Annotated in this window: 47 protein-coding genes (2 of these 47 cut by a window edge); 31 read left to right on the top strand and 16 right to left on the bottom strand. The window is 37.8% G+C overall.

Annotated elements, in window-relative coordinates:
- The 17 genes from ACFIKR_RS03870 to truB all read left to right on the top strand — a co-directional run.
- Window positions 1–841 carry the 3' portion of a YeiH family protein gene (locus tag ACFIKR_RS03870; RefSeq protein WP_375658905.1) on the top strand. It extends 188 nt beyond the left edge of the window, so 841 of the gene's 1,029 nt are visible here — the last part of the coding sequence; its start codon lies beyond the left edge, outside the window; it ends in the stop codon at window positions 839–841.
- Window positions 842–1,556: 715 nt separating this feature from the next.
- A complete protein-coding gene (tsaB, locus tag ACFIKR_RS03875) occupies window positions 1,557–2,243 on the top strand; it encodes a tRNA (adenosine(37)-N6)-threonylcarbamoyltransferase complex dimerization subunit type 1 TsaB (RefSeq protein WP_375658906.1) in 687 nt (228 codons plus the stop codon).
- Complete coding sequence (gene rimI / locus ACFIKR_RS03880; RefSeq protein WP_375658907.1) at window positions 2,243–2,734, top strand: ribosomal protein S18-alanine N-acetyltransferase; 492 nt, start codon at window positions 2,243–2,245, stop codon at window positions 2,732–2,734. Before tsaB ends, rimI begins: the two co-directional genes overlap by 1 nt.
- 31 nt (window positions 2,735–2,765) lie before the next feature.
- Window positions 2,766–4,142: a tRNA (N6-isopentenyl adenosine(37)-C2)-methylthiotransferase MiaB gene (gene miaB, locus ACFIKR_RS03885; protein ID WP_375658908.1), complete on the top strand. Its 1,377-nt coding sequence runs from the start codon at window positions 2,766–2,768 to the stop codon at window positions 4,140–4,142.
- Between the two features lie 158 nt (window positions 4,143–4,300).
- Window positions 4,301–5,425, top strand: a complete 1,125-nt coding sequence (locus ACFIKR_RS03890; RefSeq protein WP_375658962.1) for a PhoH family protein — start codon at window positions 4,301–4,303, stop codon at window positions 5,423–5,425.
- Window positions 5,422–5,913, top strand: a complete 492-nt coding sequence (ybeY, locus tag ACFIKR_RS03895; protein WP_375658909.1) for an rRNA maturation RNase YbeY — start codon at window positions 5,422–5,424, stop codon at window positions 5,911–5,913. The genes ACFIKR_RS03890 and ybeY overlap by 4 nt, the downstream gene beginning before the upstream one ends.
- A gap of 85 nt (window positions 5,914–5,998) precedes the next feature.
- Window positions 5,999–7,024, top strand: coding sequence for a hemolysin family protein (locus ACFIKR_RS03900; protein ID WP_375658910.1), 1,026 nt, complete (start codon window positions 5,999–6,001; stop codon window positions 7,022–7,024).
- Window positions 6,987–8,621, top strand: a complete 1,635-nt coding sequence (lnt, locus tag ACFIKR_RS03905) for an apolipoprotein N-acyltransferase (protein WP_375658911.1) — start codon at window positions 6,987–6,989, stop codon at window positions 8,619–8,621. The genes ACFIKR_RS03900 and lnt overlap by 38 nt, the downstream gene beginning before the upstream one ends.
- Window positions 8,622–8,769: 148 nt before the next feature.
- The gene (locus ACFIKR_RS03910) at window positions 8,770–9,183 is read left to right on the top strand and encodes a helix-turn-helix transcriptional regulator (protein ID WP_330168649.1); all 414 of its coding nucleotides are present in this window, start codon (window positions 8,770–8,772) and stop codon (window positions 9,181–9,183) included.
- A 130-nt stretch (window positions 9,184–9,313) separates the two neighbouring features.
- Window positions 9,314–10,582, top strand: a complete 1,269-nt coding sequence (gene metK, locus ACFIKR_RS03915; RefSeq protein ID WP_375658912.1) for a methionine adenosyltransferase — start codon at window positions 9,314–9,316, stop codon at window positions 10,580–10,582.
- On the top strand, window positions 10,579–11,280 hold the full coding sequence (locus ACFIKR_RS03920) for a tRNA (guanine(46)-N(7))-methyltransferase TrmB (protein WP_375658913.1): 702 nt from the start codon (window positions 10,579–10,581) through the stop codon (window positions 11,278–11,280). Before metK ends, ACFIKR_RS03920 begins: the two co-directional genes overlap by 4 nt.
- Window positions 11,281–11,407: 127 nt before the next feature.
- A complete protein-coding gene (gene rimP, locus ACFIKR_RS03925; protein ID WP_375658963.1) occupies window positions 11,408–12,058 on the top strand; it encodes a ribosome maturation factor RimP in 651 nt (216 codons plus the stop codon).
- Between the two features lie 47 nt (window positions 12,059–12,105).
- Window positions 12,106–13,737: a transcription termination factor NusA gene (nusA, locus tag ACFIKR_RS03930; RefSeq protein ID WP_375658914.1), complete on the top strand. Its 1,632-nt coding sequence runs from the start codon at window positions 12,106–12,108 to the stop codon at window positions 13,735–13,737.
- The gene (locus ACFIKR_RS03935; RefSeq protein WP_375658915.1) at window positions 13,738–14,373 is read left to right on the top strand and encodes an RNA-binding protein; all 636 of its coding nucleotides are present in this window, start codon (window positions 13,738–13,740) and stop codon (window positions 14,371–14,373) included.
- Window positions 14,370–16,889 (top strand): translation initiation factor IF-2, encoded by a 2,520-nt coding sequence (gene infB / locus ACFIKR_RS03940; RefSeq protein WP_375658916.1) that lies wholly within the window; start codon window positions 14,370–14,372, stop codon window positions 16,887–16,889. Before ACFIKR_RS03935 ends, infB begins: the two co-directional genes overlap by 4 nt.
- 122 nt (window positions 16,890–17,011) lie before the next feature.
- Window positions 17,012–17,419, top strand: a complete 408-nt coding sequence (gene rbfA / locus ACFIKR_RS03945; RefSeq protein WP_375658917.1) for a 30S ribosome-binding factor RbfA — start codon at window positions 17,012–17,014, stop codon at window positions 17,417–17,419.
- A 4-nt stretch (window positions 17,420–17,423) separates the two neighbouring features.
- Window positions 17,424–18,386, top strand: coding sequence for a tRNA pseudouridine(55) synthase TruB (gene truB, locus ACFIKR_RS03950; protein ID WP_375658918.1), 963 nt, complete (start codon window positions 17,424–17,426; stop codon window positions 18,384–18,386).
- Between the two features lie 461 nt (window positions 18,387–18,847).
- On the opposite strand, the gene ACFIKR_RS03955 is transcribed toward truB, so the two are convergent.
- On the bottom strand, window positions 18,848–20,476 hold the full coding sequence (locus ACFIKR_RS03955; protein ID WP_375658919.1) for an MFS transporter: 1,629 nt from the start codon (window positions 20,474–20,476) through the stop codon (window positions 18,848–18,850).
- A gap of 314 nt (window positions 20,477–20,790) precedes the next feature.
- On the opposite strand from ACFIKR_RS03955, the gene rpsO reads away from it, so the two are divergent.
- The 3 genes from rpsO to ACFIKR_RS03970 all read left to right on the top strand — a co-directional run bounded on the left by rpsO (window position 20,791) and on the right by ACFIKR_RS03970 (window position 24,574).
- On the top strand, window positions 20,791–21,060 hold the full coding sequence (gene rpsO, locus ACFIKR_RS03960) for a 30S ribosomal protein S15 (RefSeq protein WP_375658920.1): 270 nt from the start codon (window positions 20,791–20,793) through the stop codon (window positions 21,058–21,060).
- Window positions 21,061–21,310: 250 nt separating this feature from the next.
- Complete coding sequence (gene pnp, locus ACFIKR_RS03965) at window positions 21,311–23,506, top strand: polyribonucleotide nucleotidyltransferase (protein ID WP_375658921.1); 2,196 nt, start codon at window positions 21,311–21,313, stop codon at window positions 23,504–23,506.
- Window positions 23,507–23,578: 72 nt separating this feature from the next.
- A complete protein-coding gene (locus tag ACFIKR_RS03970; RefSeq protein ID WP_375658922.1) occupies window positions 23,579–24,574 on the top strand; it encodes a class I SAM-dependent methyltransferase in 996 nt (331 codons plus the stop codon).
- A gap of 18 nt (window positions 24,575–24,592) precedes the next feature.
- Here ACFIKR_RS03970 and hslU read toward each other — a convergent pair whose 3' ends face one another.
- Together hslU and hslV are read right to left on the bottom strand one after the other, a co-directional pair.
- Window positions 24,593–25,903: an ATP-dependent protease ATPase subunit HslU gene (gene hslU, locus ACFIKR_RS03975; RefSeq protein WP_375658923.1), complete on the bottom strand. Its 1,311-nt coding sequence runs from the start codon at window positions 25,901–25,903 to the stop codon at window positions 24,593–24,595.
- Window positions 25,904–26,485: an ATP-dependent protease subunit HslV gene (gene hslV, locus ACFIKR_RS03980; RefSeq protein ID WP_012754621.1), complete on the bottom strand. Its 582-nt coding sequence runs from the start codon at window positions 26,483–26,485 to the stop codon at window positions 25,904–25,906. It lies immediately after the preceding gene.
- A gap of 218 nt (window positions 26,486–26,703) precedes the next feature.
- On the opposite strand from hslV, the gene ACFIKR_RS03985 reads away from it, so the two are divergent.
- The 4 genes from ACFIKR_RS03985 (at window position 26,704) to ACFIKR_RS04000 (ending at window position 31,221) form a co-directional block, all read left to right on the top strand.
- Window positions 26,704–27,693, top strand: a complete 990-nt coding sequence (locus tag ACFIKR_RS03985) for an asparaginase (protein ID WP_375658924.1) — start codon at window positions 26,704–26,706, stop codon at window positions 27,691–27,693.
- 121 nt (window positions 27,694–27,814) lie between these two features.
- Entirely contained in the window at window positions 27,815–28,813 is a 999-nt protein-coding gene (gene coaA / locus ACFIKR_RS03990; RefSeq protein ID WP_375658925.1) for a type I pantothenate kinase, read from the top strand.
- Between the two features lie 13 nt (window positions 28,814–28,826).
- Complete coding sequence (locus ACFIKR_RS03995) at window positions 28,827–30,200, top strand: M17 family metallopeptidase (RefSeq protein ID WP_375658926.1); 1,374 nt, start codon at window positions 28,827–28,829, stop codon at window positions 30,198–30,200.
- A gap of 157 nt (window positions 30,201–30,357) precedes the next feature.
- Window positions 30,358–31,221, top strand: a complete 864-nt coding sequence (locus ACFIKR_RS04000; RefSeq protein WP_375658927.1) for an NlpC/P60 family protein — start codon at window positions 30,358–30,360, stop codon at window positions 31,219–31,221.
- A gap of 1,527 nt (window positions 31,222–32,748) precedes the next feature.
- Here the strand turns inward: ACFIKR_RS04000 and mutT are convergent.
- The 3 genes from mutT to ACFIKR_RS04015 all read right to left on the bottom strand — a co-directional run bounded on the left by mutT (window position 32,749) and on the right by ACFIKR_RS04015 (window position 35,610).
- Complete coding sequence (mutT, locus tag ACFIKR_RS04005; RefSeq protein WP_375658928.1) at window positions 32,749–33,162, bottom strand: 8-oxo-dGTP diphosphatase MutT; 414 nt, start codon at window positions 33,160–33,162, stop codon at window positions 32,749–32,751.
- Window positions 33,163–33,292: 130 nt separating this feature from the next.
- The gene (argJ, locus tag ACFIKR_RS04010) at window positions 33,293–34,525 is read right to left on the bottom strand and encodes a bifunctional glutamate N-acetyltransferase/amino-acid acetyltransferase ArgJ (RefSeq protein ID WP_375658929.1); all 1,233 of its coding nucleotides are present in this window, start codon (window positions 34,523–34,525) and stop codon (window positions 33,293–33,295) included.
- Window positions 34,526–34,656: 131 nt separating this feature from the next.
- The gene (locus ACFIKR_RS04015; RefSeq protein ID WP_273787784.1) at window positions 34,657–35,610 is read right to left on the bottom strand and encodes a peptidylprolyl isomerase; all 954 of its coding nucleotides are present in this window, start codon (window positions 35,608–35,610) and stop codon (window positions 34,657–34,659) included.
- Between the two features lie 435 nt (window positions 35,611–36,045).
- Here ACFIKR_RS04015 and secA point away from each other — a divergent pair, with 435 nt between their 5' ends.
- The 4 genes from secA to prmC all read left to right on the top strand — a co-directional run bounded on the left by secA (window position 36,046) and on the right by prmC (window position 41,354).
- A complete protein-coding gene (secA, locus tag ACFIKR_RS04020) occupies window positions 36,046–38,763 on the top strand; it encodes a preprotein translocase subunit SecA (RefSeq protein ID WP_375658930.1) in 2,718 nt (905 codons plus the stop codon).
- Window positions 38,702–39,193 (top strand): Fur family transcriptional regulator, encoded by a 492-nt coding sequence (locus ACFIKR_RS04025; protein WP_026500203.1) that lies wholly within the window; start codon window positions 38,702–38,704, stop codon window positions 39,191–39,193. Before secA ends, ACFIKR_RS04025 begins: the two co-directional genes overlap by 62 nt.
- 221 nt (window positions 39,194–39,414) lie before the next feature.
- Window positions 39,415–40,491, top strand: a complete 1,077-nt coding sequence (prfA, locus tag ACFIKR_RS04030; protein WP_375644642.1) for a peptide chain release factor 1 — start codon at window positions 39,415–39,417, stop codon at window positions 40,489–40,491.
- Entirely contained in the window at window positions 40,488–41,354 is an 867-nt protein-coding gene (prmC, locus tag ACFIKR_RS04035; protein WP_375658931.1) for a peptide chain release factor N(5)-glutamine methyltransferase, read from the top strand. Before prfA ends, prmC begins: the two co-directional genes overlap by 4 nt.
- On the opposite strand, the gene nrdF is transcribed toward prmC, so the two are convergent.
- The 4 genes from nrdF to nrdH are packed head-to-tail and all read right to left on the bottom strand — an operon-like array spanning window position 41,351 to window position 45,091.
- A complete protein-coding gene (nrdF, locus tag ACFIKR_RS04040; protein WP_012754609.1) occupies window positions 41,351–42,325 on the bottom strand; it encodes a class 1b ribonucleoside-diphosphate reductase subunit beta in 975 nt (324 codons plus the stop codon). The two genes, prmC and nrdF, sit on opposite strands and share 4 nt — an antisense overlap.
- A gap of 11 nt (window positions 42,326–42,336) precedes the next feature.
- Window positions 42,337–44,487 (bottom strand): class 1b ribonucleoside-diphosphate reductase subunit alpha, encoded by a 2,151-nt coding sequence (gene nrdE, locus ACFIKR_RS04045; RefSeq protein WP_375658932.1) that lies wholly within the window; start codon window positions 44,485–44,487, stop codon window positions 42,337–42,339.
- Entirely contained in the window at window positions 44,469–44,867 is a 399-nt protein-coding gene (gene nrdI, locus ACFIKR_RS04050; protein WP_375636005.1) for a class Ib ribonucleoside-diphosphate reductase assembly flavoprotein NrdI, read from the bottom strand. The genes nrdE and nrdI overlap by 19 nt, the downstream gene beginning before the upstream one ends.
- Entirely contained in the window at window positions 44,867–45,091 is a 225-nt protein-coding gene (nrdH, locus tag ACFIKR_RS04055) for a glutaredoxin-like protein NrdH (protein WP_005774163.1), read from the bottom strand. Before nrdH ends, nrdI begins: the two co-directional genes overlap by 1 nt.
- Before the next feature lie 680 nt (window positions 45,092–45,771).
- Between nrdH and ACFIKR_RS04060 the strand changes: the two genes are divergently transcribed.
- From ACFIKR_RS04060 to ACFIKR_RS04070, 3 genes are read left to right on the top strand one after another with little or no spacing between them, the layout of a single operon-like run.
- Window positions 45,772–46,524 carry an ABC transporter ATP-binding protein gene (locus ACFIKR_RS04060; protein WP_375658933.1) on the top strand — a complete coding sequence of 251 codons (753 nt, stop codon included), beginning with the start codon at window positions 45,772–45,774 and terminating at the stop codon, window positions 46,522–46,524.
- Window positions 46,525–46,527: 3 nt separating this feature from the next.
- Window positions 46,528–47,397 (top strand): metal ABC transporter permease, encoded by an 870-nt coding sequence (locus ACFIKR_RS04065; protein WP_273790610.1) that lies wholly within the window; start codon window positions 46,528–46,530, stop codon window positions 47,395–47,397.
- A gap of 9 nt (window positions 47,398–47,406) precedes the next feature.
- A complete protein-coding gene (locus ACFIKR_RS04070) occupies window positions 47,407–48,324 on the top strand; it encodes a metal ABC transporter solute-binding protein, Zn/Mn family (RefSeq protein WP_375658934.1) in 918 nt (305 codons plus the stop codon).
- Between the two features lie 1,854 nt (window positions 48,325–50,178).
- Here ACFIKR_RS04070 and ACFIKR_RS04075 read toward each other — a convergent pair.
- The 6 genes from ACFIKR_RS04075 to guaA form a co-directional block, all read right to left on the bottom strand.
- The gene (locus ACFIKR_RS04075) at window positions 50,179–51,225 is read right to left on the bottom strand and encodes a sn-glycerol-3-phosphate import ATP-binding protein UgpC (RefSeq protein ID WP_375658935.1); all 1,047 of its coding nucleotides are present in this window, start codon (window positions 51,223–51,225) and stop codon (window positions 50,179–50,181) included.
- 2 nt (window positions 51,226–51,227) lie between these two features.
- The gene (gene ugpE, locus ACFIKR_RS04080; RefSeq protein ID WP_375636011.1) at window positions 51,228–52,079 is read right to left on the bottom strand and encodes a sn-glycerol-3-phosphate ABC transporter permease UgpE; all 852 of its coding nucleotides are present in this window, start codon (window positions 52,077–52,079) and stop codon (window positions 51,228–51,230) included.
- Between the two features lie 10 nt (window positions 52,080–52,089).
- The gene (gene ugpA, locus ACFIKR_RS04085; RefSeq protein WP_375658936.1) at window positions 52,090–52,974 is read right to left on the bottom strand and encodes a sn-glycerol-3-phosphate ABC transporter permease UgpA; all 885 of its coding nucleotides are present in this window, start codon (window positions 52,972–52,974) and stop codon (window positions 52,090–52,092) included.
- A 95-nt stretch (window positions 52,975–53,069) separates the two neighbouring features.
- Window positions 53,070–54,404 (bottom strand): sn-glycerol-3-phosphate ABC transporter substrate-binding protein UgpB, encoded by a 1,335-nt coding sequence (gene ugpB / locus ACFIKR_RS04090; RefSeq protein ID WP_375658937.1) that lies wholly within the window; start codon window positions 54,402–54,404, stop codon window positions 53,070–53,072.
- Window positions 54,405–55,368: 964 nt separating this feature from the next.
- Window positions 55,369–56,091 (bottom strand): glycerophosphodiester phosphodiesterase, encoded by a 723-nt coding sequence (locus ACFIKR_RS04095; RefSeq protein WP_375658938.1) that lies wholly within the window; start codon window positions 56,089–56,091, stop codon window positions 55,369–55,371.
- Between the two features lie 170 nt (window positions 56,092–56,261).
- A protein-coding gene (gene guaA / locus ACFIKR_RS04100) for a glutamine-hydrolyzing GMP synthase (protein ID WP_375658964.1) crosses the window boundary here: on the bottom strand, window positions 56,262–57,671 show its 3' portion. It continues 147 nt past the right edge of the window; the window shows 1,410 of its 1,557 coding nt (coding positions 148–1,557); its start codon lies beyond the right edge, outside the window; it ends in the stop codon at window positions 56,262–56,264.

A 57,671-nucleotide genomic window follows, 5' to 3' on the forward strand; every position in this document is an offset into this window, starting at 1 on the left:
ATATTTCCAAAAAGGTATAACCTTTTGTGCAAAAACGCTTCTTGAAATTGCTATTGTTCTTTTAGGGGCAAGCATTAGCATCCATGCAGTTGTTTCAGCCGGTTGGAATTTGCTTGCAAGCATCGTATTCGTTATATTTATAACGATCCTCATTAGTTTTGTTATAGGCAGACTGTTTGGACTTTCTGCAAATTTAGCAATGCTGGTCGCTTGCGGTAATGCCATTTGTGGCAATTCAGCTATCGTTGCAACTGCCCCTGTCATCCATGCTAAACATGAAGATGTAGCGGCAGCAATTGCTTTTACCGCTCTTTTAGGGGTTCTTATTATTTTATTTCTCCCTTTTTTACATCCACTTTTGAATTTATCATTTAACCAATACGGTGTGCTTGCAGGCATGGTTGTTTATGCCGTACCGCAGGTCTTAGCAGCAACAGCGCCAATATCTTTCGTAAGCGTTCAAATTGCAACAATTGTCAAATTGGTGCGGGTTTTAATGTTGGGCCCTGTTATTTTTATCCTATCCATCATTTATCATCGATCAGCACAAACACATTTTCGTCTACACACTCTCGTCCCATGGTTTATCATCGGTTTTATTATCATGATGCTTATTCGTTCAAGCGGACTTATTCCTGAAACGGCGATAAACCCGATTAAACTTATAGCTCAACTGTTCACGATCATTTCAATGGCAGCTTTAGGATTAGGTGTTGATATCCGCTCATTAAAAAAAGCAGGATGGCGCGTTATTTTAGCTTCAACTTCCTCCATACTTCTTCTTGGCGCTTGTAGCCTTATCATGATAGGATTGATTGATCTGAACCATATAACATTTTGAAATATGCATTTATTATTATCTTTTTAACAGAGCATGCAATCAATCCAAAGGTTCACTAATATTAAAAGCAGTTTTTTATAAAACCAGCAAAAGTTCTAAAAACTGCTTATTATTCTATACAAAAAATTGAAAGAGCTGTGATATTAAGTAAAGACTGTCAAATTTGCTTTTCAGTCCGTAATGATTTGCAACGGCGTAGTATTAAAATATGTAACTCATGCAAAACAATGCCATTGCTTTCATCTGCTCTCATTACGCTGAAGTTTTTATATAAAGACTGATAGAATATGCTCTTATTGGGAAAAAATGTGGGGTCATGGCTTTCCCCCTTTTAACTTACTTTTACTTACTATGGAATACAAATGGCATCATCATACTATTTGATAGCTCAAAATGTTTGTGACAATCCTTACATTTAAAAGATTCGTGAAAGGAGTTTTTATTTACACCCTAATTCCGCTTGTAATATACAAGCTAATAACTTTAATTTTTTACCATAAGTAGATTTGAAATAAGAGAATTTTACAATACTCAAGGTCCTCATTCAAAAAGTGAAAACAAGTAAGGATTAAATCAACATCTCGTTCCATCCCATAAAAAGATATTGTTGCTTATTAGCACTAGTAACTTTCTTACAAATGAAATATACGATAATAAAAAGATTAAAAATACAGCAGGACTTTTGTTTATCGTTTTATTCAACTAAAATATTTTTATGCTTATCCTTGCTATAGATACTGCTTCAATTTATTGTGCTGTTGCGCTCATTCGTCATAAATCTGTTATTGCGCGTATCAATGAGCGCATGAACAAAGGGCATGCTGAAAAACTTATTGGGCAGATTACACAAACAATGACACAAGCCAATATGACGCTTGATCAAGTTGAGCGTATTGCTGTCAATATTGGACCTGGATCATTTACTGGTGTACGTGTTGGTGTTGCAACAGCGCGCGCTTTGGCATTAGCACTTGAAATACCTGCTGTTGGAGTAAGTGCTCTTGAAGCGTTAGCAGCACAAGTAATAAACAGTAAAAGTACAGCATCAGCAATTACTGTTGTCATTGAAGCAGGGAGAGAGATGTTCTACCATCAAAATTTTCATAATGATCTCACACCTTTGGGAGCGCCGGGATTAAAAACAATTGAAAATATCCTCGAAGATTTACCCAAAAAAACCCGACTGACCGGCCCAGCGGCTGATATCGTTGTGGAGCATATTAAAAGCCATAAAATAAACGAAAAAATTGTCCTAGAAAAAATCCCCTGCGAAGCGGCTGATATTGTAAACTATGCTTATCTTGCCGCAAACAAACAATCAAAAAATTCTCCTCGCCCACTCTATCTACGCAGTGCTGATGCAAAACAACAAACCAATTTTGCTTTACCACAAAAAAAATAATGCCCAAATTTTCATTGACAAAAAAGATTTTTGGAATTGCTCCGCTACAAGTTAATGATAGTGCTTCACTTCATCAAATTCATCAACATTGTTTTACCCCGTCTTGGGGAAAACAAGCTTTTGATAATTTCTTAACAGATCACTCTATCTTCGGATACAAAGTTTTTCTCATTGATCGCTCTGATCAAATTTTAGGCTTTTGCCTATGCCGTCTCATCCTTGATGAAGCAGAAATCATCACAATTGCTGTTCACCCTCATTATCGTCAACAAGGAATTGGTACCTTTCTTATCGAAAGCACAGTTCACCATCTTCACGACAAAGGCGCTATAAAATTATTCTTGGAAGTAGAAGCCACAAACCTTTCTGCTTTGAACCTTTATCAACGCTTTGAATTTCAAAAAATTTCTGAACGTCTTGCTTACTACCCGTCAAAAAATGGTCGTGGTGATGCAATTATCATGCAAAAAACTTTTAAGCAAATAGATTGAGATTTGTGTAAAAAACATTTACACATGCACCATGAATAAAGTAAATCCTAAAAATACACCTCCTGTTTCTCCGAAAAAGGTTTTTATCAAAACCTATGGATGTCAAATGAATGTTTATGATAGCCAACGGATGATTGATAGTCTCAGTTCGCAAGGCTATGTGACAACACAAATTCCCAATGAGGCCGATCTTATTCTTGTTAATACCTGTCATATTCGTGAAAAAGCAGCAGAAAAACTTTATTCTGATCTCGGTCGTTTGCGCGTTATGCGTCAAGAGCGCACACCTGATAACCCCCTGATGGTTGGTGTAACGGGTTGTGTTGCACAAGCTGAGGGAAGTGAAATCTTGCGCCGTGCTCCAACAGTGGATCTTGTTATTGGTCCGCAAATGTATCATCGCTTGCCAGAATTGTTAGAGAAAGCCAAACAAGGAAAAAAAATTATCGAAACAGACTATGCTGTTGAAGATAAATTTGCTCATTTGCCGCCCCATAATAAACATGCAGTAAGAAAACGAGGTGTTAGCGCATTTTTAACAGTACAGGAAGGTTGCGATAAATTTTGCACTTTTTGTGTTGTGCCCTATACACGCGGTGCCGAAATATCACGATCCGTTGAGCAAATTACTGAAGAAGCCTTTCAACTCATCGAAGCGGGTGTCAAAGAAATTACGCTGCTTGGACAAAATGTCAATGGTTGGCATGGACAAAGTGCTGATGGCAAAACTTGGCGTCTTGGCGATCTTCTTTATCATCTTGCAAAACTCGATGGTTTAAAGCGTTTGCGTTACACAACCAGCCACCCACGTGATATGGATGACAGCCTTATTGCCGCGCATCGAGATCTTGATATGTTAATGCCTTACCTCCATCTTCCTGTTCAATCAGGTTCAGATCGCATCTTAAAAGCTATGAACCGCCAACACAAAAGCTCTCATTATCTTCATCTTATCGAAAAAATTCGAACCGCACGGCCAGATATTGCCTTTTCAGGTGATTTTATTGTAGGGTTTCCAGGAGAAACAGACGAAGACTTTGAAGAAACCATTAAACTTATTCAACAAGTACAGTACAGTTCAGCTTATTCTTTTAAATATTCCCCCCGTCCTGGAACAGTGGGAGCCACAATGAAAAATCATGTTGATGAATCTGTAAAAGATGCCCGCCTTCAACATTTACAAGTCCTTCTCCTTGAGCAACAAAATGCGTTTTTGCGTTCTAAAATTGGTCAAAAAACTGACGTTCTCATCGAAAAACCTGGACGTCACTCAGGGCAAATGGTAGGACGTTCCCCTTGGCTTTTACCTGTTGTCGTAGATACAGAAGCCTCTACAGGTAGTGTAATAGAAATTCATATTAAAAATGCAAGCTCAAACAGTTTTGTTGGTGAAGTGACAAATAGATAAACATACTTTTAAAACCTTGTTCACAATAAATATTTTGGAAAACTCTTTTATTTTAAAAGAAAATGATTACATCTAAGATGTGCACTTCTGTGAAAAAATGTCTTTTATAGAATTTACTTAACAAAACGTGCAATATTTATGTAGATATGGAGAATAGGCTGAAAGCTTCAACCGAAAAAATAAAGCGTATTAAAGAAAAAGTAAATATGTCCCTTGAAAAGGCTGATACCTTGAAACAAACAAGCGCTTCAGATCCGAGCCAAGTTGTTTTGATTTTCGAAAATAATAAATATGCAAAAGCAGTTTTTGGTAAATTTGACGAAAATCTCGCTTATATCGAAAAAAAACTTGAACTTAGTATTCATCCGCGTGGTAATGAAGTCTTAATCCGTGGAAATATTTCTGTTATAAAACGTGCGCAATATGTATTGCAGCAACTTTATGAACGTGCCAAAACACATCAAGAGCTCACTTTATCAGATATAAAAGGAGCGCTTGCTATGGCAAATACACCAAAGAAGCAGAAAGAAGACACAATAACACACAAATCTGCAACGAAACGTATACCAGCACGGTTGAGTACCCATAAAAAAATAATTCATGCAAGAACTCCAACACAAGATGCTTACATACGCGCTATGGAACATACTGAACTTGTGTTTGGTGTAGGACCAGCAGGAACAGGCAAAACGTATCTTGCTGTTGCTCATGCTGCAATGCTTCTAGAACGTGGTATCATTGAGCGAATTATTCTCTCACGTCCGGCTGTTGAAGCTGGAGAACATCTTGGTTTTCTTCCTGGTGATCTCAAGGAAAAAGTCGACCCATATTTACGACCACTTTATGATGCTCTTTATGATATGATGCCCGCTGAAAAAATAGAACGCATTTTAGCTTCTGGTGTCATAGAAATTGCTCCTCTTGCCTTTATGCGCGGACGAACACTTGCCCATGCTGCTGTTATTCTTGATGAGGCACAAAATACTACGCCCATGCAAATGAAAATGTTCCTCACACGTCTTGGAGAAGGAACACGTATGATTGTTACCGGTGACGTAAGCCAAATTGATTTGCCTACAGGGCAAAAATCAGGTCTCATTGAAGCAGTTCGCATTCTTTCAAATGTAGAAAATATTGCGATTGTACATTTTGATGAAAAAGATGTTATACGCCATCCACTTGTTGCTGCTATCGTTCGTGCTTATGATCGCGATTCCGAAATACAAAATAAAAAAAAATCATTCGCATGCGGTGCATTAAAAAATGAATTTGATTCATCATGATTATTATTGATATAATGGTTAAAAGCGCAGGGTGGAATGATGAGAAAATGCTTTATAATATCACTGAAAAAGCATTAATGACAACTATGCATCATGTTTCATTGGCAAATGTTGTAAGCGAGATTAGCCTGCTTTTTACGGATGATGAACATATGGCACAAATCAATGCACAATGGCGCAACAAAAACAAATCTACTAATGTATTATCCTTTCCTGCTTTTCCACTTAAAGCTGGAAATCGACCTGGTCCCATGCTCGGTGATATTATTATTGCGCGAGAAACTGTTGTTCTCGAAGCAGAAAAACAAGGAAAAACATTTCAAGACCATTTAACGCATATGATTATTCATGGTATCTTGCATCTACTTGGCTATGACCATGAAACTGATAATGAAGCATATCAAATGGAAAAGCTCGAAAGAGAAATTCTGCAAAAGCTTTCCATAAAAGATCCTTACGCTGAATTGTCTATAAATGATAAAATTTAACTTTTAAAGTCAATATTACGAGCATACCATTTAAAGCCTCTCATTCACCTAATTATAAAAAGAAAGTTTAGAAGATTTCAAAACCATGACAAACAAAACAAATGCACAAAATAATAGTCAAACATCTTCTAATAATGAAAAAAAAACCTCTCAACAGACGAATCATACAGAAAAATATTCTCTGATGAATCATTTGTTTTCATTTTTACGGGGTCGTAATTGTGTGTCTACATCACTGCGCGATGATCTTACCGTTGCACTCACGACTGACAATGAAAAAGACACTGCCCTCTTCTCACCTGAAGAACGTACTATGTTGCATAATATTTTACGCTTACGTGAAGCACGCGTGGATGATGTTATGATACCACGTTCTGAAATCGAAGCACTGGAAATAAACACTTCACTTGGAGAAACCCTTAAATGTTTCGCAAAAATTGGTCATTCTCGCATACCTGTTTATGCTGAAACTTTGGATGATCCGCGCGGCATGATTCATATCCGCGATATTCTTAACTATATGACTCGCTTTATTGTCAGCCCAACAAAAACCGAACAGAAATCCGATTTTCTTCAATTAAACCATACAGACTTACATACCCCAATCGGTGAATTAGATCTGATCCGAACTGTTCTCTTTGTTCCAAGTTCCATGCTTGCAAGCAAATTATTAACACGAATGCAAACTACACGAACTCAAATGGCTTTAGTTATTGATGAACATGGGGGAACAGATGGTCTCGTTTCAATGGAGGATATTGTTGAATTGGTCGTTGGTGATATCGAAGATGAACATGATAATGTCGACAATGCTATCGTACGTGAACCAAACAATAAATGGCTCGTTGATGCAAGAACTGAACTAGAAGATGTGGAGAAAGCTCTTGGTCCTGATTTTGTCGTAGGGGAATATGGTGATGATGTTGATACGATTGGTGGTTTGATCGTCTCCATTCTTGATCGCATTCCTGCCAAAGGTGAAATTGTCGAAGCTGTACCTGGCTATAGATTTCGTATTTTAGAAGCTGATAAACGTCGGATTAAGCGATTGCGTATTTTTCGCATTCCAAAAAATGAGAATCTTGAGAACAATGCCATCCCTAAAGAATAGTCCAGCGTTTTTAAACAATTTCATCGTTTTTTTGTCCTCTGTTACCGGTTGGAAGCGCCAAGCATGGATATTTCTGTGTGGTGCTCTTACTTCTTTTGCACTTCCACCCTTTTATTTGACACCTCTTTGCTTTTTAACTTTCCCTCTCTTTATTGTTTTACTTGACTCAATACGGGCCGCAAAAAACAATAAAAAACATTTTTTTATTTACGCTTTAAGCTGTGGAACCTTTGGTTTTAGTTATTTTATTTGCGGCCTTTGGTGGTTATGCAATGCTTTGTTAACAGATCCAGATTCTTTTGGTTGGGCAGTCCCATTAGCCATTTTAGTTCCTCCACTCTACCTTTCTCTTTATTGGTTTTTTTCTGGTTTCATTGTTGGTTTATTATGGACAAAAGGAATAGCACGCTTTTTTGTGTTAGCCTTTGCATTAGGATTGTCCGAGTGGTTGCGTGCGTTTTTATTCACAGGATTTCCATGGAATGCTCTCGGCTATACAGCCATGCCAACCCCAATGTTCATGCAATCTGATGCAATCGTTGGACTTTACGGAATGAATATTCTTGCTGTCTTAGCCTACAGTTTGCCAACTGTTTTATTAACAGATGAAAAAAAGAAAGTGGCACTTTCTCTTTGCTTATCACTTATATTCATTCACAGTGGTTTTGGGTTTTATCGTCTTCATACTATAGAAAACACAGCTGAAAATCAAAAAAGTTCTTATTGGGTGCGCATTGTTCAACCTTCCATCCAACAAAATATAAAATTGCATAATAATACACGAGAAGCTGTGTTGGAAGCGCATATGAATCTAAGTGCACTGCCAACAACCGATCAAAATTCAGAACCCGATTTTATCGTATGGCCCGAAGCTTCCGTTCCTTACCTTCTCTATGATAACTCATCCATCACAATGCGCATTGCCTCTCTTTTAAAATCTAAACAATGGGCTATTATCGGAGCAATACGAGCCAGTAATGATCTACCTCATTCCCAAACACAATATTTTAACACAATTGCAGTCATTAATGCTCAAGGTAATATTTTAAATACTTCCGATAAACTTCATTTGGTTCCTTTTGGTGAGTATCTTCCTTATCAGAATTTATTGAAAAAAATTGGATTGCGTACCCTTGCCGATAATATTGGTGGGTATAGTGCTGCAAGCGTGCGTAAAATTGTTACAATGCCAAACGGATTTTCTTATCTACCCTTGATTTGTTATGAAGCAATATTTCCCCATGAAATGACTTTTAAAGGCTCCTCGCCTCAAGCAATTATTAATATTACAAATGATGCATGGTTTGGTGTAACACCAGGACCCTATCAACATCTTCAACAAGCACAACTTCGTGCCGTTGAACTGGGAATTCCCCTCATACGAGCAGCCAATAATGGAATATCAGCTGTTATTGATTCTTATGGACGAATCGTTGTAGCTCTTCAACAAAATGCTGTGGGCATTATTGATTCACAAGTTCCATCATCCATTACCCCTATAGGAAGCAATGAATACAGAACTTTCTCTACTTTTATCTTATTCATCCTTATGCTATTGTGTCGCGTTGGTTTTGGTTCTACAAAACAGCTTAAATGATTCAAGTGCCCTTTGTACGGTATTATGTTGCATTTACCAGTAATATTGGGAAAAAATATTACATATTATTTTAATTATATGATAAATCAGCTGCGCATAAATATGATGTTGGTTTAGAAGAAAAGTGCTGGAAATAAAGAGTTGCATTATGACCGAAACTAGAAAAAAACCTGACCCTATAGATATCTATGTTGGAACTCGTATCCGTTTACGTCGTAATATTTTAGGACTTACTCAAGAGAAACTAGGTGAAAAATTAGGAATTACTTTTCAGCAAATCCAAAAATATGAAAAAGGAACAAACCGTATTGGTGCCAGTCGTCTTCAAGCGATAGCGGAAATTATGGATGTTCCTGTTTCTTACTTTTTTGATAAAGGTATTACCTCCCAACAAGTAGAGGGTTTTGCTGAAAATGATCACAATTTTATAGACTTTTGTTCTAGCAGCGAAGGGATTCAGCTCATGCGCGCTTTTACAAATATATCTGATGCTAAAGTGCGTCGAAAAATTATTGATTTGGCAAAAGCACTTTCTGAGGAAGATTTGACAAATAAGCTATAAATTAAAATTATATCTTTTCTCTTTTATTCATATAAATTTTCATTGACGATTTGCTGTAGAATTAGCAAATCGTGACAACTTTAGTAAGCAATTAATTAAATCGTTGATTTTCTTTTTTGAAGGAGTTCCTATGCCGCATCAAGATTATCTTTTTACGAGCGAATCGGTATCGGAAGGACATCCTGATAAAATTTGTGATCGTATTTCCGATGAAATCGTTGATATGATCTATCAAGAAGCTGAAAAGACTGGTACTGATCCATGGTTAATACGCGTTGCCTGTGAAACTCTCGTCAGTGTCAACCGCGTTGTTATCGCTGGTGAAGTGCGTGTTCCCGATACACTATTAAAAAAAGATAACAATAAAGAATTTATCTATGATGAAACTGGCTTTCCACTCATTAATCCTACGCGTTTTCGTACAGCAGCGCGCCGTGCTATTCGTACCATTGGCTATGAACAAGCAGGATTCCATTGGAAAACTGTTAAAATTGATGTTCTTTTGCGCCCTCAATCAGCTGACATAGCAAGAGGGGTTGATAATGCTACGGATCGGCATGGTGAAGAAGGAGCAGGTGATCAAGGTATTATGTTTGGATATGCTTGCCGTGAAACACCTGATTTCATGCCTGCGCCAATTTATTATGCGCATAGAATTCTCAAACTTCTTGCCGCTGCCCGTCATAAAGGAGAGGGAGAAGTTGGAAAATTAGGACCAGATGCTAAAAGCCAAATAACCATACGCTATAAAAATGGAAAACCGATAGAGGTCACATCCATTGTTCTTTCAACGCAGCACCTCGATGAAAGCTGGGATTCCAACAAGGTACGTACAGTGGTTGAACCTTACATTCGTCAAGCTTTACATGACATTCCCATTGCAGCTCAATGCAGTTGGTATATTAACCCAACAGGAAAATTTGTCATTGGTGGTCCTCAAAGCGATGCCGGATTAACAGGACGCAAAATTATTGTGGATACTTATGGAGGCGCAGCACCCCATGGAGGCGGTGCTTTTTCCGGAAAAGATACAACAAAAGTTGATCGTTCTGCAGCCTATGCGGCACGCTATCTGGCTAAAAATATTGTTGCTGCTCATTTAGCAGAGCGATGCACCATTCAACTCTCTTATGCAATTGGTGTTGCACAACCTTTATCTATTTATCTTAATCTTCATGGAACAGGAAAAGTCGATGAAAAAGTTATTGAAGCAGCCATTCGCAAAATAATGGACCTTTCACCTACCGGAATTCGAAAACATCTTGACCTCAATAAACCTATTTATGCGAAAACAGCTGCCTATGGTCATTTTGGGCGAAAACCAAAACACGATGGTTCGTTTTCATGGGAAAAAACTGACCTTGTGAAAACGCTTCAAACAATGATCCAAATCCCATGATTACATATAATACACGCAAGAGTGAAGCATTTTTTGGACGCCGACAAGGAAAACAACTTCGAAACAGTCAGCTTACACGTATAAAAATGCTTCTCCCCAATTTTAATATTGATTTAAATGTCCCTCCTCCCTCAAACCTTACATCCTTATTTTCAAGCAAAGTAAGAGAAATTCGACTTGAAATCGGCTTTGGTGGAGGTGAACATTTACTTCATGAAATGGAATATTTTCCAAAAACTGGTTTTATCGGCGTCGAGCCCTTTATCAATGGCATGGCAAAAATATTGTTGTCTCTTGAACAGCATCAAAACCATCAAAATCATCTTCGCCTCTATAATGATGATGCTACACGCCTCCTTGATTGGCTCCCTGATAACTCGCTTGATGGAATAGACCTCTTCTATCCTGATCCTTGGCCAAAAAAGAAACACTGGAAACGACGTTTCATCAACATAAAAAATCTTAACCGTTTTGCTCGTGTTCTTAAAATAGGGAAAATTTTTCGCTTTGCTAGCGATATAGACAGTTATGTAAACTGGACTTTGTACCATTGTGCACAACATGATCACTTTGAATGGAAAGCAGAAAGCCCTCAAGACTGGAAACTCCCTTATCCACTATGGAAAGGAACCCGCTATGAAGCGAAAGCTTTACGCGAAGGACGAAAGCCTGCCTATCTTACCTTTATCAAGAAATAAATGATCAAGCGCTTTTCTCATAAACAACTTGAAAAATTTTGAATTTAAGAGTATCAATAGTTAAATTCTTGGTCTTATGATGAAGGGTGGGCCGTTGGACCCGCTCTTTTTTAATATCATAAAACTGATGAAACCAACTTGGATAAAATGTATGAACGAAGCTGAAAAAATAAGCAATCTTGACGAACCACGCCTGTTTGAAGAAGATGGTATCGAAGCACGGATTGCTGCTCTTGTCATACCACTACTTAAACCTTTAGGTTTTCGTTTGGTTCGTGTGAAACTTCTTGGTCAAAATGGTTTAACACTTCAAATTATGGTTGAACGTGCCGATGGTTCTATGACCGTAGAAGATTGTGAAACTGTTAGTCGAACTGTTTCCCCCCTCCTTGATGTACAAAATGTTATTGAACGCAAATATCATTTAGAAATCTCATCACCTGGAATTGATCGTCCATTGGTAAGAAAATCTGACTTTTTTCATTGGCAAGGGCATCTTGCAAAAATTGAAACAAAAATAACAATTGATGGGCGCCGAAAATTTCGCGGGACACTTACAAATATCACGCAAGATGGATTTATTTTAAACACTGATAAAGCTGCTTATGGAGAAGCCATGTATACCCCTATTTCCTTTTGTGATATCATAAATGCGCATTTAGTGCTTACCGATGAGCTTATTCGCGATGCATTGAAAAAAAATAAAGATTTAAGTCAACAATTCATTGCCGAAGAGAAAGCTAACGACTCTATACAGACACTCAATTTCAAAAGATAATATCACTGGGAAATACCCATCGTGTGGCACAAAAAAGGAGAAAATTGATGGCTACAAGCGCTAACAGGCTTGAGATTCTGCAAATTGCAGATGCTGTTGCACGTGAAAAGTCAATCGACCGTGAAATTGTCATTTCTGCGATGGCTGATGCTATTCAAAAAGCAGCACGTTCTCGTTATGGTCAAGAAACCAATATCCGTGCTGAAATCAATTCTAAAACAGGTGAAATTAAATTACAACGCCTGCTTAAAATCGTTGATGTCGTTGAAGACTATACTACGGAAATTACTTTGTCTGATGCTCTCAAACATCAAGCAGAAGCAAAAATTGGTGATTTTTTTGCTGATCTTTTACCTCCTATGGATTTTGGACGTATCGCAGCACAATCTGCTAAACAGGTTATTGTACAAAAAGTACGCGACGCAGAGCGTGACCAGCAATATGAAGAATTCAAAAATAAAGTTGGTGAAATTATTTCTGGTACAGTTAAACGTGTGGAATATGGTAACGTTATTGTTGATCTCGGACGCGGTGAAGCTATTGTGCGCCGTGATGAATTAATTCCTCGTGAATCATTCCGCTATGGAGATCGTATTCGTGCTTTTGTTAATGATGTACACCGTGAAACGCGTGGTCCGCAAATTTTCCTTTCACGCACACACCCCCAATTTATGGTAAAACTTTTCACTATGGAAGTGCCAGAAATTTATGATGGTATTATAGAAATCAAATCTGTTGCTCGTGATCCAGGTTCACGGGCTAAAATCGCCGTTGTTTCACGCGATGGTTCCATTGATCCTGTTGGAGCATGCGTTGGAATGCGAGGAAGTCGTGTACAAGCTGTTGTTGCTGAATTACAAGGCGAAAAAATTGATATTATTCCTTGGTCGCCTGATGCGGCAACATTTGTCGTTAATGCACTGCAACCTGCTGAAGTTTCTAAAATCATCCTTGATGAAGATGCTGAACGCATTGAAGTTATTGTGCCAGATGATCAACTTAGCCTTGCTATTGGACGACGTGGACAAAATGTTCGCTTGGCTTCGCAACTAACAGGATGGAACATTGATATTTTAACGGAGAAGGAAGAATCTGAAAATCGTCAAAAAGAATTTACTGAACGGAGTAAATTGTTTATGGAGGCCTTAGAGGTTGACGAAATGATCGGACAGGTTATGGCATCAGAGGGTTTTTCTTCTATTGAAGAAATCGCCTATATTGATCTTGAAGAAATCGCTTCTATTGATGGTTTTGACCATGATACCGCCGCTGAAATCCAAAGTCGTGCCCGCGAATATCTTGATCATCAAGAAAAAGAACTTGATGAAAAACGCAAAAAGCTCGGAGTTTCTGACGAATTGCGAACACTTCCTGGAATGACAAATGCTATGTTGGTTGCTGTAGGTGAGGATGGTATAAAAACAATAGAAGACTTTGCTGGCTATGCCGTTGATGATTTAACTGGTTGGAGAGAACGCAAAGAAGGTCAAACACAGAATTTTTCTGGTATTTTAACCCCTTTTGACATTACACGCGCGGATGCAGAAGCTATGGTTTTAGCTGCACGTGTACAAGCAGGCTGGATAGACCAAGCTGATCTTGTTACAGAAAATCTTGTAGAAGATGAAAATTCTGCAGAAAATGAAAAAACAGATGATTTGGATGTGGATACACTTTAAATGAATGAGCGGACTTGCATTGTGACCAGAAAAAATGCTTCAGCACAAACGCTGATCCGTTTCGTTATTGGTCCCAATAACCAAATTGTTCCTGATCTTAAAGCGAATTTACCAGGGCGTGGCGTTTGGATTTCTGCCCATTATGCTGTTATTGAGAAAGCAATCAAACAGAAAGCTTTTCATAGAAACTTTAAAACAGATGTTGAGGTTGCACCAAATCTTGTGCATGTTGTTGATACGCTTTTACTAAAAGCCGCTCTTTCAAGCCTTTCTATGGCACGAAAAGCGGGAGCAGTTGTTATGGGAGCAACAAAGGTTGATGCTGCTATCCGCTCTGGTAAAGTTATTCTTGTACTTCATGCGAAAGAAACAACAGAAGATGGGAAACGAAAAATTGCACAAGCCATCCATTCAATACAACAACAAACAAATCGGACTATAAAAACCATATCTTTATTTACAAGTGATGAAATGCGAGTGGCTTTTGGCTCTAATCCTGTAATGCACGCAGCCTTATTGGACACAAAAGCTGCTGAGGGATTTCTCAAAACGACATATAAATTGATCAGCTATCGTGACGACAAGCATAGTAAGCCTAGTGAGATGACGGCACAAGCCGTGAAGGAAGTACAATGAGTGAAAATAACAACGACAAAACAACAGTCAAGAAGACACTAACTCTCAAGCGGTCTGTCTTGGAAACGAGCACGGTCAAACAAAATTTTAGCCATGGCCGTACGAAGGCTGTCGTTGTCGAAACCAAACGGCGTAAAATTACGCGACCTGATGAAAAAGCTGAAACCCCACAGCCCATTACAAAGCCACATGTGGCTCCCCAGCGCTCTAAACCGCGTTTTGAGGAAAAAAAACCTCAAGAATCTGCGACCAAAAGCAATCTTTCATCGACTGAAATGGAAGCGAGACTTCGCGCATTAGAAGAAGCACATATCCAAGAAAGAATAACGCGAGAACAAGCCGAAGAAGAAGAAAGACGCGCTAAAGAGCGTGAAGAAATTTTACAGCAAGAAATTAAAGAAAAAGAAATATATCTCCAACAAGAAGAAGAAATATCGCCAGTACAAGCTCCACCTGTTTCCCCTCTCATTGAACAGACAGATATTCCTATTGCGCCTAAAAACACAACCGTGGTTGAAAAACGCAAAATAGATGAAAATAAAGAGGAAGAACGGCATAGTCGACGTGCCAATCCTGCTAAATCAGAAATACGTGTACCGAAAGTTGTCAAAGGAGCTGTTGAGCGGCGACGTGGAAAGCTAACTCTGAATAGTGCACTGGATGAAGAAGGAAGCGCACGTGGACGCTCAATGGCTGCAATGCGGCGTAGACAGGAAAAGTTTAAGCGTGCACAAAATCAAGAACCAAGAGAAAAAATTTCTCGCGAAGTTGTTCTTCCTGAAACGATTACCATTCAAGAGCTCGCACAACGTATGACTGAGCGTTCTGTTGATGTGATTAAATTCTTGATGAAACAAGGACAAATGATGAAACCTGGCGATGTTATTGATGCAGATGTTGCCGAACTCATCGCTGTTGAATTTGGCCATACTGTTAAACGTGTTTTAGAATCTGACGTAGAGGAAGGTATCTTTAATATAACAGATAATCCTCAAAACATGCAGCAGCGCCCTCCTGTTGTAACCATTATGGGCCATGTTGACCACGGAAAAACTTCTCTTTTGGATGCTATTCGTAAAGCAAATGTTGTTTCTGGCGAAGCAGGAGGTATTACGCAGCATATTGGTGCCTATCAAGTAGAACAAAACGGTCAAAAAATTACCTTTATTGATACACCAGGACATGCTGCATTCACGGCTATGCGTGCACGTGGAGCTCGTGTTACCGATATTGCTGTTCTCGTCGTAGCCGCTGATGATAGTGTTATGCCCCAAACGATTGAATCAATCAATCATGCGAAAGCCGCTGGTGTACCTATCATTGTTGCTATCAACAAAATTGATAAACCAGCTGCGAATGCACAAAAAGTGCGTACAGAACTTTTACAACATGAAGTGTTTGTTGAAACTATGGGCGGAGAAACTTTGGACGTTGAAGTTTCTGCTAAAACTGGTCAAAATCTTGATAAACTTCTCGAAGCTATCCTTCTTCAGGCTGAAATGCTTGATCTGAAAGCAGATTCTCAACGAACTGCAGAAGGCGTTATCATTGAAGCCAAATTGGATCGCGGGCGTGGATCTGTTGCAACAGTTCTTGTTCAAAAAGGTACATTACATCCTTCTGATATTATAGTTGCCGGAAATGAATGGGGTCGTGTGCGTGCTTTGATTGATGACCATGGACACCATGTCAAAGAGGCCGTTCCCTCTACACCGATTGAAATTTTAGGCATGCAAGGAACGCCACAAGCCGGAGACCGTTTTGCTGTTGTCACACATGAAGCAAAAGCACGTGAAATTTCTGAATACCGTCAACGATTAGCACGTGATAAAGCTGTTGCGCGGCAAACTGGTTCGCGTGGTTCTCTTGAGCAGATGATGACAAAATTGCAAACGACTGGTGTTAAGGAATTTTCTCTTATTATAAAAGGGGATGTACAAGGATCAATTGAAGCAATCGCTTCAGCATTGGAAAAACTCGGAAATGATGAGGTTCGTGCGCGTATTGTACATTCTGGTGCTGGAGGAATTACCGAAAGTGATATTTCTCTTGCGGAAGCTTCTAACTCTGCTGTAATTGGTTTTAATGTTCGAGCCAATAAGCAAGCACGTGATTTTGCTAAAACACAAGGAATTGAAATTCGTTATTACAACATCATTTATGATCTTGTTGACGATATCAAGGCTGCCATGTCTGGATTACTCTCACCAGAACAGCGTGAAACTTTCCTTGGTAATGCTGAAATTCTAGAAGTCTTTAACATTACAAAAATTGGAAAAGTTGCAGGATGTCGTGTTACAGAAGGTAAAATAGAACGAGGAGCCGGTGTTCGCCTTATCCGCGATAATATCGTTATTCACGAAGGAAAGCTGAAAACACTCAAACGCTTTAAGGATGAAGTCAATGAAGTGCAAAGTGGTCAAGAATGTGGAATAGCCTTTGAAAATTATGAAGACATGCGCGCAGGAGACATCATTGAAATTTTCCGTATCGAACATATTAATCGCACATTATAAAATAATCCAATAACTTTACTCTGTTGTAAAATGAAGAAAGTTATTAGGTTTTATACACAAGATCTCTTTTTCCTTATCTAAATGGTCAAAAAAAGAGATCTTGTAGCAAGGATAAAACTTTGATGAAAAATGCAAAGCCATCACAACGGCAACTTAGAGTAGCAGAGCAAGTACGTCATGCAATAGCGCATATACTACAGCGTGATATTTTGCTTGATGACATCTTGAAAGATATTGTTATTTCTGTCTCTGAAGTACGCATGTCACCAGATTTAAAAATTGCTACTTGCTTTGTATCTCCTCTCAGCACTCTTAAAAATGCTTCTCATACCGATGTTGTTGATACCCTCAATAAACATAGTCGTTTTCTCCGTGGAGAAATCAGTCATGCGTTGCGACAAATGAAATATATACCTGAACTGCGTTTCCGACTTGATAATAGTTTTGATAATTTTTCAAAAATTGATGCCCTCCTTCGCTCGCCTGAGGTTGCACGCGATCTTCACCATAGTGATAAAGATGAGGATTAAAGATATGGTGCGGCAACGCAAAAAAAAAGGGCGTCCTGTTTCTGGCTGGGTCATATTTGATAAACCAAGAGGAATGAAATCAACAGAAGCTGTCTCACAAATCAAATGGCTTTTTCATGCACAAAAGGCAGGACATGCAGGAACACTTGATCCTCTTGCTTCTGGTCTCCTTCCCATTGCATTGGGCGAAGCAACCAAAACCGTCCCTTACGTGATGCAAGGCAAAAAAACTTACCGTTTTCATATCGCTTGGGGAGAAGAGCGTTCAACAGATGATCTAGAGGGCGAAATAACGAAAACTTCTCTCAAACGTCCAACACAAGAAGAAATACTTGCTCTTCTTCCTCAGTATACAGGTATTATTTTGCAAACGCCTCCGCAATTTTCAGCAATAAAAATTGCCGGAAATCGTGCCTATGATTTAGCGCGTGAAGGGGAAGTTGTTGAAATTCCGCCCCGTGAAGTGGAAATAGAAACTTTCAAATTATTAGAAATGCCTACTAAAAAGCACTCTGTCTTTGAAATAACCTGCGGAAAAGGAACTTATGTGCGCTCTTTAGCACGCGATATGGGACGTGATCTAGGTTGCTATGGGCATATTGCTGATTTAAGGCGTATTTCCGTCGCACCTTTTGATGAAGAAGATCTCATTACATGGGACGAACTAAAAGCGGCCGTTCCGCCAAATAAAAACACTACAGATGAAAATAATCGTTCTTTTGAAAAAAACTTCACAACACTCGATGAGCTCTTAATTGAAACAAGTGCTGCATTGGATTGCCTCCCTCACTATATCCTTAATGAAACTCAAGCACAGAGAATTATAAAGGGTCATTCTATCCTCTTAAATCATCACAAAGTACCTCTTGATAAAGATGAGATTTTTGTCCTCTATAAAGAACAACTTCTTGCCATTGGCACCCTCGACAAAAGTTTATTTAAACCGAAGCGAATTTTCACAATTTAATCGATTCTTTTACACACCTACCTTTTGCGAAAAGATATTTTTCTCTATCAATTAAGAAAAATATGGTGCTTTTCATTGTCTATATTTACCGTATTCATATCAAAATTTAAGTCAATGCTATAAGCTAACAGCACCACACACTTTTTCCTCTTAATGTCGCAACAATCGTTGCATTTGAAAGGATTCATAAGAGGCTTTTTATTTCTCATTCAATCGTTTTTTACTCACACTTTAACCCTCATTTGTAATGTGCAAGCGAAGATTTGGACTGATTTACTCTAAATAGATTTGAAACGAGAAAGCTTAAGATTTTTAGGACTATCACTCAACATGAAAATGACAAATAATCATTATAAATCAATTTGTTAACTATTTAAGCAGTAATTTTTGTTATGATTATGCTAACAAATCGATCAAAATAATATTAACGTATTTAATATTTTACAAAAACTGTTTTAACCCTAAGGGAGATGATCAGAGGAGACTTTTAAAAGCATCTCATTGGCTTGGGGTATTGTTTGGCGTTCAATCATACGATGCACTCTTATGCCGTTAGGAGCACAATTTAAATGACGCAAACGCTTATTAACTTCTGCATCCGCTTTTGTACGACGATGATTATGGCGCAAATAATCTACCCATGTTGGCATATGATAAGCCTCTGTCCAATATTCAGGTCTTTCAAGATCTCGTAAAAGGACCCACTGACGTGCACCATCACGTAACCGAATATGGCGTCGACGCGTCATCACTTTGAGAAACTCTTCGAGATCATTTTCATGAATTTGATAATCAATCATTATCATGATCGGGCCACTTCTTGCTTTGAGGTCGAGTAATAATTCCGGCTCTCTAAAATGATCAAGAGGATTTAAATCTATCTGAGGAATTTCTTGAATTCTAAATTTTACCCCCGCAAGAGCACCAAAAATCAAGAATAGAGAACAAACACTTAAAGCAATTGTTGGAGAATAACCATCAGCTAAACCTCCCCAGATTGCACTTCCAATAGCCATCCCCCCATAAGACGCCGTTTGATAAAGCGCTAAAGAACGTGCAACAACCCAGCGTGGTGTAGAGAGTTGTACAGATGTATTAAACAATGATAATGCCAAAACCCAACATAAACCTGCAGGAAATAAAGCAATATGGCTTATAATTAGTGAACGGCTGATTCCCAATAAAAAGCAAGAAAAGGCGAAACCAATAAATGCACTTGCAATAATTGTTTCTGAACGAAAATGATGCCGTACAACTGCATTAATAATACCTGCGGTCATGGCTCCTAACCCAAAACAACCGAGCAATGTACCATAAAGAAGGGCACTTCCTTCAAGAACTTTATGCGCAACAATTGGCAAAAGTGCTAAAATAGAAATTGCTCCTATACCAAACAGGAACGCTCGGACCATAATACTCAGGAGATTAGGTGACATCGCAACATAACGCAAACCATCTGAGACAGCTCCTAACAGCCTTTCTCGTGGCAATGAGTTTTTTTCATAATTCGACTTCCAGAAAAATAACGCACCGATAAGAGGAATATAGCTTATAGCATTAAACAAAAAAGCAGCAGATGCCCCCAAAGTTGCAATGATGGCACCACCAATAGCAGGACCAACACTCCGCATCAAATTAAAGCCGACACTATTCAGACTAACAGCAGCAGGAATATTTTTCCTGCTCACAATATCTCCTATCGTTGCTTGCCAAGAAGGATTATAAAAAGCTGTGCCACATCCAATCAAAAACGTAAAACATAACAAAAGCCAAGGTGTTAGAAATCCCATATAGGCTAAAACAAATAAACTCATGGATATGACCATCATCATAATCTGCGCACACAACATAATTTGACGCCGATTAAAATTATCAGCTAATGCCCCAGCCATCAAAGAAAACATAACAAGTGGTAATGTTGTGGCACTTTGAACAAGCCCAACCATGGAATGCGAAGAACTGATCAACGCCATTAACCACCCTGCCCCAACAGCCTGTATCAGCCCCCCTAAATTAGAAATAAGAGTAGATGACCATAAATTTCGAAATACCGAATTACGAAAAAGTTTTAATGTTGAAATGCTCTGCATCTTTTTCCTCCAAATCGGTATTTATCATCTTTGTTACCACACACACGCTCATAATCTTTGTATCAAAAGGATGCATAATTCTTTAAAAAACTTCTCATAAAACTCCATTTAAATCAATATTGCAAAACAAAGGCTTTTATTTAAAGAAAGACTTCAAAATGCTGTCAAGGACTAGTATTTTAACCTTCTTTCCTATATAAGGACGAAAATAGGTAAGAGTCTTCGACTCTTCTTGTTTTCTCACAGACCCTTGCTGAACGACATCTCGGCTATGGGTGACTTTATGTTTCTTCGTTTTTGGAAAGGATAATACGATGTCGATTACAGCTGAACGTAAACAAGCTCTTGTCGCAGAATACGCAAATAAAGTTGGTGATACAGGATCACCGGAAGTACAGATTGCTGTACTTTCTGAACGTATTTCTAATTTAACAAACCACTTTAAATTTCACAAAAAGGATAATCATTCTCGTCGTGGTCTTTTGAAGATGGTGTCTCAACGCCGGCGCCTTCTTGATTATCTTAAAGGAGTTGACCAAAATCGTTATCAAACACTTATCAAGAAGTTAGGTTTGCGTCGCTAAAAGAAAAATGGTGGTGGTGTTTAAAAAAACACCCATTTTTTCAACGTGTTGCTTTTAATTAAAAAATTTAAAAACTGACAAGTTATTATGGGATAGGACTGCTTATCGTTTTGCATTTAAGGCAGTTTACTTCTCTCTTCTCGTAACAAAGATAAAAAGTATGTTGTCCACCCCAGAGCTTGAAAATATGCTACGCAAAACCAGAATGTGAGCAATCAAAGATTTAAACACTGGTCATTAAGGATAAAAAATGTTCAAAACGCACAAGATAGAAATTGAATGGGCTGGGCGTCCTCTCACCCTTGAAACAGGGAAAATAGCACGTCAAGCTGATGGTGCAGTGATTGCTACCTATGGAGAAACTATTGTCTTAGCAACCGTTGTATCAGCCAAAAGTTCAAAACCAGACCAGGATTTTTTTCCACTCACTGTTAATTATCAAGAAAAATCCTATGCTGTTGGTAGAATACCTGGGGGCTATTTAAAACGTGAAAGTCGACCAAGTGAAAATGAAACTTTGGTTTCACGTTTGATTGATCGCCCAATTCGTCCCCTTTTCGTTGAAGGATATAAAAATGATACGCAAGTGATTGTTTCCGTTATACAGCATGATCTCGAAAATAATCCCGATATCCTTGCGATGATTGCATCTTCTGCTGCATTGACCCTGTCAGGTGTTCCTTTCATGGGGCCTATAGCTGGTGCCCGTGTTGGCTATTGTAATGGACAATATGTTCTCAATCCTCATATCGATGAAATGCCTGAATCAAAACTTGATCTTGTTGTTGCTGGAACAGAAAGTGCTGTTTTGATGGTTGAATCAGAAGCACAAGAATTACCGGAAGATATCATGTTGGGTGCTGTGATGTTTGGTCACAAAGGCCTTCAACCTGTCCTTGATGCCATTATAAAGCTTGCTGAAGTTGCTGCAAAAGATCCTCGTGATTTTGTTCCTGAAGATCTTTCTAAACTTGAAAAAGCAATGCAGAAAATGGCAGAACTGGATATACGAAAGGCTTACACAATTACCGATAAGCAAGAACGTTATGCTGCAATTGATGCACTAAAGACAGAAATCCTCAATAAATTTATGCCGGAAACAGAAGAAGACTGTAAGTTTAGTACAGACCAAATTGCAACCGTATTTAAACAGTTGCAAGCAAAAATTGTTCGCGGGAATATTCTTGATACCCAAAAGCGGATTGATGGACGCACTCTTTCTACCGTGCGCCCTATCCAATCAGAAGTAAGTATTTTACCCCGCACACATGGATCAGCACTCTTTACCCGCGGAGAGACGCAAGCTATTGTCGTTGCAACACTAGGAACTGGTGAAGATGAACAATATGTTGATTCCTTAACGGGAATGTATAAGGAAACATTCCTTCTCCATTACAATTTTCCACCATTTTCAGTGGGTGAAACGGGACGTCTTGGTTCTCCTGGTCGTCGTGAAATTGGACATGGCAAATTGGCATGGCGAGCAATTCACCCCATGTTGCCAACGAAAGAATCTTTTCCTTATACTATTCGTGCTGTCTCAGAAATCACTGAATCCAATGGATCTTCTTCTATGGCAACGGTTTGTGGGACCTCACTTGCTCTCATGGATGCCGGCGTTCCTCTAGCACGCCCTGTTGCTGGTATTGCTATGGGCTTGATTAAAGAAGGAGAACGCTTTGCTGTTCTATCTGATATTTTAGGGGATGAAGATCATCTTGGAGATATGGATTTTAAAGTCGCAGGAACAGAAAATGGTATTACTGCCTTGCAAATGGATATCAAAATTGATGGTATTACCGAAGAGATTATGAAAATCGCGCTTGAACAAGCCAAAGGTGGACGAATCCATATCCTCAATGAGATGGCGAAAGCTTTAACCAGTGCACGTGCTGAGCTGAGTGAATTTTCTCCACGAATCGAAGTTATGAATATTTCTGTCGATAAAATCCGTGATGTTATCGGCTCTGGTGGTAAAGTTATTCGGGAAATCGTGGAACAAACTGGAGCAAAAATTAATATTGAAGATGATGGTACCATTAAAATTGCTTCTGCTGATGCTAAAACCATTGAAGCAGCAAAACGCTGGATCCATTCTATTGTCGATGAGCCTGAAGTTGGTGCTATCTACCAAGGAACAGTTGTAAAAACTGCAGAATTTGGTGCATTTATAAACTTCTTTGGTTCTCGTGATGGACTCGTTCATATCTCTCAGCTTGCATCAGAACGCGTCACCAAAACAACCGATATTGTGAAGGAAGGTGACAAAGTTTGGGTTAAATTAATGGGCTTTGATGAGCGTGGAAAAGTTCGGTTATCAATGAAGGTTGTTGATCAAAAAACCGGAAAAGAAATCACCGGTGATAAAGCGATGAATGAAGAAAAATGCGTGGATGAAAAAAAACAACCTGAAAATAAGCGCCGCCGTAAGAAAAAAGAAGAGTAAATTTTTCCTCTTATCGTATCATGAAATGCCATCCCAACATTGGAGTGGCATTTTTCTTTGAAAGAGTCATATGTGCTATTATTTTTGCCTTTTGAAAATCATGAACTCCCGTATCCTGCTCCAAACCAATTTTGGCTAAGTTTCGGTTTAACAGAAATCCCAGCTTCAGAGTGGGCACAGAATTTAAAAGTTATTACGCCTTGGCGACCAGATTTTTTAAAATTTGTCGATACTCAATTTCACTGCTCTCCTCAAATAGATAAAACCTTCAGCTATGATGGTGCATTTTTACATTTGAGCAAATATCGTGGTTTTAACCAAAATTGTTTTCTTGATTTATTAGAATGCGTTAAACCCAATGGATGGATTGTAATCAGTGGAAATAAAACTGCTGGTGCTGCTTCAATAATGAAGTGGGTCAAAACAATTGTTCCCGTCACCAACAAATTGTCTAAAAATCATGGTCTTGTATTTTGGTTGCAAGTTCCTCAACAAATTGAGAGACATAACATTGCACAATTGCGCTCACCACCGCTCACTTTTGGTAAATTTCAAACCACTTCTGGTATGTTCTCGCACGGACGTATTGATCCAGGATCTGCTGCGCTTGCTTCTTATATGCTTAAAGTTATTTCTGGAAAAACGGCTGATTTTGGTGCTGGATGGGGCTATCTTTCTCACGTTGCACTTGAAAGAAGTGAAAAACTCACCGCTCTCGACCTTTATGAAGCAGACTACAACGCTTTGAGAGCAGCAAAACAGCACCTTGAATCTATAACAACTTCTTGCCCGATTCATTTTTATTGGCACGACCTTGTGCATGAACCTATCACAAATCTGTATGACACAATCATTTCAAACCCACCGTTTCACACACAACAAACGACAGATGTTTCATTAGGAAAAAATTTTATTATAAATGCTGCAAAGTGCCTAAAACCAAGCGGCCGTCTGCTTTTTGTTGCAAACCGCCACCTGCCTTATGAAACATTATTAAAAAATATTTTCCGCACAGTATTGATACATGAACAAGCCCATGGTTTCAAAATTATCGAAGCGCGCAGATAAAGGAAACAAGCGATAACTCTAAAGAATAAAACGTGAAAGATCGATATCAGCAGCAAGCTCACCAATAGATTTTCTCACATAAGCGGCATCAATTGTAAACGATGTTCCAGCTTTATCAGGTGCTGTGAAAGAAATTTCATCCAAAACGCGCTCCATCACTGTTTGCAAACGACGTGCCCCTATATTTTCAATCCTTGCATTTAAATCTACAGCAATATCTGCTAAAGCATCAATTGCATCATCGGTAATTTCCAAATGAACCTCTTCTGTTGCCATAAGAGCAATATATTGTTTAATCAAACTAGCTTCTGGTTCCGTTAGAATGCGCCGTAAATCTTCTCTTGTTAAAGGGTTAAGCTCCACACGGATGGGCAAACGTCCTTGAAGTTCCGGTAATAGATCAGATGGCTTAGAAACATGGAATGCACCTGAGGCAATAAAAAGAATATGATCTGTTTTGATTTGCCCATATTTTGTACTAACCGTTGTTCCTTCAACCAAAGGTAAAAGATCACGTTGAACGCCCTCACGCGAAACGGCAGCACTGGCTCCACCATCCCTAGTTGCAATTTTATCAATCTCGTCAATAAAAACAATCCCGTCATTTTCAGCAACACGAAGCGCTTCTTGAATAATGTGATCCTGATCAAGGAGTTTTTCAGATTCATCATCAATAAGCGGCTTAAAAGCATCCCTTACTGTCGTCTTACGGACTTTTGTACGACTGCCCATTTTGCCCAAAATATCTGATAAATTCATAATACCCATTTGTGCCCCAGGCATACCAGGAATATCAAAGGTTGAAGCACTATTGCTATTATTATCAGCGACTTCAATTTCAATCTCTTTCTCATCCAATTCACCTTCACGCAATTTTTTGCGAAAACTATCACGGGTAGCGGGACTGGCTGTTTTACCAACAAGGGCGTCTAAAACGCGCTCTTCAGCATTCACGTGAGCCTTTTCTTTTATTTCATCCCGTTTCTTTTCACGCACAAGAGAAATGGCAATTTCAACAAGATCTCGAATAATTTGCTCAACATCACGTCCCACATAACCAACTTCAGTAAATTTAGTCGCTTCTACTTTAACAAAGGGTGCTCCAGAAAGTTTTGCTAATCGACGCGCAATGCCAGTTTTACCAACACCTGTTGGCCCTATCATTAAAATATTTTTTGGCATAACTTCTTCACGCATCGGCTCATCAAGCTGTTGTCTACGCCACCGATTGCGCAGTGCGATAGCTACGGAGCGTTTGGCATCATTTTGGCCAATAATAAAACGATCAAGTTCAGAAACAGTCTCACGAGGGGAAAATACAACACACATTTAAATAGCTTTCTCTAAAGAAGATAATTCTGCATCCAATGTTTCAATTGTAAAATGATCATTGGTGTAAACACAAATTTTAGCGGCAATAGCCATAGCTTTACGAGCAATAGTTTCTGCATCCAAATCCAAGTCCATGAGTGCACGCGCTGCTGAAAGAGCAAAATTTCCTCCAGAGCCAATTGCCATAACCCCATCTTCTGGTTCTAAAACATCACCAAGCCCTGTTAGAGCCAAAGTTACTTTCTTATCAGCCACGAGCATCATTGCTTCGAGACGACGCAAATAGCGGTCTGTTCGCCAATCTTTTGCAAGTTCTACACATGCACGCATAAGCTGATCAGGATATTGCTCAAGCTTTGTTTCCAATCTTTCCAGTAATGTGAAAGCATCTGCTGTAGCACCTGCAAAACCAGCAATCACCACTCCGTTCTTTCCAAGACGACGCACTTTACGTGCATTACCTTTCATAATTGTCTGCCCAAGAGAGACCTGACCATCACCGGCCATCACAACTTTTCCACCTTTTCGTACCGTAATAATTGTTGTACCATACATTATGTCTGGCTTATGTTCTGTCATAAGGAGACTCCTTAATATTAACTTTACTTTTTAATATTGATTTTTTCATACAATGTAAAACTCAACTACTATTGTCCTATTTAAGAACATACACAGCAAAACACAATGATTCAGCATAACTCAATTTGTTGAAAATGGAAAAATGATATCATTGTTGTCAATGTAAATTACTGCTAAATAGCTTTATATAAACAGTTTGTGCCTTTTAGAGGAAAATTATGAAAAAAATAGCCATAGGGACCTTAGGTGGAACAATTGCAATGACTGCTGATCGTTTTGGTCACATGCAACCGACTTTAACTTCAGATAACCTCATAAAAAGTGTTCCTGATTTAAATAACGTTGCTGATATTCATGCACAAACATTAATGCAAATACCAAGTGGATCTTTATCGTTTCAAATTCTTTTTGAAATAATCGAGTGGGCAAAACAACAAATAAATGCTGGTGCAGAAGGTATTGTTTTAACACAAGGAACTGATACTCTGGAAGAAACAGCTTTTTTTCTTTCTCTTTATTGGAAGGAAGCTGAACCACTCATCATAACCGGCGCTATGCGCATGCCTCATGAAGCAGGCGCAGACGGCCCCGCCAATATTTTAGCAGCCACTCGTGTCGCAGCAGCCCCACAAAGTCGTAATAGGGGCGTTCTTGTTGTCATAAATGATACAATTCATTCACCTTATTGGCTCTATAAAAGCCATACCGTCAAAATCGAAACATTTCAATCAGGTCTTGCAGGTATTTTAGGAACTATTTTAGAGGGAAAACTTATTTATTTCAATGATCAAAAGCTTTTTCCGACAACGTTTGATCTTCCCCAAAACCACAATCATCAAATTGCACTCCTCTATTCCTCTTTATCATCTGATGCACAATTAATGAAACTATGCCTTGAAAGTGGGTATTATGCTGGAGTTGTTATTGCTGGTTTTGGTGCAGGACACTGTAGTTTTCAAGAAGCAGACCTTGTACAACAATATGCACAAAAAATACCAATCATTATTGCTAGTCGTTGTTGTAATGGCTCAACAACTCGTATAACTTATGGCTATAAAGGCTCAGAAATCGATATGATTGCTTCTGGTGCTCTCATGTCTGGTTATTTATCAGCCGTAAAAGCGCGTCTACTTTTATGGGCTTTTTTAGCGCAAGGGCACTCATTAGCACAAATCCGTGCAAACTGGAATGACTGGACTATAAGTTAATGAAAAATGATCTATTATCTTAAAGAAGAGAGCATGCAAAACAAAATTTATTTGAAAATCAAGCCGCTCATCTGTCCACTTTTAATCGATTGCTGCGGCAAAAAATTCTCGACCAATACAAATGATTGATACGATTATACAAAAAATTAATCAGGAAGATAATCTGGTCAAATGCGTTTCTGACCGATATTCACCCTATCGTGTTTTTACTGCACAAGAATGGTCAGAGTTTCGTGCAGACACACCTCTTACTTTGACTTTTGATGAAATTAAGCGTTTGCGCTCTATTGATGATCCTATCGATCTTAAAGAAGTCCAACGCATTTATCTTTCTTTATCGCGTCTATTATCATGCCATGTTGAAGCAGTACAGGAACTTTTTCACAAACGTCAGCAATTTCTCCATCAAGAAGAGAGTAGAAAAACGCCCTTTATTATTGGAATTGCTGGTTCTGTAGCAGTAGGAAAATCAACCACGGCTCGCATTCTTCAAGAACTGTTGAAACGATGGGCATCTAGTCTTAAAGTTGATCTGATCACAACGGATGGTTTTCTCTATCCTAATGCAATCTTACAGCAAAAAAATCGTATGAATCGTAAAGGATTTCCTGATTCCTATGACATTAAAAAACTGCTGTGCTTTCTTTCGGCTATAAAAGCAGGTATCGGAAATGTCCGTGCCCCGCTTTACTCACATATGACCTATGATGTTCTAGAAAATCAGACAATTACCATTGATCGTCCTGATATTTTAATTGTTGAAGGTATTAATGTATTACAGGTCAGTGATCTTCCTAAAGATGGGAAAGCTATTCCTTTCGTATCAGATTTTTTTGATTTTTCAATCTATGTCGATGCCGAAACAGAAGTCATTCGTCACTGGTATTTGGAGCGCTTTAAACGTTTGCGTAAAACAGCTTTTCAAAATCCTGAATCCTATTTTCATCGTTATGCCCTGCTCAGTGAAAAAGAAGCTTCAAAAATCGCTGAGGATCTTTGGCAAACAATTAATTTAAAAAATTTACAAGAAAATATATTGCCAACACGACCGCGATCCAATCTCATTCTACGAAAAGGAAAAAATCATTTGGTCGAGTATGTCGCACTTAGACGACTATAAGGATCTCATAACTATGCAGCACTATCACATTCATTTTACCTCAACGCGTATCGATAACAGTTGCCCTATCATCTTAGTAAACCAAAGAACTCTTGCCAACTTATCACTTGATGCGTCAACAACAGCATGGATAAAAGTTAATGACTTTACTGGTAAAGCAGGACAAATCCTCTTTGTTCCTCACGAAACAGGGCATTTAAAAAAAGTTTTATTTGGAATTGGCAATGGGAACGATCCCTTTATCACAGGACTGCTTGCTCAAAAACTTCCTGCTGGTCAATGGCATTTAGAAGGTACAACCTCTGATGAAATAAATGCCTATCTTGGATTAGCATTCGGTAGCTATCAATTTAATCGCTATCGTCAAAATTCTTCTTTCAAATCATTGTCCTTCCATGTCAATGAGGCCGTTGATCTTAATGAACTCCAACGAATTTATGAAGCTGTCTTTTTCGTCCGTGATCTCATCAATATTCCAGCCAATGATATGACCCCTGATGCTCTCGAAAAAGAAGCACGAAAACTAGGAAAAACCTACGGTGCTCATGTCCAAAGTATTTGTGGAGATGATCTCTTAACCCATAACTTTCCGATGATTCATGCCGTAGGACGAGCAGGCAGTACTGCACCGCGACTGATTGAGTTACACTGGGGGCAAGAACATCATCCTAAAATAACGTTGGTAGGCAAAGGGGTAACTTTTGATACGGGAGGACTCGATATTAAATCAGCCAATAACATGTTGCTTATGAAAAAAGACATGGGGGGTGGAGCAAACGTTTTGGGATTGGCTAAACTTATCATGGATGCCAAATTGCCTTTCCGTCTACGTGTTTTGATTCCAGCTGTAGAAAATGCAATTTCTGCGAATGCTTACCGACCAGGTGATATTCTCAAAAGTCGTAAAGGCTTAAGTGTTGAAGTAGGTAATACAGATGCTGAAGGGCGACTTGTCCTTGCCGATGCGCTCGCCTATGGTGATGAAGAAAGTCCACAATTCATGCTTTGTATGGCTACTTTAACAGGGGCAGCGCGTATAGCATTAGGACCAGATCTCCCCGCATTTTATTGCAATGATTCAATATGGGCACAACAAATCTCTGAATCTGCTCACGCTGTTTTTGATCCTCTTTGGCAAATGCCCCTTTGGAAACCTTACCAAGAGATGTTATCATCACCAATTGCTGATCTTAATAATATAACTGGAAATAGCTTTGCTGGCTCTATAACGGCTGCTTTATTTCTTAATTCTTTTGTTGAAAAAGCTGAACATTTTGCGCATTTTGATCTTTATGGATGGGTTCCAAAAGAAAAACCAGGATACCCTATTGGTGGATCAGCACAAACTATTCGTGCCCTTTATAATATTTTTAAAAATGAAGTTTGACACACAATATCCACAAAGATAGATAATTGTGCATCTTAAAGAATAATTGCAATCGTCTTAAACTGTGTTCTTAGTTTTGTTTGAGGATAAAAACTTTACCAATAGAGTTTTCATGAGTTTGTTTAAAAGTAAGAAGTAATAAAATGGAAGCAAAAAGATGATCTCTAAAGACCCAAGGCTTTATGCATTCAGAGATGATCTAGCAGATCAGCGTCTTGAAACAGAAATTACAGCCCAGCGCTTTGTTCAAGGTGAAAAAAAACGTGTTAATACGGCGGTCGCTGGACTTTTTAAAGAAAATAGTAAAAAAAGTGAAAGACAAACAGAATGCTTATTGGGAGAAGAACTTCTCATTTTTGAACAAGGGGAAACGATGTCATGGGGGCAATCACTCAAAGATGGTTATGTTGGTTATATTGATACAACAGCTCTTTGTACATCAACTATAAAACAAACGCATATAGTTTCAGTCCCACGTACATTCAAATATTTACACGCTGACTTACGTGGACCAATAGTGTCTCCGTTATCTATGGGAAGCAAAGTCAGTGTTGTTGATGAAATTGAAGTCCGTGACACAATGTATTCTATTCTTGAAAATGGAACAGCAATCATTACGAGCCATCTCAGCCCCATTGGACGTGTATACGAAGATTATGTCACAGTTGCAGAAACCTTTATCCGTACACCTTATCTTTGGGGTGGTGTCAGCGGTTTTGGAATTGATTGTTCGGGACTCATTCAACTCTCTATGATGATGACTGATCAAATAGTTTTACGTGACACCGATATGCAGCAAGAAACTATCGGCAGTCCTCTTACAGATACTGATAAACTTCAACGAGGCGATTTAATTTTTTGGAAAGATCATGTTGCTATTATGATTGATCATGAAAATATTATTCATGCAAATGGTTTTTCCATGGACGTTATGATCGAGCCATTGAGAGAGGCAATTACGCGTATCGCTAAAAAAAATCAATATCCCATCGCAAAACGTCGTCCAATGCAAGAAACTTAATACATGCCTCCTATAAAAAATAATTAATTGAATGTTTTTGTTATATAATAAATTGATTTATAAGGATAATTATCCATCTTTCATTCTGTGTCAAGAATCCTAAATATCGTAAAATTCTCTAATTTCAAATCTGTTTTTATGTTGAAGCAATCAAAATCTCTTGCTTGTTCATCACAAACGGAATTTAATGTATAAGTAAAAATGATTACGAAAAGAAAAAATATCCCTTCTGAAGCTCTTAAATGCCAAGACCTATCGTAAAACATTGGGACCAGCTTACTCCTTCATAAGCGTAAAGATAGTGGCGCTCTATAGGTTTTACATTACTTCCATGGGGGCTTTGGAGCGTTGCGAGATACCTCTTTTAAACAAACTCGTGAATATGCAACACAATGCCGCTCTGTATTAGGTAAAGAATGTGCCCCGCTTAATCAAAAGCGATATTTTTTGATCTTTTCTTAAAGTTCATATTCATTTAGAAATCTTCATTAATATTTGCCTATCTTTAAATACTGAGAAAACTCATCAACCGGCTTACTGAATAACATTCATTAAAATATCATATCGTCAATCATAAATCGTATTACATAACTTGAATCAGAATGCTTTATATTATCATATTTCACTGTTTAAAATACCTTTATTACAAACCAATAGAGAAATAAGCGTTTTCTTTTCAAAAAAAATGAAAATAGAAATTATTACGCAGCTCTATCATTTCTTTTTCCATTCAGTTTTATATTTTTTAAATATACAAAAATAATATCTTTCTCATGTTATTTATATTTATCATTTATATACTTATTTAGGTGGATTTTTTCTTTATCTCTCATGCTATATAAGGTACAGTAATACAATTCCCTAAGAAGTCTTCTTTTCATGTTTTTATTTTATATTTAATAATTCATTAACCATATGTTTTATTTGTTTTAAAATTGTTTTTCAAATTACATACCACTCTTTTTATTCGTACGTTATTAAACATTTTTTTGATTGAGAAATCGTATAACATCAAGAAAAATAAAAGGAAATTTATTGTTATAAAAAATATGTTATTATATAATTATGTATTACAATAATAATTAAGCTTTTGGTCATGTAAAACAATCTCTAACAACAAACACAAGCGTTCTTTTTTTAAGCATTTTTGAAATTTTTCCTATTATCGATATCTCATGAAATAAATACTCCTGATATCTCTCAGTGCATCCAAACCCATCTCACAATGATAAGCGTGAAAAGGCATCATTATACACTTTGCCAATTATCAATGTTACGATGACCTTTGGCTACTGGAGAGTGTTCTTTCAGCACGTATTTTATTTCTTTCTTAAATAATTTTATCCACATGACTTTCCCCGCTTGGAACGTACAAAAGAATGGTTTTGGTTAATTTAATATAAAACAGATTTGAAATGAAAAAAATTTACGACTCTGGACTTTTCCATTCAACATAAAAATTATAAATTATCATTTTAAATCAATATATTGAATTATATTTAAACAATATTTTCTTCTTATAACACATTAAAGAAGATGATTTTTCAATACCTGAACCAATGGTTTATCAGCATCAGGCATAGGGTATTTATCAAGATCATTAACAAAAACCCATTCTAAATTTTGCCCCTCTCGTCCTTGCGCAACTCCCTCATAATGATAACAAAGATACAACGGCATCAAGAGGTGAAATGTTGCATAGCTATGGCTTGCAAACGTTAAAGGTAATAAATTATTTGCCTGAACATACACACCAAGCTCTTCTTCTAGTTCACGAATCAATGAAATTTCTGGAGTTTCATCTTGCTCAACCTTTCCACCAGGAAACTCCCATAAACCAGCCAGCGATTTTCCTTCAGGACGCTTGGTAAGCAAAACACGATTATTTTGATCTAACAGTGCACATGCAACAACAAGAAGAAGGGAACTTTTTATACACATATCACTCTCCAATGAGAATATAAAGATAACTGTCTCTTTCTAGTATATTCCCTTACCTCAAAAAGAACTCACATATCTCATTTTCTTAAAAAAATAATCGGCAGTTAAATATAGAGAGTACATTCATTCATTAACTTCTGTAATCACTATTGATCATAATGTACTCTTTTGTTAAATCGCAAGACCAAACCGTCGCCGTGCTCTTACCCAAACCGATATCAACACGAATTGTGATGTGCTTACCTTGCATATAAGTACCTATTGTCTCTTCACAATACTCAGGATCTCGTACGCCATTCACGGCCACACGATGCTCACCAAACCAAATCGTCAATAGATCACGATCGACTTCAACACCGGCCTTCCCAACTGCCATAACGACCCGCCCCCAATTCGCATCTTCACCAGCAATAGCCGTTTTTACGAGCGGTGAATTTGCAATTGATAAAGCAATAGTTTTAGCTGCATTGTTTGTTGTAGCCCCCATCACATTAACCTCAATTAAATGACGAGCACCTTCGCCATCACAAACAACTTGTAGTGCAAGTTCATGCAAAAGTGCACTCAATTGTTTCACAAAAACTCCATAACGCAGATCAGATTTACTTGTAAGACATGGGAAATGTTCTTTTCCTGTCGCAAACAACATAAGCGTATCTGAAGTTGAGGTATCGCTATCAACAGTAATTGAATTGAAAGAACCCTCAACTGCCTCTGATAACATGGATTGGAGTACATCCGAAGAAATAGTAGCGTCACTAACCACAAACGACAGCATTGTCGCCATATCGGGTGCAATCATACCAGCACCTTTTGCAATTCCATGAATGGTAACACTCTCTCCCCCACAGTCAAAAGTGCGCGTCGCAAGTTTTGGAAATGTGTCCGTTGTCATTATGGCTTTTGCAGCTTCCAACCAATTTCCCTCTTCTGCTGTCTCTGCCATACTTGGTAAAAGATTGACAATACCCGATGCATCCATTGGCTCACCAATAACCCCTGTAGAAGCTATAAAAATTTCATCTCCTCTAACCTTTAAAGCGTTCGCTGCTGCACAGATGATTTCATTGGTTGTGTGCTTTCCTTTGCTTCCTGTAAAAGCATTTGCATTTCCAGAATTCACAACAACACCCCTCGCCACCCCATGAGGAAGCGATGCACGACAATGCTCTACAGGGGCAGATGGACATTTTGAACGGGTAAAAACACCGGCCACACTCACTGGCTTATCGAATATGATGAAAAGAAGATCTGTACGATCTTTATATTTAATCCCAGCTTCAGCTGTTGCTATCCGTACCCCAGATAAGGGAGAAAGCTCCTGGATCTTTTGAGGCGATAAAGGAGAAATTTTCAAAACCACAATATGCTTTCTGTAAAAACAAATGAAATGATTGCAGATCAATAACCTCTCATAGAAAACTGCTAGGCTTTTTGAACAAAACTAACCTAGCAAATTATCTATTAAAGAGGCTATCCACTTATTTTTCCTAGCTATTCCGTATCTTCTTCATCTGATGTCTCATCGGGAAGTAGCGTCCCATTTTGATGAAGCGATTCCATGATTTTTGTAACATTAGGATCAGGGTACTTCACATCCATCTTGCTACGCAAATCAACAATCAGTTCTTGATAGCGCTTTTTTATCAGCTGTGTCCGCAACATCTCTTTAACATCATCAAATGCAGGAGGTTGTTTCAAACGACGATCTTCTAATTTAATAATATGCCAACCAAAAGGACTTTCAACGGGTTGTTTAGTGTATTCGCCAATTTTCAAACCAAATGCAGCATCTTCAAAAGGCTTGACCATTTGACCATGGCTAAAATAACCAAGATCACCCCCAACGGCAGCAGAACCATCTGTTGAACTTTTCTTTGCAATCTCTTCAAAATTTTCGCCTTTATTTAAATGCTTAATGATAGCTTCTGCTTCTTTTCTCGTTTTGACCAAAATATGACGCGCTTTAACCTCATCTTCTTTAGGTAAAGCAGCGACTTCTTGCTTATAAAGAGCTTCCAAATCAGTATCCGATATTTTGTCAACAATCGCCTGTTTAAAATAAAGCTGTTGAAGAACATTGTCACGCATGACTGCCATACGTTTATCGTAAGCTTCTGTCTTATCAAGACCTTTGCTTCTTGCTGCTTTTGCAAGTGCCTGCATATCTAAATAAGCTTTTAGAACCATCATACGGCGTTGTTCATCAGGAAAACGTGCTAAATTAGGATTTATTTCAAGCGCTAAATCATCCAATTGGCCTGCTGTAATATTTTTCCCATCAATAACCGCCATAACATGAGAAGGAGAAACGGCTTTTTCAGAAGCTTTCTCCAAAGTCTTTAAATCATTCGACGATGAATTCAAACCTTCTTGGGCTCTCACCCCTAAACTTGTACTTGCCAATAAAGTTGATGCTAAAAAAAGCGTGATAAAGTTAAATTTCATAAATATACTCCTTAAAAATGAAGGCAGGTTCAAGATTCCAATTTTCTTTACCATAACACTTTAACCTTTAAACATAGAGAAATAAATTAGTAATTTTATTTTAAAAAAGTATAAAATTGTCCTTTTATCTGAGTTGCTCCAATCCTATCTAATGCAGATGAAAAACATGATAATAGAGAAAAATGACATATTGTATCTTAAATTACTTTGTATTGTATCAGTTAAATAGCGTACCTAAAGTTGACATAGAGCGCTTAGCCTCTTATCTCTACTTTACAATTAAAGTGAAAAATTGCACACCAACAAGTATAATGGTACCATCTGCATTTCATGATGTCTCTAGCCATATCAGATAACTTGAAGAAAATGTAGAGTATGGGGAAAGCGTATGAATTACCCAACAAGAGTGACAACAATTAAAAGAAAGGGCCAGAGATGGTCAGTTTAGGTGTTTTTGCCCGTAAGTTTTTTGGTTCAGCTCATGAGCGACGTCTCAAAGCACTCCGCCAAAAAGTTGTACAAATTAATGCTTTGGAAGAACAATTTGTAAAATTAAGTGATGAGCAGCTTTGCCAAAAAACAGATGCCTTTCGTAAACGTCTTAGTGAAGGTGAAAGTGTTGATTTGCTCTTACCAGAAGCTTTCGCAACTGTTCGTGAAACCGCAAAACGTGTTTATGACATGCGTCCTTTTGACGTACAACTTATTGGTGGAATGGTCCTTCACGACTGTGGCATAGCTGAAATGCGTACTGGTGAAGGTAAAACATTAATGGCAACTTTACCAATTTATCTCAATGCATTGGAAGGTAAAGGCGTTCATGTTGTGACAGTAAATGATTATCTCGCCAGTCGTGATGCTGAAACAATGGGAAAAATTTTTAGTTTTCTAGGGCTTACAACAGGCGTGATTCTCCATGATCTTGATAGTGATGCCCGCCGAGAGGCCTATGCATGCGACATCACCTATGCCACAAATAATGAACTAGGTTTTGATTATTTGCGTGATAATATGGCCTTTGATCGTAGTCAAATGGTCCAACGTGGACATCATTACGCAATTGTTGATGAAGTTGATTCGATTCTTATTGATGAAGCCCGTACACCCCTTATTATTTCTGGTCCTCTAGAAGATCGTACTGACTTCTATAACCTTATTGATACATTTATTCCTGCCTTAACTCCAGAAGACTATGAAATAGACGAAAAACAAAAAACAACGACTTTTACCGAAGTTGGTACTGAAAAAATTGAAAAAATGCTCGAACAAGCTGGACATCTTAAAGGTGAAAGCCTTTATGACATAGAAAATGTCGCTATCGTTCATCATGTCAATAATGCTCTAAAAGCTCATAAACTGTTTGCTCGCGATAAAGATTACATTGTTCGCAATGATGAAATCGTTATTATTGATGAATTTACAGGGCGAATGATGCCTGGGCGGCGTTATTCTGAAGGACTTCATCAAGCGTTAGAAGCTAAGGAGCATGTTGCTATTCAACCAGAAAACCAGACACTTGCTTCCATCACTTTCCAAAATTACTTCCGTATGTATAGGAAATTATCTGGAATGACTGGAACTGCAACAACAGAAGCCGAAGAATTCAGAAATATTTATGGTCTTGACGTTGTTGAAGTCCCTACAAATTTGCCAATACAACGTATTGATGAAGATGATGAAATTTATCGAACAGCAGAAGAGAAATATCGGGCAATTGTGCGTGATATCCGTCAAGCACACGAAAAAGAACAGCCTATTCTTGTTGGAACAACCTCTATTGAAAAGTCAGAACAATTGGCAGAGCGTTTGCGAAAAGAAGGCATTACCGATTTTAGAGTCTTAAATGCTCGCTATCACGAACAAGAAGCGTACATCATTGCGCAAGCAGGAGTTCCTAGAGCTCTCACCATCGCAACCAACATGGCAGGACGCGGTACGGATATACAGCTTGGTGGTAATGTTGAAATGCGCATCCGACAAGAGTTACAGGATATCCCCGAAGGTCCAGAGCGGACAGCTAAAATTGAAGAAATAAAAAAAGATGTTCAGAAGCTTAAAGACAAAGCTTTAGCGGCTGGTGGTCTTTACGTTATTGCGACGGAACGTCATGAAAGCCGTCGTATTGATAACCAGCTTCGTGGACGTTCTGGTCGCCAAGGCGATCCAGGTCGCTCAAAATTCTTTCTTTCTCTTCAAGATGATCTTATGCGTATCTTTGGCTCCAATCGTATGGATGGTATGCTGCAAAAACTTGGATTGAAAGAAAATGAAGCTATTATCCATCCATGGATTAATAAAGCCCTTGAAAAAGCACAAAAAAAGGTCGAAGCACGAAACTTTGAAATTCGTAAAAATCTGCTAAAATATGATGATGTCATGAATGATCAACGCAAGGTTATTTTTGAACAGCGTATGGAGATCATGGACGCAGATGATTTATCAGAAATGATCCTTGAAATGCGCAATGAAGTCGTAGAGGATCTCGTAGAGGCTTATATTCCATCAGGGACATATTCTGAAAAATGGGATGTAAAAACTCTCGAAGAAGAACTTCAACAACTCTTTAATCTTGAGCTTCCAGTAGAAGAGTGGGCAAAAGAAGATGGAATTGCCGAGGAGCAAATTTTGGAGCGTGTATCAGATGCTGTTATAAAACTTGAAAATGAACGTACTGAACGCTATTCTCCAGAGGTTATGGCTTATTTTCACAAGGCAGTATTGCTCGAAACTATTGACACGTTATGGCGTGAACATCTGGTGAGTTTAGACCATTTGCGTTCTGTTGTTGGTTTTCGTGGTTATGCGCAGCGGGATCCGCTCAATGAATATAAGACAGAATCTTTTGAACTCTTTCAAAGTATGTTGAGAAATTTGCGCCGAATTGTCACTTCTAAGCTTATGCGCTTTGAAATCATTCAACAACCTACAGAACCGACCATGCCTGAGCAAACTGATGCTGCTTCTTCTGTCTTTAATGATCAAAGTCAAGAAAATGCTCCCACCTTATGGGCACGATCACAAGAAAATAGATTTGTTAATCCACAAGATCGTGACCCTAATGATATAACCACATGGGGAAAAGTTGGACGTAATGAGCGTTGTCCTTGCGGTTCAGAGAAAAAATACAAACACTGTCATGGAGCCTTTGTTTGAAAAGCAAACTATGAAAATGAATAAAAAGCGAAATTATGAGCAAGAATTGCGCACAGCTGGTTTAAGAGTAACACGTCAACGACGAGTTATTCTTGATATTTTGACTGACACAAATGACCATCCCAATGCATTTGAAATTTTTCAGCGTGCAAACAAAATAGATTCGAGTATTTCACTCTCAACTGTTTATCGAACCATGAAAACATTAGAAGGAAATGGAACAATTCATCGCCATAGCTTTAGTGGTGGTCCATCCCGTTTTGAGCAAGCAGATGGGCAACATCATGATCATCTCATTGATATAGAAACAGGACAAGTTATCGAGTTTCATTCTGATGTTATTGAAAAGCTGCAAGAGGAAATTGCAAAGTCCCTTGGCTATGATATTATTCATCACCGCCTTGAACTTTACGGAAAAAAAAACTCTTAAAAAAGTGATTATATATCATTAGATAAAATACCTCAGGTAAATCGAGTTTTATAAAAATTTACCTTTAAGATATAATAATTTCCATTGGCAAAAAAAATTTTTGCTCTATTACCCCTTTTTGTATGATGCTATACGGTAATTCATTGTCAGTATTATAACAAAAAATCATTGCAACAAAATATTATAAAAATTGTATTATGAAAAATTAGGCCAATATTATCATGGTTTCCTTGCCACAAGATCGTATGAGACAGCTTGAAAAGCGCTTTGAAATAATTGAAAGCCAAATGACGACTAATCCAAATGCTGAAACATATGTCAAATTAGCTTCTGAATATGCAGAACTACAACCCGTTATTGCCTCTATACGTGCATTAAATGCTCTTTACAAAGAGATTACAGAATTAGAAACAATTATCAATGATAAACAAACAGACGTAGAGATGCGTAATCTTGCCCAAGAAGAGCTACCATTGTTATATAAAAAAGTAGAGCAATTTGAAAAAGAACTCCAGATTCTGCTTTTGCCTAAAGATGTTGCTGATGAAAAAAACGCTATTGTTGAAATTCGAGCAGGAACGGGTGGATCAGAAGCAGCACTTTTTTCCGGTGATCTTTTCCGTATGTATGAACGTTATGCCCATGCTCACCATTGGACAGTAGAAGTTATTTCACTCAGTGAGGGAGAAGTTGGCGGATATAAAGAGATTATTGCTACTATCTCAGGAAAAGGTGTCTTTTCTAAATTGAAATATGAATCAGGGGTTCACCGTGTGCAACGCATCCCCGAAACAGAAACCGGTGGACGTATCCATACATCTGCTGCTACCGTTGCAGTCCTTCCGGAGGCTGAAGAAATTGATATTGATATTCGCCCTGAAGATATTCGTATTGACACAATGCGTGCATCTGGAGCAGGAGGACAGCATGTTAATACAACGGATTCAGCTGTTCGTATCACGCATATTCCAACAGGAATTATGGTCGTACAAGCAGAAAAATCACAACATCAAAACCGAGCACGAGCCCTTCAAATTTTACGGGCACGCTTATTCGATATCGAACGACAAAAAGCGGAAAGTGAACGTTCAGCTTCTCGTAAAAGCCAAGTTGGTTCTGGTGATCGTTCAGAACGTATTCGTACCTATAATTTTCCACAAGGACGTGTTACGGATCACCGTATTAATCTAACCTTGTATAAGCTTGATCGCATTCTAGAGGGAGATCTTGATGAGCTTCTTCATGCACTCATCTCAGATCATCAAACAACACTGCTTATGGAAATGGATAATAATTGAGCGAATATTCTTTCAAGAATGTCATCCAACGAATGCAAGAAAAATTGCGCACGAAAGGAATTGCTGAAGCCGATCTCGATGCGAAAATACTCGTTGAATGGATAACAGGAATAAATGCTGCTGAAAGAATTTCTAAACCAGATATGCATCTGTCTTCTGAGCATATTATACAAATAGAACAGGCTCTACAACGGCGTATTGCAGGAGAACCTGTCTACCGTATTATAGGAGCACGAGAATTTTATGGTATATCTTTTGCATTGTCTCAAGAGACGTTAGAACCTCGTCCTGATACAGAAACGCTAATAGATCTTGTTCTCCCTTTTCTCCAAAAACAGGTCGAAAATTCGAGAAGAACAAGATTCCTTGATATGGGAACAGGAAGTGGCGCCATTGCCATTACACTCCTTAAACAAATTCCCCAATCCTATGCGGTGGCAGTCGATATTTCTGAAGATGCCCTTAAAACAGCGAAGAAAAATGCAAAAAATGCTGAAGTAGCACACCGCTTCACACCTCTTCTTAGCGACTGGTTTGATGCTGTCGCAAATCGCTTTGATTTCATTGTTTCCAATCCACCTTATATTCCCGCACAAGATATCAAAAAACTTGCAAAAGAAGTGCGCTTACATGACCCATTGCGCGCCCTAATAGGAGGGGAAGATGGACTTGATTTTTATCGAAAACTCGCCCATGAAGCAGCCAACTACTTAAAAGAAAACGGCTATGTTGCTGTTGAAATTGGTTACTCTCAAGAAAATGAAGTCTGTAATTTATTTGAAAAAAATGGTTTTCAATGTTTAGAAGTGCGTAAAGATCTAAGTGGAATACCCCGCGCACTTCTATTTGCATGCAAACATTAAAATTCCCAATCATCATCCGTGGTAGCAACCGCCTTGCCAATGACATAAGAAGAACCTGCCCCTGAAAAAAAGTCATGATTTTCATCAGAGTTTGGTGATAAAGCTGCCAAAATAGCGGGATTAACACGACAAACCTCAGGGGGAAAAAGAGCTTCAAAACCTAAATTCATTAAAGCCTTGTTAGCATTATAATGAAGAAAAATTTTAACATCTTCTGTCAATCCAAGTGCATCATAAAGATCTTCAGTATATTTGCACTCGATATTATAAAGATCAAAGAGCAGGTTAAAAGCAAAATCTTTAATTTCTTTCTTTTTGGCTTCATCAAGCTTTGCAAAGCCCAATTGGAATTTATAACCTATATAATAACCATGGACTGCTTCATCACGAATGATTAATCGAATGAGATCTGCTGTATTGGTCAACTTAGCGCGACTGGCCCAATACATGGGCAAATAAAAACCAGAATAAAATAAAAAGCTTTCCAGCAAAGTCGAAGCAATTTTTTTCTTAAGTGGATCATTTGCTTCATAACGCTCAAGTACTAATCTAGCCTTTTTCTGCAAATGAATATTTTCTTCTGACCATCTAAACGCATCATCAACTTCTACCGTCGAACAAAGGGTTGAAAAAATAGAGGAATAAGAACGTGCATGAACCGCTTCCATGAAAGCAATATTCGTCAACACTGCCTCCTCATGCTCTGTTATTGCATCAGCCAGAAGCGAAATGGCTCCAACAGTATTTTGAATTGTATCTAAAAGCGTTAATCCTGTAAAAACACGAATTGTTAATTTACGTTCTTCATCTGTTAAGCTTGACCATGAGGGAATATCATTGGAAAGTGGAACCTTCTCAGGTAACCAAAAATTCCCAGTTAAGCGGTTCCATACTTCAAGATCTTTCTCATCATGTAATCTATTCCAATTAACAGCGCACACAACAGGATTTTTGGTTGTAATCTTTGTCATATGATGATCTCCTATAAACTGCACGAAACACAGCCATCAACTTCTGTTCCACTTAATGCTACTTGCCGTAATCGTACATAGTAAATACTCTTTATACCCTTTTTCCAGGCATAAATTTGTGCGCGGTTAATATCACGTGTGGTAGCGGTATCAGGAAAAAATAATGTCAATGAAAGACCTTGATCAACATGCTGTGTTGCAGCAGCATAGGTATCTATAATTTTTTCAGGACCAATCTCATAAGCATCTTGGTAAAAATTCAAATTCGTATTATCCATATAAGGAGCGGGATAATAAACGCGTCCAATTTTTCCTTCTTTGCGAATTTCAATTTTTGAAGCAATTGGATGAATAGAAGAAGTGGCATGATTAATATAGGAAATAGATCCCGTAGGTGGAACTGCCTGCAAATTACGGTTATAAAGCCCATACTCAATGACTAATTTTTTGAGTTCCTGCCAATCCTTTTGATCTGGGATAACAATATTATTCCGTGCAAAAAGCTCTTGCACAAGCGCAAATTGCGGTTTCCATTCTTTTTCAATATATTTTTCGAAAAAACGTCCATCTGCATAAGCTGATTTTTCAAACCCTGCAAACATTTCTTGACGTTCACGTGCAATCAAACTGGAAGCCCGTATGGCGTGATATGTCACAATATAAAAATAGATATTGGTAAAATCTATCGCTTCTGGAGATCCATAATAGATCTGTTCACGCGCTAGAAACCCGTGCAAATTCATTTGTCCCAAACCAATCGCATGACTTTCAGCATTGCCTTTCGCAATGGAAGGCACACAGGCAATATTGCTCATATCCGAAACCGCAGTAAGGGCACGAACAGCAGATTCCACGGTCTGTCCGAAATCAGGACTTTCCATTGCTTTGGCAATATTCATGGATCCAAGATTACAGGATATATCACTTCCAATCGTGCGATAAGTTAAATCTGTCTCCAGTTCACTTGCCTCACTCACCTGCAAAATTTCTGAACATAAATTGCTCATACTTATGCGCCCAGCTATTGGGTTCGATCGATTAGCAGTATCCTCAAATAAAATATAGGGATAACCCGACTCAAATTGAATTTCCGCTAATGTCTGGAAAAAAACGCGTGCACTTATTTTCTTTTTACGAATCTTTGCATTATCAACAAAAGAACGATAATGCTCCGTTAAAGAAATATCGCTAAAGGGTTTACCTGTCACACGCTCGATATCATAAGATGAGAAGAGATACATATCCTCATTATTCCGTGCAAGCTCAAAAGTAATATCAGGAATAACGACACCAAGCGAAAGCGTTTTGATTCTAACTTTTTCATCAGCATTTTCACGCTTTGTATCCAAAAACTTCATAATATCTAAATGGTGAGCATGCAAATAAACAGCTCCAGCCCCCTGTCTTGCCCCAAGCTGATTGGCGTAAGAAAAAGAATCTTCCAAGAGTTTCATCACCGGTAAGACTCCTGAGGACTGATTTTCTATTTGCTTAATTGGTGCCCCAGCTTCCCGCAAATTCGTTAAACAAAGCGCCACACCTCCACCACGTTTTGAAAGCTGCAAAGCCGAATTAACCGAACGACCTATCGATTCCATATTATCTTCAACACGTAGCAAAAAACACGAAACCAATTCACCACGTTGTTTTTTCCCAGCATTTAAAAATGTCGGTGTTGCCGGCTGAAAACGTCCTGTAATAATTTCATCCACAAAACTTTCAGCAAGAGCTTTATTCCCTTGTGCCAAATATAAAGCTACAAGACAAACACGATCTTCATAACGTTCAAGATAACGTTTCCCATCAAAAGTCTTTAATGTATAGCTGGTATAGTACTTAAATGCGCCTAAAAAGGTAGGGAAACGAAACTTAAATGCATAAGCACGTTTAAAAAGCTTTTTAATAAAAGAAAAATCATAAAGCCCAAATAAAGCTTTTTCATAATAACCTTCTTCTATTAAGTAGTCTATTTTTTCCTTCAGGTTATGAAAAAAAACTGTATTTTGATTAACATGCTGAAGAAAATATTGCCGTGCGGCAAGCCGATCCATATCAAATTGAATATGACCATTTTCATCATAAAGATTAAGCATTGCATTCAGCGCATGATAATCAGTAATCTGATCCGATTTCTGCGATTGTCCTATACCAATTGTTTCCAAAATCTTTCCAATCCCTTTTTTACATAAATAACGTCTTCATCAGTTCCACGCAGCTCAAAACGATAAAGGCAAGGTACACAACATTTTTCAGCAATGATTTTACTTGCTAAATTATAATAACAACCAAAATTACGATTCCCACCACCAATGACACCACGAATTAATTTTCGGTTCTCAGCTTCATTAAGAAAATGGATAACGGCTTTCGGCACTGCTCCTCTTCCTTCACCATCTGCATATGTAGGAACAACCAGTACATAAGGTTCACCAACCAATGCAGAAGGCTTTCTTTTATCAATTTTGAAGAGTCGTTGACCAAGTTGCGAGACAAAATGTTCTGTATTACCCGTTGCACTCGAATAATAAACAATAAGCCCCATTAAGCACAAAGACCACTAATCATATCTGGTCTAAAACCAGACCAATGATTTTCACCACAAACAACGACAGGAACCTGACGATACCCCAGAGATTGAACAAAACTGTATGCTTGTTCATCACAAGAAATATCAACAACACGATAATGAATGCCTTTTGCATCAAAAGCGCGGCGTGTAGCATCACATTGGACACAAGATGGTTTGCTATAAATAGTGATCGACATTTTCTTCAACTTTCACAATTCCAAACAATCAACCCTAAAAGGTCAATCTAATAATTTTATAAGTACTCAAGAATAACAAAAAACAGAAATTGTACGCAAAACATGTGGTTATTTTCAAATAGTACACAGCTTCTTGAACATAACAGAATTCCTCATCAAATAACTTCAAAGACTATGATGAGAATAAGCGATTATTCTATAACTTAAATGGCAGAGCCCCCCAGTTATAAAACAATCTTTTGCTTGCATTACAATTCCCTCCTGCTGTCTAAAAAATTAACGTTCTAAACTACCGTTTTTCAAGAGCTCTGTTTTACTCTTTTACGGCAAAAATCAATTACAAAAACGAAAGGAATCCTTCCAAAAGAGATCTTTCAGCAAAAATACTGCTATGCCCTTGGTCAATAAACTCTTTACAATAATGGAAATAACTTAGATACCAAACGAAACACACTAACACCCTCTCTTGTGCTTATTTAGAATCACCAATCATTTTGATACTATATATAGTATATACTCTCTCTCTTTCGTCAAGGTGAATTCAATTATTATTTTTAATTTTCCACGATCTTCCCACTAAAATTTTCAGTCCTCAAAACTATGTAATAATATAACATTTTATTGACAAACGTTATATTATTACATAGTTTCCAAAATAATAAGCAACGATGGTAAAAAATATGGATCTGCACTTCAATAAGACAACTTTAGGCTATGGAAATAGAATAGCAATAAAGAACTTTTCAGCAAAATTAAAAGGTGGTTCATTGGTCGCAGTAACAGGTGATAATGGCGCTGGAAAATCGACACTGCTAAAAGCCATCGCCGGATTAATTAAACCTCTTAAGGGAAAAATTACAAAACCAAAAAAAAGCCGCATTGCTTATCTTTCTCAGCAATATGATATAGATCAAACATTTCCAATTGATGTGAAAACGCTTGTAAAAACAGGACTGTGGTCTTTTTGTGGATTATGGAAAAGCCAGCGCCCTTATGATTCTAAGATTCAAAATGCGCTTGAAATGGTTGGGCTTACAGAACTCGCACCCCGTTCGCTTGAAACATTATCAGGCGGACAATTACAACGCGCTCTTTTTGCACGTATCATTGTGCAAGATGCCAATATTATTTTGCTTGATGAACCTTTCAATGGTGTAGATCATAATACCCAAAAAGACCTTCTTACACTGATCACATACTGGCAACAGCAAGGACGCACAGTTCTCACAGCACTCCATAACCCTCTCATCGTGCAAGAGTTTTTCCCCCAAATGATTCAAATTAATCAACAAAACGCCTTTTATGGAGAAACAACACAGTTTTTAAACAACACTATTCATCACGTTATGCCACCTCTCACATCCAATTCTTTTCCTATTAGAGCACAAAAACAAAATCTTCCCATCAATGATTCTCTCTTTCTTAGGTTATAAGACGTGTATGCATTTTTTCTTGCCCCCTTTGTTGATTTCCAATTTATGCAAAACGCCCTTATCGGTTCTATTTTCCTGTCTATTAGCGCTTGTCCTGTTGGTGTATTTTTGATGCTCCGTGGAATGAGCTTGACAGGAGATGCTATCTCTCATGCCATTCTTCCTGGTGTTGCAACTGCTTTTCTGATTTGTGGCTTTTCCCTCATATCTATGACACTTGGTGGCATCTTCGCTGGTATTATTGTTGCTTTAGCAACCATTTTAATTTCACGAAATAGCTTTCAGAAAGAAGATGCATCCATGACCGTCTTTTATCTTATTGCACTCGCGGCAGGTGTCATTATTATCTCACTAAAAGACTCAACAATTGAGCTGCTTCATCTCTTATTCGGATCGGTTCTTGCACTTGATGCACAAGCCCTTTGGTTAATCACTACTATAATGCTGATTACACTATGCAGCCTTTGTATTTTTTGGCGTGCACTTGTTTTAGAAAGCTTTGACCCCCTCTTTTTTAAATCACTCTCTCCGTTGAGTAAATATATTCATATTTCATTGCTTGGACTTGTGGTGTTGAATCTGGTTGGAGGCTTTCAATCACTAGGAACATTACTTTCCGTTGGCATTATGATGATTCCAGCTATTACAGCCCGTTTTTGGTTTTCACGGCTAGGCCCTATTTGCGCGCTTTCCACTCTTTTTGGAATCATTTCTAGCGTATGTGGTCTCCTGCTTTCTTTTCATCTTTCTCTTCCCTCCGGCCCTGCTATCATCATTGCCGCAGGATTTATTTATCTTGTTTCCTGCTTAATAAGTCCACGTGGCTTTATTGTAACATGGTTTCCCCACCTCTTTTATACCTCATCACTTTAAGGAAAAAATGTGCCTAAGTTTACTCAAAAATTTGTTCTTCTTGGAGCTTTATTTCTTGCCCTTTCTCCATTTTCTGCTTCTGCACACAATAAAATAAAAGTTGTTGCGAGCTTTTCTATTCTCGCAGATCTCGTAAAAAATGTAGGAGACAATCATATCTCTATGACAACTTTTGTAGGTCCCAATGCGAATACCCACACTTATGAACCTACCCCCCATGATGCTCAAGCTCTTAGAAATGCTCAAATTATTTTCATCAACGGACTTCATTTAGAAGGATTCATTGATCGCCTCATTACAGCAAGCGGTACAAAAGCACTTCTTGTCAAAGTTAGCGCTAACATTCCCTCCCTCAAAATGAAAAATCAAGAACATAATGCCCATCACCACCATAGCGTTATTGATCCACACGCTTGGCAAACAATTCCCAATGTCAAAATCTATGTGAAGAATATCGCTGCTGCTTTTTGTAAAATCGATCCACAATCCTGCACCAGCTACAAAAAAAATGCCGAAACCTACATCCAAAAACTTAAAATAGCACAAGATACCCTGAAAACAAAAATTGCTACCATCCCTAAAGATAAACGTATCATTATCACATCTCATGACGCCTTTGGCTATTTTGCCAAAGAATATGGTTTTACTATCCTTGCTCCCCAAAGTGCTTCAACAGAAGCTGAAGCAACCGCAGCTGATGTTGCTAAACTTATCAAACAAATTAAAGCGAATAAGGCAGCTGCACTATTCGTTGAAAATATCTCTAATCCCCGTCTCATAAAACAGATTGCAAAAGAAACAGGTTTAAAAATTGGTGGGACACTTTATTCTGATGCATTGTCAAATAAAAATGGCCCTGCAGCAACTTATCTCGATATGATGGAACATAATGTGAATACCATCATTGATGCCATCACAAAACATTAAGATCTTCTACAAAAGAGATAAAAAAGCGTTCATAAAATCGTAAGTCTATGATTATATTACTAATGATACCCAACATCTATAATTGATAATATTGATATAAAATAATGTTACTTTTACAGAGAAATTTATACTCAATAGATGCTAAGATAGATAAAGTAAGTGGATTTATTGCCTCATGGTGCCCAGATCGTCAGCGGCATCATTCTATTTTCCAACGCTTCTTTTACAATAACTCTCGACACTTGAAACGATTTATAAGAAGCATTTGGGGTCTCTTTCTTAAAGTATTTTTATCTACCCAACTCCATTTATAACATGCAAGTAGAATGAGTGTATGAATAAAAACCACTTGAAGAAAAAATGCCTCTTATGAAGAGTCTCAACACAATAATTGTTGCAATGTTGGAGACTGGCAGAGAGCATGATGATGGCCCCAGCTTGCACTGTTGTAAGCATAAAGATGGCGATACACAATGGATTTTATGTTATACTATTCATAACCGACTGCGTGAAAAAATAGTTGGAACAACCTTGAAATATATTCTTTAAAACAAGTGCGTGCATTGGCAACCCAATAGCCTTCTGTTTAGAATATTCTGTTTTGTATAAGAGACGCAATCCTATTCAAAGAACGTAATAAAAAAATGTGTTCGGCAATGCACAGTCTCCATTATGTAAGAGACATAGTCTCAGATATTTTTGAAAATCGTAATACTAAATTGCTAAAGATAGAAACTATTTTTTATTTTTCTGCTTTCATATTCCCCTTAAACTAAGCTGTCTCCTCATTTTAGAAATTACATAAGAAGATAAGCTTATTCCACTCTGATATACAAAAACTGAATACAACACTGAGCCGTCTTCATATTTGTCTCAAACATACTGCTGTATAAAGTTTAGGTTGATTTATAAGCAACAAAAAAGCACGCACTTTATAAGAAAGCAATATCATAAAACCATTAATAGACTGGCAATATATTGAAAAAATATACCAGCTTTTATAAAATGCTTTTCAAAACAACAAGATAACTGTCTTTGTCCCTGCTGATTCTTATAGGTGTTCGCACCAATCCCTTATGTCATACTCATAAAGATCTGTTAAAGGATGATCTGTAGGCAATTTTTTAACTCAAGAATATAGAAAGATCGATGGGATGTTACAGATGTGTTTCATCTGCTTTTATCATTAAAAGTAATGAAAATTGTAAAGCAAGCGCGCCTTCTATCTCTCAGTGATTTCTTTTGCAACTGACCGGATACCCTCGCTGAGAATTGCATAGTGATTTACATGAGAAAAAAATAAAAGCTTCTTATAGGAGCTCTGAAACCATTTAAGATCATATGGTCAGCAGTAAAATAGAATATGCCTATTCTCGTACAGACTATTTAGAACAGCGTCGTATTTTTTGGATCAAATAGACTTCTTATGTTAGGGATCAAAGCTATGATATGGGGCGCATCCCCTCTCATCTGTGAATTATTGTTTCCCTCTATTTCTCTCATTTACTTTTTATAAGTTACATAAATTATTACATCAAGAAATACATGATAATATATTGTTTTTTATGAACAAAATATGGTTAATAAATGGTTATTTTATATTGATATTTTTTTATAATGAAAATGATTTTATTATGTTTGAGGTTTGAAAATAATATTCTTCTTACAGATCGTGAAAATGCAAATTTTCTTCATATAAATGTTTTGACATTCTCAGCCTCATGGGACAATGGATCATTACCAAAACTTTTAAAATTTTGTTTTTAATCCCATCGGTTACAACCTAATTTTGTAAATGCAATCGAGAAAGTCGAAACGTAACATAAAAGAAAGTCGTGTCACACCAATTAATGCTTACTTATTATTTGTGCGCTTTCCAGTGTTTTTGTTAAAAGTATGAAAACTCTGATGAGCGACAGTGAAGCTTAGTTTTTGACCATAGTCGTGTGTCAAGCGTTCTTTTATTTCAATCGTAAAGATGATATCATTCCAACGCGTTAAAACATGGCAACCTGTTCCAATAGGCTTGATAAGCTCAATTTTTGTGTGAAAGACAGGTCCTTTATCTGGATGTTCGCCCAATAAGATTATTTCAGGTCTGAATGCTAAAAGATCAGTTTCTTCGCCATAAGAAAATGAATGCCCTAAATGTTGTTCTAAGACATGGCGATCAAGAAAATTCATAGGAGGAGAACCAATAAAATCAGCAACAAATGTTGTTGCTGGAGTGTCGTAAATTTCCATTGGTGTTCCAATTTGCTCGATAGCTCCTTTATTCAAAACGACTATTCTATCAGCTAATGTCATAGCTTCTAGTTGATCATGGGTAACATAGAGGCTAGTTGTTCCTAATGAACGCTGTAGTGTTTTTATTTCAATACACATTTGCGCCCGTAATTTTGCATCAAGGTTTGAAAGAGGTTCATCAAAGAGAAAAACACGGGGTTGACGTACAATCACACGCCCCATTGCAACACGCTGACGTTGTCCTCCTGATAATTGTCGTGGCTTACGATCAAGAAATGATTCTATCTCCAAAAGTTTTGCAGCATGTGCGATGCGTTTTTTAATTTCTTCTTTAGGAGTTTTACGATTTTTAAGACCATATTCTAAGTTTCCACGAACTGTCATATGGGGATAAAGAGCATAATTTTGAAAAACCATAGCAATATCACGATCAGCTGGTTCACGATCATTGATACGTTCGTTATCAATACATAATTCACCTGAAGTAACTTGTTCAAGTCCTGCTATAATACGCAATAAGGTTGATTTTCCGCACCCTGAAGGACCGACAAGAACAAGAAGTTCTTTATCAGCAACAGTTAAGTTTAAATCATCAATGACCAGAATGCCGTTGTCATACCGTTTTTTTATATTTGATAACTGGATTATGGCCATAATTACTTCTCCGTTTCAATAAGGCCTTTGATAAAAAGCCGCTGCATGAAGATAACAACAAGAACAGGGGGAACCATGGCAACAACCGATACTGCCATAAGTATATTCCATTGAGGATCATGTTGAAGTGATTCGACAATAAGCTGTTTTAAAATAATAAGGATCGTTTGATGATTTTGATCCGTTGTGATGATAAGAGGCCAAAGATATTGTATCCATCCATAAATAAACATAATGATAAATAAAGCAGCGATATTGCTTTTACTAAGAGGAAGAAGAATATCCTTAAAAAATTTAACAGGACCTGCACCATCAACACGTGCTGCCTCTAAGAGTTCATCTGGAATAGTCAAAAAAAACTGGCGAAATAAAAATGTAGCGGTTGCAGATGCAATAAGTGGAATAATCATTCCACTATAGGTGTCGATCATCCCCAATTTCGCAACAACCTCATAGGTTGGAAGAATACGAACTTCGACAGGGAGCATCAATGTAACAAAAATAAGAACAAAAGCAGTTTTTCGGAAAGGAAAACGCATATAAACAATTGCATAAGCAGATAAAAGTGAAATAATAATTTTTCCAATACTAATCCCAAGAGCCATAATGAGTGAATTCATTAAGAGTGGCCAGAGGTTGGGAAGACCGAGTTGTGCAAGGCCATCACCAAAGATTGTTTTATAATTTTCCAAAGCATATTTCCCAGGTAAAAGAGGAAGTGTTCCCGAGTTGAATGCTGCTGAACTATGGGTTGATGCAATGATAGCAACGTAAACTGGAAAGCAAATAATGATAATGCCAATAATGAGAGTAATATGGGTTAGAAATTTCAAAATAGGGCGATTTTCAACCATAATTTACTTCCTAATATTGTACACGACGCTCAATCCAGCGAAACTGAATAATGGTTAAGACAATAACCATCAACATCAATATTGTTGACTGTGCTGCTGATGCACCGATTATTTGATTTCTAAAGCCATCGTCATATACTTTATAGACGAGGATGCTCGTTGCACGCGCAGGACCTCCAGAAGTTGTATTATCAATAATACCAAAGGTATCAAACATAACATAATTGACATTGACAATAAGAAGGAAAAACGTCGTTGGTGAAATTTGCGGGAAGACCACAGTCCAAAATCGTTTAAAGGGACCTGCACCATCAATGGCGGCTGCTTCTATTTGAGAACGCGGAACAGACTGAAGGCCTGTAAGAAAAAAGAGAAAATTGTAAGAAATTTGTTTCCAACTAGCCGCTATGACAATAAGAATCATTGCTTGAGTGCCATTAATACGATAATTCCATAGCACCCCTATTTTCTCGAGAAGAAAAGGGATAATTCCGATGGTGGGATGAAAGATAAACAGCCATAATATACCTGCCAATACTGGAGCAACAGCATAGGGCCAGAGCAAAAGCATTGTATAAGCCTTTTTTGCACGGATGACACGATCAACACAGACAGCTAAAAGAAGTGATATTGTCATTGAAGCGACAGTAACTGAGATGGAAAATACTGCGGTTGTAAGAAGTGATTGCAGATAAGTAGGATCAGAAAGAACGGTTAGATAATTTTCAAAACCAATAAAGGTTGTTGTAAAGCCAAAAGGGTCTTCACGCTCAAAAGATGATTTTATTGCTTGAGCAGCAGGCCAAAAGAAAAACAAAAAAGTCACAAGAAGCTGAGGGAAAAGCAGTCCGTAAGAAAGTAGACTATTTTTAAAATATGCATGTTTTTCTTGCATTCGTAGGGCTCTTTAAATGTAGAGACTTTAAAAAGATAAACAAAAAGAACTCAACTGTTTTTGTTGAGTCTTTAATGTTTAACAATAAAACGAAATTAATGATTAGATTTTTCAAATTCACGCAAGAGTTTATTTCCACGTTCAACGGTCTCATCTAAACCATCTTTCGGTGTTTTTGAACCACTAAGAACAGCTTCCAACTCTTGATCAAGAATAGCACGGATTTGTGGTAAATTACCAAATCTTATCCCTTTCGAGTTAACTGTTGGTGGATTAAGATTAATCTGTTTGATAGCTATATCTGCACCTGGCGTTTTTTCATAGAAATGTTGTTTTTTGCTCAATTCATAAGTCGCTTTTGTGGTTGGAAGATAACCTGTTTCCTGATGCCATTTTGCTTGGTTTTCTGTTTTTGAAAGAAATTTAAGAAAAGCAGCTGCCCCTGCATATTCCTTTGGGGTATGTCCCTTAAACGCCCAAATAGAAGCTCCCCCAATAACTGAATTTTGTGGTGTTCCTTCTGCATCCTTATAATACGGTAGCATACCAACTCCCACATCAAACTGAGCTTCCGAAACAATTCCAGCACGTGATCCTGAAGATTGCATAAAAATTGCGCAATTCTGTGCCATAAACATTGGTGTTGAATCTAATGCACCTGCTGGACCACCATAACGGAAAATACCTTGATCAGACCACTTTTTCAGGTCAGTCCACATACGCACTTGTAAAGGTCCATTAAATGTAAGTTCTGAATCAAGTCCTTTAAAGCCATTTTCCTTCGTTCCAAAAGGAACATTATGCAACGCTGAAAAATTTTCTATACCAATCCATTGAGCAGCATAAGCCATCGTAAAACCGCAAGTTGCTGCTTTAGCCTCAAGAATTTTTTTGGAAAAGTCTTCTATATCTTGCCACGTTTTAGGAGGCTGTTCTGGATCAAGCCCTGCTTTTTTAAAGATATCTTTGTTATAATAAAGAATGGGAGTTGAAATATTGAATGGCATAGAGACGATACGTCCCTGTTCATCGGAGTAATAACCACTAATAGCAGGGAAATAATCTGTAGGATCAAATTCTTGTTTTGTATCAGCCATAAGTTGATAAAATGGATAGATTGCGCCTTTTGCAGCTATCATAGTTCCAGTACCAACGTCATAAATTTGGGCAAGCACTGGCTGTTTCTTTCCACGAAATGCTGCAATGAGTGAAATCAACCCCTCTTCATATTCGCCGCGAAATGACGGAACAACTTTATACTCAGATTGACTTGCATTAAAATCGTTAATGAGACTTTCAGTTTGCTTTCCTAATTCACCACTCATAGAATGCCAAAAGCTGATTTTTGTCTGCGCAGAACTTGCTGTTATTCCCGCTGTAGACATTATGATAGCAACCGTGGCCGCTATGGAAAGATAAAAACGACTCATGGCTCACCCTTTCTGAAGTGATGGAATACAAACTACCCCTAAAATTATAGTATTACACATGAACATGCTATGACAGTTTTATTTCAGAAATATATTCTCTCATTTAAACAGGAACCACCAAAAGGTCAAATGAATTTGTTTAAATTTATTCGTTTTCTTTTATAAGCTTTCTTATGTATTAACGAGATACGCGTTTGTAACTATCTGAAAAAAATGAGATGGCTTAAATAAGCAAAGTCAATTGGTAAAAAAATATAGATCGTAAATGTCATTCAATGACTATTTTAATATCTGGATTTACTTTTTTAAAAAGAATTGTTTATTCTTTTGTTATTTGTTTTATAATTTTCGGCTTATAACTTTAACACGATGTTGCTACTGAATTTAACGAAGAGACAAATAGAATTTTTCTTAAAACTAAGAAAATCACTTTTCAGCGCTTAATGGTCTCCTTCCCTGTAGTGAGATCACGCCCCTTACGCAAAACAAAATGACATTGTATTACCAATTTCCATGCTGTTAAAAAATCTTTCAATACATCTACATTTCATGATAGCTCCTATAAAATAAGCCATAAAGCCTCTCCACTAAAGTATATAAGACTTTTTGTATGCCATCATTTTTACACTTCTTAAAAGTGCAAAACGACACCATCATATGAGACCCTAATGCTTCAATAAGTCTTGCATTTGAAATACGTTAAATGAATATTTTATTCTTTTCTCAATATTTTTTATCCACACACCAACCCTGCTTGTAATGTGCAAACAAATGATTTGAATTGATTCATTGTAAAAAGATTTGAAATAAGAAAATCTTACGTATTAAGGTCTCTTATTCACACGAATAAACGACTAATTATCGTTATAAATCAATGGATTACTGTTATATATTAGATATTTTTTCTTCTTTCATTACACTAGCTTCATGAGGATACATAGTTCCCTTTGTATTGATGTGTTTTTTACCTTTGTGCACGCAATTGCAATGCAAGATCGGGTTGATCTGTCGTAATATAATGTACAGGCATGTCAAGCCAATGTGATAACCGAGCTTTTCCATTAATTGTCCATACCCCTACAGTAAAACCAGCCTCAAGAGCAGATTCAATAAAGTCCTGTGAAACAATAGAGCCATCTAAACTTAGATCAGAATAACCTAATTGCTTCCATTCAGAAAAATGACGGTACATATCACCTTCAAAATTATCAACACATGGACCAGATGGTATTCCTGCTTCAATAAAAGGACAAAGGATCAAAGGATCAAAACTAATTGCAGAAACCCGTTCTGATAAATTGCGGCTTTTTATTAGCGCAAGCGCTTTTTGGGATAATATTGCTTCACGCTCCACTTCACCACATGTCTTGATTTCAAGATGCAATGCAATATTCGTTGGTGCTAAAAGATCAAGCACCTCTTCTAATAAGGGAGGTGCTTCTTGGCTTCCTTTTACGCAGAGCTGTTTGCGTATTTCATTATCAATGTCTTGAATATACCCCTTTTTTCCAACCAATTGGTCTAGACGAAAGTCGTGAAAGACAACCACTTCACCGCTTCTCAGCAAATGAACGTCACATTCAACTTCATCAACACCTAACGCTATAGCATTATTAAATGCCGAAAGAGTATTTTCAGGATAAAGATGAGCTCCACCACGGTGTGCAACAATTTTTTTCTCAGACATGCAAAATTCCACATTTCTCAATTTTAAACGATATTGACGTACAGATTGCCAGATAAAGGCTTGTATCATATGAAAATACACAATCATTTTTAAATGATTTTTTCTGCACTTTTCGAATATCAACCCCTCAGTCATATTTTATTCTTAAAAAGACTTATCCTTCATTTTAATTATTCCCATTCAATAGTACTAGGAGGCTTTGAGGTTACATCATATACAACACGATTAATCCCTCTAACTTCGTTAATAATACGTGCTGCCGTCTTACTTAAAAACGCCATATCATAGGGATAAAAATCAGCAGTCATTCCATCTACAGATGTGACGGCGCGAAGAGCACAAACAAATTCATAAGTACGACCATCCCCCATCACGCCAACAGTTTGAACAGGAAGAAGAACAGCAAAAGCTTGCCAAATTTCGTCATAAAGATCGGCTTTACGGATTTCCTCAAGATAGATAGCATCTGCTTCACGTAAAATTTCTAATTTTTCACGGGTCACGGTACCTGGACAGCGAATTGCAAGACCTGGACCTGGAAAAGGATGGCGACCAATAAATTGCTCTGGTAATCCTAACTCTCGCCCTAGCAAGCGAACCTCATCCTTAAAGAGCTCACGCAACGGTTCTACAAGTTTCATATTCATCTGTTCTGGTAGCCCACCCACATTATGATGGCTTTTAATGGTTACCGTTTTACCAATAGCAGACACACTCTCAATAACATCTGGATAAAGTGTTCCTTGTGCTAAAAACTCTGCTCCTCCTATTTTTTTAGTTTCTTCTTCAAAAACTTCAATGAAAAGGCGACCAATTGTTTTGCGCTTTTTTTCTGGATCTGTCTCACCTTCTAAAGCATTAAGAAATATATCGGCAGCATTAACGTGAATAAGCTCTATATTATAATGATCACGAAAGAGCGTGAGAACTTCTTCAGCTTCATTCTTGCGCATCAGCCCATGGTCTACCAGAATGCATGTCAGTTGATCTCCTATGGCTTCATGAAGGAGTACCGCTACAACAGATGAATCCACACCCCCTGAAAGACCACAAATCACACTACTTTTCCCAACTTTTTGTCGTATCGTAGCAATTGCCTGCTCACGATAAGAAGCCATTGACCAACCACCTTTAATAGCAGAGATTTTATGAATAAAGTTTTGCAAAAGTTTTGTACCATCTGGTGTATGGATAACTTCAGGATGAAACTGTACTGCATAAAAATGTCTTTTTTTATCAGCAATAGCCGCATAGGGAGCTCCGTTTGAGGTCCCTATGACACGAAAACCTTCTGGTAAAGCTGCCACACGGTCACCATGGCTCATCCATACTTGATAATGAGAACCTTTTTCCCACACTCCATCAAAAAGGGCACTCTCTTCTTGTACTTCCAAAAAAGCACGCCCAAATTCACGCTCATGTCCAGCTTCAACCTTTCCTCCAAGCTGAACACACATGACTTGTTCACCATAGCAAATACCCAGAATCGGAATACCCGCCTCAAAAATTTCCATTGGAGCACGCGGAGAGCCCTCATCAATAACGGAATAAGGACTCCCTGATAAAATAATAGCTTTAGG

The sequence above is a fragment of the Bartonella sp. MR30HLJHH genome (genome assembly GCF_042194195.1).
GTDB lineage: Bacteria > Pseudomonadota > Alphaproteobacteria > Rhizobiales > Rhizobiaceae > Bartonella > Bartonella grahamii.

Coding starts and splice junctions, on each gene's coding strand:
- tsaB (WP_375658906.1), top strand. CDS start 1,557: ATGCTTATCCTTGCTATAGATACTGCTTCAATTTATTGTGCTGTTGCG.
- rimI (WP_375658907.1), top strand. CDS start 2,243: ATGCCCAAATTTTCATTGACAAAAAAGATTTTTGGAATTGCTCCGCTA.
- miaB (WP_375658908.1), top strand. CDS start 2,766: ATGAATAAAGTAAATCCTAAAAATACACCTCCTGTTTCTCCGAAAAAG.
- ybeY (WP_375658909.1), top strand. CDS start 5,422: ATGATTATTATTGATATAATGGTTAAAAGCGCAGGGTGGAATGATGAG.
- ACFIKR_RS03900 (WP_375658910.1), top strand. CDS start 5,999: ATGACAAACAAAACAAATGCACAAAATAATAGTCAAACATCTTCTAAT.
- lnt (WP_375658911.1), top strand. CDS start 6,987: ATGAGAATCTTGAGAACAATGCCATCCCTAAAGAATAGTCCAGCGTTT.
- ACFIKR_RS03910 (WP_330168649.1), top strand. CDS start 8,770: ATGACCGAAACTAGAAAAAAACCTGACCCTATAGATATCTATGTTGGA.
- metK (WP_375658912.1), top strand. CDS start 9,314: ATGCCGCATCAAGATTATCTTTTTACGAGCGAATCGGTATCGGAAGGA.
- ACFIKR_RS03920 (WP_375658913.1), top strand. CDS start 10,579: ATGATTACATATAATACACGCAAGAGTGAAGCATTTTTTGGACGCCGA.
- rimP (WP_375658963.1), top strand. CDS start 11,408: ATGAAACCAACTTGGATAAAATGTATGAACGAAGCTGAAAAAATAAGC.
- nusA (WP_375658914.1), top strand. CDS start 12,106: ATGGCTACAAGCGCTAACAGGCTTGAGATTCTGCAAATTGCAGATGCT.
- ACFIKR_RS03935 (WP_375658915.1), top strand. CDS start 13,738: ATGAATGAGCGGACTTGCATTGTGACCAGAAAAAATGCTTCAGCACAA.
- infB (WP_375658916.1), top strand. CDS start 14,370: ATGAGTGAAAATAACAACGACAAAACAACAGTCAAGAAGACACTAACT.
- rbfA (WP_375658917.1), top strand. CDS start 17,012: ATGAAAAATGCAAAGCCATCACAACGGCAACTTAGAGTAGCAGAGCAA.
- truB (WP_375658918.1), top strand. CDS start 17,424: ATGGTGCGGCAACGCAAAAAAAAAGGGCGTCCTGTTTCTGGCTGGGTC.
- ACFIKR_RS03955 (WP_375658919.1), bottom strand. CDS start 20,476: ATGCAGAGCATTTCAACATTAAAACTTTTTCGTAATTCGGTATTTCGA.
- rpsO (WP_375658920.1), top strand. CDS start 20,791: ATGTCGATTACAGCTGAACGTAAACAAGCTCTTGTCGCAGAATACGCA.
- pnp (WP_375658921.1), top strand. CDS start 21,311: ATGTTCAAAACGCACAAGATAGAAATTGAATGGGCTGGGCGTCCTCTC.
- hslU (WP_375658923.1), bottom strand. CDS start 25,903: ATGTGTGTTGTATTTTCCCCTCGTGAGACTGTTTCTGAACTTGATCGT.
- hslV (WP_012754621.1), bottom strand. CDS start 26,485: ATGACAGAACATAAGCCAGACATAATGTATGGTACAACAATTATTACG.
- ACFIKR_RS03985 (WP_375658924.1), top strand. CDS start 26,704: ATGAAAAAAATAGCCATAGGGACCTTAGGTGGAACAATTGCAATGACT.
- coaA (WP_375658925.1), top strand. CDS start 27,815: ATGATTGATACGATTATACAAAAAATTAATCAGGAAGATAATCTGGTC.
- ACFIKR_RS03995 (WP_375658926.1), top strand. CDS start 28,827: ATGCAGCACTATCACATTCATTTTACCTCAACGCGTATCGATAACAGT.
- ACFIKR_RS04000 (WP_375658927.1), top strand. CDS start 30,358: ATGATCTCTAAAGACCCAAGGCTTTATGCATTCAGAGATGATCTAGCA.
- mutT (WP_375658928.1), bottom strand. CDS start 33,162: ATGTGTATAAAAAGTTCCCTTCTTCTTGTTGTTGCATGTGCACTGTTA.
- ACFIKR_RS04015 (WP_273787784.1), bottom strand. CDS start 35,610: ATGAAATTTAACTTTATCACGCTTTTTTTAGCATCAACTTTATTGGCA.
- secA (WP_375658930.1), top strand. CDS start 36,046: ATGGTCAGTTTAGGTGTTTTTGCCCGTAAGTTTTTTGGTTCAGCTCAT.
- ACFIKR_RS04025 (WP_026500203.1), top strand. CDS start 38,702: ATGAGCGTTGTCCTTGCGGTTCAGAGAAAAAATACAAACACTGTCATG.
- prfA (WP_375644642.1), top strand. CDS start 39,415: ATGGTTTCCTTGCCACAAGATCGTATGAGACAGCTTGAAAAGCGCTTT.
- nrdF (WP_012754609.1), bottom strand. CDS start 42,325: ATGACAAAGATTACAACCAAAAATCCTGTTGTGTGCGCTGTTAATTGG.
- nrdI (WP_375636005.1), bottom strand. CDS start 44,867: ATGGGGCTTATTGTTTATTATTCGAGTGCAACGGGTAATACAGAACAT.
- nrdH (WP_005774163.1), bottom strand. CDS start 45,091: ATGTCGATCACTATTTATAGCAAACCATCTTGTGTCCAATGTGATGCT.
- ACFIKR_RS04060 (WP_375658933.1), top strand. CDS start 45,772: ATGGATCTGCACTTCAATAAGACAACTTTAGGCTATGGAAATAGAATA.
- ACFIKR_RS04075 (WP_375658935.1), bottom strand. CDS start 51,225: ATGGCCATAATCCAGTTATCAAATATAAAAAAACGGTATGACAACGGC.
- ugpE (WP_375636011.1), bottom strand. CDS start 52,079: ATGGTTGAAAATCGCCCTATTTTGAAATTTCTAACCCATATTACTCTC.
- ugpA (WP_375658936.1), bottom strand. CDS start 52,974: ATGCAAGAAAAACATGCATATTTTAAAAATAGTCTACTTTCTTACGGA.
- ugpB (WP_375658937.1), bottom strand. CDS start 54,404: ATGAGTCGTTTTTATCTTTCCATAGCGGCCACGGTTGCTATCATAATG.
- ACFIKR_RS04095 (WP_375658938.1), bottom strand. CDS start 56,091: ATGTCTGAGAAAAAAATTGTTGCACACCGTGGTGGAGCTCATCTTTAT.